Here is a 55615-nt window from a genome sequence, read left to right as displayed (position 1 = left end):
GGGTACAGGTTCATGCCCGTCGGCGTCACGCCTTCGCGCATGACACGGTCGAACTCTTCGAAGGAGTAGGCGCCAATCCCTGTCTCTCGGTCCGGCGTGATATTGCTCGAATAGATCGTGCCCATCGGCGTGCTCAGCTCCAGGCCGCCGGCCATCACCTTGCCTTGCTTGGCGGTGTGGCAGGCGATGCAGTCGCCCAGTTGCGCGACGTATTTGCCCTGCTCGATCAGCGAAGCGTCGGGAACGTTGGCGTGCAGGGGAAGAGACAGGCAAAGCGTCGCCCCCAGCAAGGCCAGGCGGGAAAGGGAAAGCGCCATCGCATTAGTCCTTTAATAACCTGACGTGGGGCGGTCCCCTCGGCGCAGGTCAGTGGTCGTTTTTATGGGTTCATCAGGCCTCTGTGTTGTAACGGTTTTGTGGGCGGGGAGTGTTGATGTGGGTCAGGGGCAGATCGCTGGACAAAGGCGTCAGTACTCAACGACTATCCACCATCTCCCCTCTGCACGGACGCACATCATGCTCGACATCCTCCAAGGCACGCCCATTTGGGTCTACGCCATTTACCTGTGGATTTGCTACTACGGCATCAAGGCCTGCCTGGGCGGACGCGAAAATCGCCGCTCACTGGTGATCCTGCCGGTGGTGCTGGTGGTGTGGTCGTTGATGTCGCTGGCGCCTTCAATCTTGTCGAGCGGCGCCTGGGTCGCCGGCGCGGTGCTGGGCAGCCTGGTGGGGATGGTGCTGTTCAACGTTGAAGGGGCGCGGCTGGATGCCAATGGCGAGACCCTGGTATTGCCGGGCACCTGGAAAACCCTGCTGATCTCGCAACTGTTCTTTGCGGTGAAGTACTACTTCGGCTACCAGCAAGCCGTGCATCCGCTGATGCTGAGCACGCCGACGATGTTGATGGCAGTTGGCGGTGTATCGGGGTTTACCGTAGGTCTGTTTTGCGGACGAGCCGTACGACTGCAGCGGGCGCTGACGGCGTTGCGTCGGGATAAGGGCATTGTGCTGCCTTGACCTGACCTCCCTCCCCCCTGAAAATGCCCGACGCTTTTTTGTCCTCGTTTACTGAAGTAGTGAAATTTCAATGTCCGATTCTTACACCGAAATATCCGCCCCCGAAGAATCCGTAGCCGCGCTGCAATCCAAAGCCGAATACGAAAACGCCATCAATCTTTCACAGCATCTGCCAGCGGCCAAGATCATCAGCGAGATGGTGCTGGACGCGTTCCACACGTCCAAGGAAAGCGACCAGATCCGTGAGCTGCGCGTGGCCATCCGCCAGGCCCATGACGCCTTCGACGACGACAAGGCCTACGACCTGATGGGCCAGCTCAAGCAACTCAAGGACGCCGAAGCCGCCGATAACGCAGCCCTGGAAGACCTGAGCAGCCAATTCTCGATCAGCCGCATCCTGTCCAGCTTCAAGGACGACCCTGAATTCCAGGAGTTGGTCTACGGCCTGGCGCTGAAAGTGCTGAACCAGAGCCACCAGGCCATCAGCAACCCGAGCGCCGGCAAGAGCAAGGCCTCGCGGCCCAAGAAAGAGGCCGAAGTGTTTGTGATCAGCAAGGATGGCATCAGCGTCACCCTGCCGCTGCGCACACCGCGCTCCAAGCTGAACGTCGACCGTGAAGCGTTCGAGTTTTTGGGGTTCAGCTTTGTGGGTGAAGGGGATGAGGCGGAGTTGGACGTTGAGAGTTTTGTCGATAACGCCGGCGCTGAGCAGCCGCTGAGCCGCAAGAGCGTGATTACTGCGTTGCAGCAGCAGACTGCGTTTGATGGGTACAGCATCGCGCAGCAATAACCCAAAGCAAGCTACACCGCAGAATCAAATGTGGGAGCTGGCTTGCCTGCGATAGCATCACCTCGGTTTCATTGATATACCGAGGCGTCTGTATCGCAGGCAAGCCAGCTCCCACATTTGTCTTGCATCGGTTTAACCCGCGCGTTCGACTTGTGCCGCAAACACCTCACGAAACCGTGCCATCTCCCGCTTGCTCCCCACCGTCACCCGAACCCACTGCGGCCAGTTTTTAAACACACGGCCGATCAGCACGCCTTGGGCTGCCAGTTTCTCGATCACCTGCTCCGCCGGTTGCTTCACGTCGATCATGAAACAGTTGGCCTGTGACGCCGTGCAGGTGAAACCACGCCCCTGCAGCCAGGCCACGGTCTCATCGCGCAGTTGTTTATTGAGCGCCTTGCGTTGTGGCAACAGCTTCACGTCCTCCAAGCTGGCAAGGCCGCCGAGCAAGGTGGTGCCGGCCGGCACGTTGTCGCCGCCAAATACGGCGAGGCGTTCCAGCAACGCCGGATGCCCGACCGCCAAGCCCAGGCGGGCACCGGCCATGCCGTAGATTTTCGAGAAAGTGCGCAGCACCAGCACGTCGTCGTGGTCCTTGACCCAACTGACCACGCTGGGTACGTCGGCGAAGTCGATGTAAGCCTCGTCCACCACCAGCACACTGCCTTTGGGTTTGTTCGTCAACGCGTGGCGGATGGCGTCGACGGGCGTAACGGTGCCAGTGGGGTTATTGGGGTTGCACAGGTAGAGCATGCCGGCCTGTGGATCGGCGGCGAGCATGGCCGGGATGTCGTGGGCGTGGTCGGCGTTCAGGCTGACTTCCTTCACCGCAGCCTTGTTCGCCTGCGCCGCCTGGCGCGGCACTTCGTAGGACGGCGTAGCCATCACCAGGCCGCGAGTTTCGCTGGTGAATGCCAGCACCGCATAACGTAAGGCCGCCATTGAGCCTGCAAACACTGCCACCTGTTCTTCGGCAATGCCTTGCTGCTGAGCAAATAGCCCGGCTAAAGCATACATGTGGTTGTAGGGGTAACGCCCGGACGTCGCGATACCACGCTGCATCGCTTCACGTGCAGCCTGTGAGGGTCCGTAGGGGCTTTCGTTGTAGTTGAGTCGCACCTTGTCAGACTTTGCCGGCGGCGGCGCCGCGACCGCCCAATCCAGGCGCCCCAATAAAGGCAGGGCGGCGCCCAGGGCGAGAAGGGACCGACGACTAACGCTGACCATGGGGCAACTCCTTGTTGGCGGGTGGTGGATTCGCACAGCACGTACAGAGGGGTATGACGAGATAAACATCCGCAGATTTAAACCGACGCCCAAGAAAAAGCCCCGCGCTTCTCTCGAAGGCGGGGCTTTTTCACTGCAGGACCACTCAGTGAGCGTAGGTCAGCAACAGCTCTTTCGGCACTTGGAAATCCAGGGACATCATCACGCTGAGCGCGGTGATGGTGAAGATCGAGAACACGAACAGCTTGCGAGCCCAGACGGTGTCATCCACCGCCTTGTAGCCGGTCCAGGCCATGTACAACCAGTACATGCCCATGGCGGCGGCGACGGCAAGGTAGCTCATGCCGGCGTAGCCACTGAAGGTCAACATCAAGGTCGCCACAAGGAAGGCCAGGATGTACAGCAGGATGTGTTTCTTGGCGACCTGGATGCCACGTTTTACCGGCAAGACCGGAATCGAAGCCGCCAGGTAGTCATTGAAGCGGAAAATCGCGATGGCGTAGGAATGCGGCATCTGCCACAGGCTGAACATCACCAGTAGCGTCAGCGCGGCCATGTCGAAGCTATTGGTTACAGCCACATAACCAATCACCGGCGGCATCGCTCCCGACAGACTGCCCACCAGCGTGCCGTGAACCGACTTGCGCTTGAGGTACAGGCTGTAGAGGCCGACGTAGATGACAAAGCCGATCACGGCAAACAGCGCCGCCAGCGGGTTGGCCACCTTGTACAACAACGCCACGCCGGCAACACCGAGGACGGTCGCGTAGATCAGTGCCAGCTTCAGGGAGATGAGGCCCTGGACCAGCACACGATTCTTGGTGCGTTCCATCTTGATATCGATGTCACGGTCGATGCAGTTGTTGAACACACAACCGGAAGCTACCACCAGGGAAGTGCCGATCATTGCAGCCAGGAAAATGGCCAGATCGACATGTCCCTTGGAGGCCAGGAAGAAACCGCCCGCCACAGAAAGCACGTTACCGAAAATGATCCCCGGTTTGGTGATTTGGATAAAGTGCTTAAGCGACATCGGGTCTTACCTCACTTCGCCATCATGAACGTATGGATGCTGAACATGATCCATATCGACAGGCCAACCAGCAGCAGGATTACCAACCCTGCGAACACGAACGCAATCACGTTATCGCGTTGCTCTTTGGAGCGGTCCAGGTGCAGGAAGTACACCAGGTGAACCAGAACCTGAATCACCGCGAATGCCAGCACGATCATCAAGGTGATCGACTTAGGCAGGGTCGGGTACATCACCAGACCGAACGGGATGAGCGTCAGGATTACCGACAGGATGAAGCCGATGGCGTACGACTTAACGCTGCCGTGGCTTGCATCATGGCTGTCATGGTCATGGGAGTGTGCATTAGCCATTACAGAGTCCCCATCAGGTAAACAACGGTGAAGACGCAGATCCAGACCACGTCCAGGAAGTGCCAGAACAGGCTCAGGCAGCTCAGGCGAGTCTTGTTGGTGTTGGTCAGGCCGTGTTTATTGACCTGATACATCATCACCGCCATCCACAGCAGGCCAGCCGTTACGTGCAGACCGTGGGTACCTACCAGCGTGAAGAACGCGGACAGGAAGCCGGAACGGTGCGGGCCGTAGCCTTCGGAGATCAGCAGGTGGAACTCGTTGATCTCCATGCCGATGAAGCCCAGGCCGAACAGGAAGGTCAGTGCCAACCAGCTCAGTACGCCTTTCTTATTGCCCTTGTAGAAGGCCAACATGGCGAAGCCGTAGGTGATCGAACTGAACAACAGCAAGGCGGTTTCGCCGAGCACGTAAGGCAGTTCGAAGATGTCGTGGCCCGACGGGCCACCCGCTACGTTATTTACCAGTACCGCGTACACCGCGAAGATCGACGCAAACAAGATGCAGTCGGTCATCAGGTAGAGCCAGAAACCGAAAACGGTCATCGGCCCCGAGTCGTGGTGATGGTCATCGTGCCCATGGTCATCGACATGGGCGTGTCCAGCATTGGTCACTAAGTTCGACATGGTTTAAGCCTGTTCCAACGAGGTTTCTACACGGTTGGCCGGGATTTTCTTCTCGGCGACCAGGCGAGCGTGTTGCTCGGCTTCGATGCGTTCGATCGTCTCGACCGGCACCATGTAGCCTTGATCATCACGTGCAGCGTGGACAATGAAGTAGCCGATGGTGCCCACCAGGCTCGCGATTGCCAGCCACCAGATGTGCCAGATCATCGCGAAACCGAACACGGTCAACAGCGCGCCCATCACCACGCCAGTGGCGGTGTTGTTTGGCATGTGGATCGGTTCGTAGTGCTTAGGACGCTGGTACGCAGTACCGTCTTCCTTGGCTTCGGTGAACGCATCAATGGTGTTCGCAGTAGGGATCACGGCGAAGTTGTAGAACGGCGGTGGCGACGAAGTCGACCATTCCAGGGTGTGGCCATTCCATGGGTCACCGGATTCGCAAGCGTTCTGCTTACGGTCACGGACACTCACGTACAGCTGGATCAGCTGGCAGGCAATACCCACAGCAATCATCACCGCACCGAACATGGCGACGTACAGGTACGGCACCCACTCAGGGTTGGTGGTGGCGTTCAGACGACGGGTCATGCCCATGAAGCCCAGTGCATAGAGCGGCATGAACGCGACGAAGAAGCCCGAGATCCAGAACCAGAATGCAGCCTTGCCCCAGCCTTCGTGCAGCTTGAAGCCGAACGCTTTCGGGAAGTAGAAGCTGAAACCAGCGATGTAACCGAATACCGCGCCGCCGATGATCACGTTGTGGAAGTGAGCGATCACGAACAGGCTGTTGTGCAGCACGAAGTCAGCACCCGGGATGGCCAGCAGTACGCCGGTCATGCCGCCGATGGCGAAGGTCACCATGAAGCCCAGGGTCCACAGGACCTGGCTGGTCATGCGCAGACGACCGTGGTAGATGGTGAACAGCCAGTTGAATAGCTTCACCCCCGTCGGGATGGAAATCAGCATCGTCGCCAGGCCGAAGAAGGCGTTGACGCTGGCACCCGAACCCATGGTGAAGAAGTGGTGCAGCCACACCATGAAGCCCAGTACCGAGATTGCGCCCGATGCATAAACCATCGAGTGGTGACCGAACAGGCGCTTGCCGGTAAAGGTCGAGATCACTTCGGAGAAGATACCGAACGCTGGCAGGATCAGGATGTACACCTCAGGGTGACCCCATGCCCAGAACAGGTTCACGTACATCATCGGATTGCCACCAAGTTCATTGGTGAAAATGTGGAAATCCAGGTAACGGTCAAGCGACAGCAGCGCCATGGTAGCGGCCAGGATCGGGAACGAAGCCACGATCAGGACGTTGGCCCAGGTGCAGGTCCAGGTGAAGATCGGCATGTCCATCAGCTTCATGCCAGGGGCGCGCATTTTCAGGACGGTGGCCAGGAAGTTGACCCCCGTCAGTGTCGTCCCGAGTCCTGATAACTGTAGGGCCCAGATGTAGTAGTCCACACCCACGCCAGGGCTGTATTGCAGGCCCGACAATGGCGGATACGCAACCCAACCGGTCTTGGCGAATTCGCCGACGCCCAGGGACACGTTGATCAGCACCACGCCGGAAACCAGCAGCCAGAAGCTCAGGGAGTTCAGGAACGGGTAGGCAACGTCACGCGCGCCAATCTGCAGCGGCAAGGCAAGGTTCATCAGGCCGGTGAAGAATGGCATCGCCATGAAGATGATCATGATCACACCGTGAGCGGTGAAGATCTGGTCATAGTGTTCAGGTGGCAGGTAGCCAGGCGAACCCTCGGTGGCCATGGCCAACTGGGTACGCATCATGATGGCGTCGGCAAAACCACGCAGCAGCATGACCATGGCAACGATGACGTACATGACGCCGATTTTCTTGTGGTCGACCGACGTCAGCCACTCGGTCCACAGGTAGGTCCACTTCTTGAAGTACGTAATACCTGCAAACAGTGCCAGACCACCCAGCGCGATCATGGCGATGGTCACCATTACGATCGGCTCGTGGAACGGGACCGCATCCCAACTTAATTTACCAAACATCGTTTACTCCTCTGCCCCAGCAGTTGAATGCGAGCCCGTGTCAGAACCTTCAACCGCGGCCACTTCTTTCTTCTCGTGCTTGACCGGCTTGCCTGGCTTCATACCTTCGTACTTGTCGACGATTTTCTGAAACAGGTCCGGCTCATACGCGGAGTACAGAGCGACTGGGTTGTTCTGGCTTGGTTTGGTCAGGGCATCGTATTCAGCTTGATCAAGCTGTTTAGGTGCGGCCTTGACTTCGGCTACCCAGGCGTTGAAACCTTCCTGGCTCGTCGAGATCGCTTTGAATTTCATGCCGGTGAAGCCAGCGCCGCTGTAGTTTGCGGAGATGCCTTCCATTTCAGCTTTTTCGTTGGCGATCAGGTGCAGGCGAGTCTGCATGCCTGCCATCGCGTAGATCTGACCGCCCAGGGCTGGGATGAAGAACGAGTTCATCACGGCGTCGGAGGTGATCCGGAAGTTAAGCGGAGTGTTCTCTGGGAACTGGATTTCGTTGACGGTGGCGATACCCAGGTCCGGGTAGATGAACAGCCACTTCCAGTCCAGCGCGACCACTTCGATGTTGATCGGCTTGACGTCGGATTCCAGCGGACGGTACGGGTCCAGTTCATGGGTCGACTTATAGGTGATGTAACCCAGGGCGATGATGATGAGGATCGGCACCAGCCACACTGCGATTTCAATCTTGGTGGAGTGCGACCACTTCGGCGCGTAGGTCGCGCTGGTGTTCGACGCGCGGTATTTCCAGGCGAAGGCGAAGGTCATGATGATCACAGGCACCACAACCAACAACATCAGCAGGGTGGCGGTGATGATCAGGTTTCGTTGATCCAGACCGATCTGTCCTTTTGGGTCCATCAAGGTCCACTTGCAGCCTCCCAGCATTAACATCATGCCAAGCAGCGGCAAAAAGCCTAGTAATCGGGGGTACCTGTTTTTACTCATCTCACGACCTCTAAAGCAGCTTGCGCAATGCAGTTGGGTTTTGATCGCCAACACTTCACCCTGCCAAGGGTTGGCATTTCTCTTCGATTGAATAAGAGCCTGCCCATCGCGCCATTAGGTGGCGTTTCACGGACCTGCGGTGAGTTCTTATTCGATTTCGTGGTTAAAGGCCTTGTTACAGACCAATTCCATTTGGTGCGGATAGTTGAAAGGCTGTCGGAACCTTGGGGTCGCACAGAGCCGTCCATCTGCCCCTCGACCGCTCCAGTGCTCAAATATTGAACAGCACCGGACATTCAGTGCGGGCGATTGTAGTTAGCTAGCGATGTATAAACCATGTCTTATAAAGAAATAATTTTTATCGATTACAGCAATAATCCTTCACCAATATTGCAAAGGTTCGCGATCTTATCGTGTTCGATTCTCAACAAAAACCACAAAAATTGCCGTGTTATAGGGCGATCCGTCGCAGCCCATATGGGCTGTAAGGGTAAGCCAAAGCGATGCAAGCCCCCATAAAACAAGGCATTCGGACATCACGCAATTGCTGACGTGGCCTGAGGTTCGTGGCCTCGCCGGAACCACGAACTGACAGCACATCTTGGCCGTTTTATGCAAATTTAAGCGGCCGCTCGGCGGGTCAGAAACGTCCTGCGGCAGCTTCCGTGTGACAACATGTCGCACACTGCGCGCACCTAAACTTGTCCGGCGTCACGTCCTGTTCACAAATCCCTACAAACAAAAACGCCCCGGCCTTCCCTCAAGAAGGACCGGGGCGTTTCAGGGATGAGCTTAGGCTTTGCGCTGGCGATTCCGGTAAATCCCCAACGGCACCAGGATCACCGTCAGCACGAACGCAACCAGTGCCCACTGCGCCAGGGACAGACCCAGCACGGGCGGATACGGGGTGCTGCAGAAGCCATCGACCTGAAACCCCAGGGGGAACACTTTGGCCAGTGGCAGGTCATCGACGATCGGTTGCAGCACATCAATGCCGCAACTGACCTGGGGGAAGAACTGGGTGTACACGTGGTGACCGGCTGCGGCCACACCGCCGAGGGCGCTGAGTATCACCAGCCCTTCGAAAAACGTAAGCGCCCCTTTGGTGCGCATGGCCGCACCGATGAACGCGAAGATCGCGATCAACAGCAAGGCGTAGCGTTGCAGGATGCACAGCGGGCACGGCGCCTCGCCGAGTACCACCTGCATATAAAGCGCACCGCCGATCAGCGCCAGGCAGATGATGCCCAGCAACACCAGAAAGCGCCGCTCCCTGCCTAAACGCAATTCGTCACTCATCACCGTTTCCCTTTGTTTGGTTGTGCCAATGGCCGCAAGTTTACACACAGGGAGTGGTTTAAACAGAGGGGGTTAACGGGGGATTAATCTTGGGAAATGTTGTGACTGTACGGACGCCATCGCGGGCAAGTCGGAGCGCCGAACCGCCGGCTCCCACATTAGACCGCGATCCAATGTGGGAGCCGGGCTTGCCCGCGATGAAGCCAACTCAATGTATCGGTTAGAAGCTACTCCAGCGCCGCAGCCGGGCCGAAGAACTCATAGCGGCTTTGCTTCTCGGGTACACCCAGCGCCTTGAGATGGCGCTTGATCGCGCTCATGAAGCCTTTAGGGCCAAGGAAGTAGGCATCGATGTCGCGCTGCTCGGGCAACCATGCCGCCAGTTGCTCCTGACTCAGCAAGCCTACCTTGTCCGCCGCCGGGCTCACGCCATCATCTTCGGCGTAGCAATAGAAGCGCTTGAGCTGTGGGTGCTTGGCCGCCAGGGCATCGACCCAATCACGGAATGCATGCACCCCGCCGTTACGCGCGCAGTGGATGAAGTGCACCGGGCGCTGGGTAGCCAGGGCGGCTTCGAGCATCGGCAAGGTCGGCGTGATGCCCACTCCACCGCTGATCAGCACCAGCGGTTTGTCGCTGGCTGCCAGGGTGAACTCCCCCGAAGGCGGAAACAGGTCAATAGTCGCACCGACGTGCAGTTGGTCGTGCAGGTAGTTGGACACCCGCCCGCCGGCTTCGCGCTTGACGCTGATGCGGTACAGGCCCGAATCGGTCAGGGCTGACAGCGAATAATTGCGGCGCACTTCCTCGCCATCCAGCACCAGTTTCATGCCGATGTATTGGCCCGGTGCAGCGGCAAGAATCGGACCGTTGTCCACCGGGGCAAAGTAGAAGGAGATAATCTCGTCACTCTCCACCACGCGCTTGACGATGATGAACGGCCGCGCCCCCCGCCAGCCACCCGGGGCCTGCGCTTTCTCTTCATAGATCGCCGCCTCGGCGCCGATCAGGATATCCGCCAGTTGGCCATAGGCCGCGCCCCAGGCGTTCATCACCTCGGGCGTTGCAATCTCACTGCCCAGCACTTCGGAAATCGCGCGCAGCAGGCAGGCGCCGACGATCGGGTAATGCTCCGGCAGGATCTGCAGGGCCACATGCTTGTTGATGATCTTGGCCACCAGGTCACCCAGTTGGTCCAACTGGTCGATATGCCGCGCATACATCAACACCCCGTTGGCCAAGGCGCGGGGTTGATCGCCGCTGGCCTGGTGGGCCTGGTTGAACAGCGGGCGAACTTCCGGGTACTCGGAAAGCATCATGCGGTAGAAATGGGTGATCAGCGCTTCGCCGCCGCTTTCCAGCAGGGGCACGGTGGATTTGACGATGGCACGGTCTTGGGCACTAAGCATGGGAGCCTCCTGGGCTTCTTTACTGATTGCCTTTACCTACTCAGTATTCGTGCCAACAAATAAATCTTTTAATTTCAACGATTTATTTAAATTGTAGTCAGTATGACTTCCTACAAAGTATAGTCATAAGGACTACAAGGAGTCATTATGACTGCGCAATCACTGCTCACCACCCTGCTGCCTCTGGTCGCCGACCTGTCCCGTGAACTGCCCGAAGGCGAGCGTTATCGTCGTCTATTACAAGCCATGCGCGCCCTGCTGCCCTGTGACGCCGCCGCGCTGTTGCGCCTGGACGGCGAATGGCTGGTGCCGTTGGCCGTCGACGGCTTGAGCGCCGACACACTGGGCAGGCGCTTCAAAGTCAGCGAACACCCGCGCTTTGCCGTGTTGCTGAGCAGCCCAGGCCCTACGCGGTTTGACAGTGACAGCGAACTGCCCGACCCCTACGACGGCCTGGTCGATGGACTGCACGGGCACCTGGAAGTCCACGATTGCATGGGTTGCCCGCTGTTCGTCGATGATCAGCCCTGGGGCCTGCTGACCCTGGACGCCCTCGACACCGAGCGCTTCGAGCGCGTCGAACTGGACGCCCTGCAAGCCTTCGCCAGCCTCGCCGCAGCCACCGTCAACGTGGCCGAACGTATCGAACGCCTGACCCTGCGCGCCGAAATCTACCGCGAGGCCAGCGGCCAGCAGCACAAGGAGATGATCGGCCAGAGCAAACCCCACAAGCGCCTGGTGGAAGAGATCAAACTGGTGGGCGGCAGTGACCTCACTGTGCTGATCACCGGCGAAACCGGAGTTGGCAAAGAACTGGTGGCCCAGGCCATCCACGCCGCCTCAACCCGCGCCGATAAACCGCTGATCAGCCTCAACTGCGCCGCCCTGCCGGAAACCCTGGTGGAAAGCGAGCTGTTCGGCCATGTACGCGGGGCCTTTACCGGCGCGTTGAACGAACGTCGTGGCAAGTTCGAACTGGCCAATGGCGGCACGCTGTTTCTCGATGAAGTGGGCGAACTGTCGCTGACCGTGCAGGCCAAGCTGCTGCGAGTACTGCAAAGCGGTCAATTGCAACGCCTGGGTTCGGACAAGGAACACCAGGTGGACGTGCGTCTGATCGCCGCCACCAACCGCGACCTGGCTGACGAAGTGCGCAATGGTCGCTACCGCGCCGACTTCTATCACCGCCTCAGCGTCTACCCGCTGCAAGTGCCGGCGCTGCGCGAGCGCGGGCGCGATGTGCTGCTGCTGGCCGGCTTTTTCCTTGAGCAGAACAGGTCACGCATGGGCCTGGGCAGTCTGCGCCTGACCAGCGATGCCCAGGCGGCGCTGCTGGCCTATAACTGGCCAGGCAATGTGCGGGAGCTGGAACATTTGATCGGACGCAGCGCACTCAAAGCCTTGGGAAACTGTCGCGAGCGTCCGAAGATTCTCAGCTTGAACGCCCAGGACCTGGACTTGCCCGATGTCAGCGCACCGTTGATCGAAGCACACACCGACAGCGCGCCCAGCGTGACCGGCGACCTGCGCCAGGCCACCGAACACTATCAACGCCAGATCATCAGTGCCTGCCTGGAACGCCACCAGCACAACTGGGCCAGCGCCGCCCGTGAACTCGGGCTGGACCGCGCCAACCTAGGCCGCATGGCCAAGCGCCTCGGAATGAAGTAGTAAGATCACCCCAATCGAAATGTGGGAGCTGGCTTGCCTGCGATAGCGGTGAACCAGTCAAAGATAAGCCGGCTGACACTCCGCCATCGCAGGCAAGCCAGCTCCCACACTAGACAGCCTTCGCGTTGAAAACCGGGCTCGTAACCTTAGGCTTACGAAACACCAACACATTCCCCAGCATCACCAACACCAACCCCGCCAGCGCTGGTGCAGTCCACTGGTACCCTTCGGCAAACGCCGAGACGTTAAGCGCTACAACCGGGAACAGCACCGTGCAATACGCCGCACGCTCCGGCCCCATGCGCCCGACCAGGGTCAGGTACGCGGTGAACCCAATCACGGACCCCGGAATCACCAAGTACCACAGTGCTCCGACATACCGCGCACTCCAGTCCATCTCAAACGGAATCCCACGCACCACGCAGTAGGTCACCAGCATCAACGAACCATACAACATGCCCCAGGCATTGGTCGTCAGCGGTCTCAGACCGGCCTTCTGCTGCAGGCTCGAGAGCATATTGCCGGCCGAGAAACACATAGTCCCCAGCAATGCCAAACCCAAGCCGAGCAGGGTCTGCGGACTGGCGGTGTGCCCGACCAGCTCCGGCCAGAACAGCAGGCCCAAGCCCGCCAAGCCCAGGCCGCCGCCCATCAACACATTGCGCGCCACCCGCTGGCCGAAAAACACCCGGGCGTTCAGCGCGTTCCACAAGGTCGCCGTGGAAAACACCACAGCCACAAGGCCGCTGGGGATCCACTGGCTCGCCGTGAGAAAGCACATGAAGTTGACGCAGAACAGGCACACGCCCTGGGCCAGGCAGATCAAATGCCCACGCCGGTTCATCACCTGCAACTTACGGCTGACCAGCAACAGCGCAAACAACACCAGCGCCGCCAGGCCGAAGCGATAGACGATGGACACAGGAATCGCCACCACGCCCAGTTGCCATTTGAGGGCGATCCATGTGGTGCCCCAGATCAGCACGGTGAGTAAATACAGGGAAAGGTTCATAGCGGGCTCCATCGATTGAGCCACAGTGTGGCCCGCGATCCATGGCGCGCTCTTGCACAATCTTGCGCTTTTGTCGGCTGGTGGGCTCACAGCACTCAACGCGCGGAGTAGGATGCAAGGCGTCGGAGAGTACGAACCATGCCTGATCTGGAATCCCTGCAAGTCTTTCAAGCCCTTAACCGCTCGCCCAATGCACGCCTCGAAGCCTGCGCCGAGCTCGGTGACGGCTTGTCTGCGGCTTTGTGGAGCAACCATCACGATGCCCAGGATTACCAGGCTCCCAGCCATCACACCTTGTCGTGCTACATCGGCGGTGGCACCGGCACCTTTCGGCGTGACCAGCCGGGCACCAAGGGCGGGCCCGACAAGCTGTGCATCCTGCCCGCCGAGCATCAGTCGGCCTGGGTGATCAACGGCGAAATCCGCCTGGCCCATGTGTACTTCAGCCCGGAGCAATTCGCCCTGGGCTGCGTCACCCTGCTCGACCGCGAACCACGCACCCTGCAATTGCGCGAACGCACCTTCCTGGAAGACGCCAGCCAGGCCCGGCGCTTTCACCAGTTGATCGCGCTGAACTGGCGCGAGCCCGCCGAGCGCCTGCTGACCAGTAGCCTGGCCCATGAAATGCTCAGCCACACCCTGCTCAGCCAGGTCGGCGCCCGCGATGGGCTGCGATTGAAAGGCGGGCTGGCGGCGCATCAGCGACGGCTGTTAGTGGAGTACATCGATCAGCACCTGGAAGACCCGATCAGCCTGGGCCAACTCGCCGGGATGTGTGCGCTTTCGGAATACCATTTCGCGCGGATGTTCCGCCAAAGCTTCGGCCTGCCGCCCCACCAATACCTGCTGGCGCGCCGCCTCACCCGCGCCCAGGCCCTGCTGCGCAGCAGCGCCCTGCCCTTGAGTGAAATCGCCTTGATGTGCGGTTTCTCCAGCGCCAGCCACTTCACCCATCGCTTCCGCCAAGCCATGGGCGCCACGCCCGGCGAGTACCGACAGGCGTTTTGCGCCTAGGTCATCAACCCCAACGTCTTGGCCTTGGCCACGGCTTGCGTACGTCGCTCCACACCGAGCTTGCTGTGGATACGCCGCGCGTGGGTCTTGACCGTATGCAGGGAGATAAACAGCCGGTCGGCGATTTCCAGGTTGGAATTGCCCAGGGCGATCAACTGCAGGACTTCCAACTCGCGCTGGCTGAGTGGGCTCTCTACCGCTCCCGACGCTGGCGCTTGCGGCTCCATGCCCAGCTCACTCAACAACCCCGGCGAGCGCAACCGCAGTTCGCGAATCGCTTGCTGCACTTGGCAGCGTGCCGCCAACGCCAGCCCGGTTTGCAGCGAGCGGCGCGCCAGCGCGCAATCACCGACTTGCCAGGCCACTTCGCCCAGCACCAAGTGCAGCTCGGTTTCCAGGCAGAGCATGCCGCGCTGATGGGCGGTCTCCAGCAAGGCCATGAGCCGCTCCACCGATTGATCGGCGCAACCCAGTTTCACTTCAGCCAGCACCAGCAGGTACTCCAGGCGCGGCACCAGCTCCAGAGTGGCCGGCGGGGCCTGTCTGGCCTGGGGCCCACGAAAGTGGCGAAGCACGCGGCGCACCGCTTCCACTGTCAATTCGGCACGCCCCTGCTGCAACCAGAAATGCCCGCTGACCAACAGCAACACCGCGCGGTACACCGTGTCGGGCACCTGACGCTGTTGCATCAGCCGCTCGGCGTCGCGCAGTTGCACAAAGGCCTGGGCGTAATCGCCACGGTTGGCGGCCAGCAGAGCCAGTCCAAGAAATCCGTAAAGCACGCGCTTGTCCTGGCTGTGCAGGCACATCTTCAAGCCCGCCTCGAAACACTCGGTAGCCAGGCTGTCCTGCCCTTGCCGCAACGCCAGGTGCCCGCGCCGCAGGGCGATGCGCCCGACCAAAGGCCCGGCCTTGAGGCGCTGCTCGAGCAGCATCGCCTGCACATTCTCCAGCAGGCTTTGCGCCCGATAAGGAGCGCCACGCTGCTCCAGCAGTTGCGCGTGATCCAGCTCCAACAAGGCTTCGAGCAGCAACGAGCCGTGGGCACGGGCCAGGCACAAGGCTTCGCGGCTCAGGGCCTGGGCCACGTCCAGTTCACCGCGCAACAAGGCTTGCTGGGTCAGGCCTGAAAGGCACATCAACCGCGACGTCCAGGCGCTGTCGGGCAAGGCTTGCAGCGCTTCGAGGAAGTGTTCGCGAGAACGTTCGGCATCGCCACCCAGATGCAGCAGCCAGCCCCACTGCGCCTGCCAGCGCGCCAGCAGATAGCGCTGCTGCGCCGCTGTCGGTTGCGGCGCGAAGCGTGCCAGTTGATGGATGCATTGCGCGGCCTGCTCGAAGCGCCCGGCGAACAGCAACGCCGCGGTCAACAGCCCGACCAATTGCGCCGAACCGAGCATCAGTTCGTCGCCCTGCTGCTCATGCAGGCGCAACAGCAGCATCGCGTTCTGCTGGCGGAACAGGTCTTCGAAACTGAAGTGCTGCAACAGGCTCACCGCCACTTCATATTCTTCGGCGAGCAAGGCTTGTTCAAACGCGGCCTGCCAGTCCTGTTCGGCGGTGAACCATTGGCAGGCGCGGCGATGCCAGGAACGCTTGGCCGGCCAGGGCTCATCACGCAGCAAATGGGAGAGCGGAGGAAAAACCTGCAACCAGTCGGTGTCTTCCCAGGGCTGGATAAACGCGCCGAAGGCCTGCAGATCGTGCAGGTACTGATCACCGTCGCCAAAGCCGAACAAGTGCTCGCACAACCCTGCGTTGAAGCGCGGCAGATGGGCCAGCACGCGCCAGGCTTCGGCCAGTTCGGGTGGCAAGGTGCTGAAGAGTTCGTGTTGCAGGTAATCGAGCAAGGTCTTTTCCGGGTGGCCGTCCCCCAGCAAGGCAATGCGCGCGCCGGCACACCAACCAGCACTGAACTGCAACACGCTGTCGACGGATTGCCCCCGGGCATGAGTGAGCAAATGCTGGATCTCGACAGGGCTGAACGCCAAGTCTGCGCCGCACTCCAGCAATTCGTCGTCGAGCAGCAACCGCGGCCAATTGCACAGTGGCCGACGCCGCGCGCCCAGCCACCAGGTCAGGGCTGGACTGCTGGCGGTCAACAGGCGATCGAGCAAAGCGTCGGTGTCCGGCGCGGGCAAGCGGCAGAAGTCATCGAGGAACACCCACGCCGGGGCCTGCCAACGCGCAAGGTCCGACAGCAGCGTCGCTTCATCAGTGAACGGCAAACCCAGGTTCTGCGCCAGGCGCTGGCAAAGATCGACGGAGCTCAGGGCAACACCATTGAGCGGCAGCCAGTACACCGGGCAATCCTTGGGTGCCTGCAACGCGCACTCGGCGAGCAGTGCACTCTTGCCACTGCCAGCAGGCGCGCAGAGCAACTTGACCCTGACCTGCGCCGCCAGCAAAGGCTCGGCCAAACGTGGGCGCAATAGATGGTGGGCGGACAGCCGAGGCATGAATCCAGGACGGTCCAGGCAGCGTGTCATGGCGGTCATTGCTGCATCCTGCTTTTTTATTGTTATGCAACGTGGCGCCTACCCTAGTCCTGTGGTCGGCGGTTGTTGAAGAAGTATTCAGCAGGGTGATTGGCAGGCATAAAAAAGCCGGGAGCCCAAAGGGTCCCGGCCAGGTAAAAGGGTGATCAACGAACCCCTTCGGCCCTCAATGCGGCCGGGGTGTAGTCCGCCGCCTTGGCCGCGAAGCCAAACACAAAGCTGCTCTTCTCCTCATTCTTCATGCCCAGCGCGATGTAGCGCCCGGCGATGATGTCGTAGAGGGTTTCCACGGTGTAGGCCGGAGTCTGGTGGTCGTAATAGAACTGCGCATGACCTTCGGCGACTCGCCACAGTTGACCACGGCCGTCGTAGTGATCCACCAGCGCCACCTGCCAGCTGTCCTCGTCGATATACATGTGGCGCTTGGCGTAGATATGCCGCTCACTCGGCTTGACCGTGCCCACCACTTCCCACACGCGGTGCAGCTCATAGCGGGTCAGGTCCTGGTTGATATGGCCGGCCTTGATGATGTCGTCGTACTTGAGTGTCGGCTGGTCCAGCTTGTAGCTGTTGTAGGGGATGTACATCTCTTTCTTGCCCACCAGCTTCCAGTCGTAGCGGTCCGGGGCGCCGGAGAACATGTCGAAGTTGTCCGAGGTGCGCAGGCCGTCGGAGGCAGTACCCGGCCCGTCATACGCCACTTGCGGCGCACGGCGTACGCGACGCTGGCCGGCGTTGTAGATCCACGCCAGGCGCGGCTCCTTCACTTGGTCGAGGGTTTCATGCACCAGCAGCACGTTGCCCGCCAGGCGCGCCGGGGCCGTCACCGACTGTTTGAAGAAGGTCAGCACGTTGGCCGCCTTGGCCGGGTCCATGTCCGGGATCAATTGCGGCACCGCCACTTCCTCTTCGAAGCGGATCGGCGTGTAGCTGCCGTTGGTCTGCGGCGTGGCCTGGGTGATGATGCGGCGCAAGTTGCCGCCGTGGTAGCGGGTGATGTGGTTCCACAGCACTTCCACGCCATTCTTCGGAATCGGGAACGCGTAGTAACGGTTGCCGGTGAAACCTTCCAGCCCATTGCCGTCGTTGATCGGCTTGACGTTCAGCGCGCTGCGCTTGATCGACTCGTAGATATCCGGCGGCAGGTTGACCGTGCGGTGGGTTGGGTACACCGGAATCTTGTAGGTCTCAGGGTAACGCTTGAACATCGCCACCTGGCCGTCGGAAAGTTTGTCCTTGTACTTGTCGACAGTGGCCGCGGTGATCACGAACAGCGGTTTCTCACTGGCGAACGGGTCGGCGAGGAAGCCTTTGCTGTCGACGGCGCCGGCATTTTTAGGAATGCCACCGGTCCAGGCCGGGATTGAGCCGTCGGCGTTGCCGGCTTTTTCGGCGCCGACCGGGGTCAGGGTCGTGCCGAGCTTGGCCGCCTCTTCCGGCGACACCGCTGCCATCACGTGGGTGCCCAACAGGCTGAGGGCCAACACTGCAATTGTCTTACGCATGGATGCTTGTCCTTCTTTAAGCCAGGTCAGAAGTTCGCGCCGAAGCTGAGGGCGAGGAAGTCGCGGTCGGTCAGGGTGTTGTAGTCGCCGCCGAAAAAGTCGGTGTAGCTCAGGCTGGCGGTGTAGGTGCTGCGGTAGTCCGCGTCCACGCCGATGCTGACGGCCTTGGCGCCTTTGTTGAACAGACCATTGGGGCCGTAGCCGGCCACGTCATGGGACCACGACAGGTTGGGCTTGAGGTTCACCCCGAAAATTGCATTGTTATAGTCAAGGATCGCGCGCGCGCGGTAGCCCCAGGAATTGGCTGTGACAAAACCGTCGGTGTCGCCTTGAAAACCATAGGCACCGTAGACCGAGTCGCGGCCGTAGCGCAGTTTGGATTTGTCTTCCAGCCCGGCGACGTGCACGTACGCAGCCTCGCCAACCAGCGTCAGGCGTTCGGCCCCCAGTACCTGGTCGAAGAACTGGGTCATGGTGCTTTGGATCTGGGTGATTTCCTTGCGGCGGTAGCCTTTGTTGTCGTCGCCGAAGTTGCTGCGGATCGGCGAGGCCAGTTGGCCTGCAACCGGGTTGATCAGGGCCAGGGTCAGGTCGGTGGTGTTGAGTTGCACTGGGGCATTGGGGCGATAGCTGATCTCGCCGGTCCAGGCCGTGCCAGTAGGCAAGGTGGTGGAGAAGCTCGCACCGAAGAGGCGGATGTCTTCCGGGTAGTCGAGGTAATACTGGCCACGACCGAGCATCAGGCTCTGGACCAGACCTGCACCCGAGCCGGGCGCGATGCCATTGGCTGCGCCGGAGATCGCACCGAGCCTGGCCAGGCTTGTATTGTTGGTGATGGTGCCCACCGTCGGGGTGCGGCTGTGGTAGTTCATGAAGTACAGGCCGTATTCGGTGTCATCCCCCAACCAACGCAATGCCGTACCGAACTGACCACTGTCACGGGCATCACGATCCCGTGCACGCTGCACGATCACACCTTCACGGGTCACTTGAAAGCCCTGTCCAAACGCGGCGGCTACAGGCTGCAACGGCGCAATCGCCGGGTTACCCACCGTGTAGTTGTCATTACAGCCGTGGGCCGCCACATCCCCACCAAAGAATGTGCCGCAATTATCCAGTACGGTATTTTCCCAGTTCAGTTGGTAAAAACCTTCCACTGTCAGCTGGTTGGTCAAGCTCTGGGAAGCGAACAGCATGTTTACCGGAATCAGCCCTTCTTTGATCTCCGCACCGGGCCGGCGAAAGGCTGAAACGTCGATGGGGTTGATGCTGTTGATGGAGTTACCGATAAAAGTGCTCTCGCCCCAACTGACCACTTGCTTGCCCAGCCGCACGTTCCCTGGCTGATCGCCAATGGAATAGTTGTGATAGACGAAGGCATCGAGCAATTCGTAGCCGGAAGACCGCGCGCCTTCATCGCGGTGGTGATTGCTGATCTGTTTGAATTCGCGATCTTCATCCTGCAACTCGAAGTCGTACCAGTACTTGCCCCGCACGAACACGCCGCTGTCACCGTACTTGAGTTCCAGGTCGTGAATACCCTTGAAGATCTTGGAAAAGGTCTCGCCCTTCTTGAAGTTCAGGCGCCCGTCATCCCCGGTAGACGCCTGGCCAGTGCCGCCGTTGAAGGTGCCCACCAGCTTTTTATCGGCGTCGCGCATGCCCCAGCTCGCGCCCACCGACAGCGAGGAGTCGAATTGCCCTTCGATCTCGCCAATGTTGAACGAAACAGCCTGTGCCTGGGCACAGCACCCCAACGCAACCGCAGCGGCCAGCGCCTGTGGCCTGAAGATGGCGCGCATTGTTGTTCTTGTCATGCGTCTTCCCCGGTGAGTGACAGAAGGCCCCACCCTACTGCCGCCCAACGGGAGCGATAAGCGCACCAAGGAGGGATTCGTGTTGTCGCCCAAAAGGATGACGCGACGCTCTGGCCTGGGCTCCGGGCGCAGGCATGCATTAGGTGGATGGAGGGGTATCAGGGGGATGTATGGAGGACTGCGCAACTGTTGCTGATTGCGCAACAGTCCTTGTCACGAATCGGCATTACTCATTTTGTTACAAGCGGCTATTCTTGTCGGGCTTTCAGGGCAAATGGCCCGCTTTCCCATCGGGAAGAAAAGCCTGATTCAAATGGATTGATGCCTGTTTTCAGTCTGTTACCCGTGTTCACTGACGTTGATTTGTCGCTCCTTGATCCAACGTCTTACTTCGGCCGCTGCCTATGCAGCGGCCTTTTTTATGCCTGGAATAAAACGGGACGCCATCAGCGCCCCGTAGGATTCAAGCTTATTCAAGCAACGATCACAGGCTGAACTTCTGCAAATTGGCCATCATCTCCTTCAACGCCTCGATGTTGTCCTTGGGGTGCGCCGCCCCTTCGAAGTCGCAGATCTGCTGCCAATGCGCCGCCACGTCATCAGGCGAGAAGCCCGTTTCCGGATCAAAGCCCACCCCCAGGCTACGCTCCCAACGGGTCTTGCCGATCCAGCCGCCGCCCACTTCAAACAGCCCCGAGGTTTCCTGGCACGCTTCACTGCCCAGGTACACCACCAATGGGCTGACCAGCTCAGGCTTGAGCCGCTCGAATACCTGCGGCGGGATCAGGCCTTCGGTCATGCGTGTGCCGCCTGTCGGGGCGATGGCGTTGACCAGGATGTTGTTCTTGCGACCTTCCAGCGCCAGGGTCCGCGTCAGCCCGTACAGACCCAGCTTGGCCATGCCGTAGTTGGACTGGCCGAAGTTACCGTAGATGCCCGAGGTGGACGCGGTGAAGATCACCCGGCCGTAACCTTGCTCGCGCAGATGGGGCCAGGCGGCGCGGGTAACTTTGTAGGCGCCCTCGACATGCACCCGGTAAACCAGGTCCCAGTCGCTGTCGTCCATTTTGTGGAAGGTCTTGTCGCGCAGGATGCCCGCGTTGTTGACCACCACATCGATACGGCCAAACGCATCGAGGGCGTTCTGCACAATCTTGTCACCGTCGGTGACAGAGTCATGGTTGGCTTCAGCAATACCGCCAGCTTCGCGAATCTGCGCCACCACGCGATCGGCAGCCGAAGCGTTGGCGCCTTCGCCCTGGGTGGAACCGCCCAGGTCGTTGACCAGCACCTTGGCGCCATGTTTGGCGAACAGCAGCGCATGGGCACGGCCCAATCCGCCGCCGGCACCGGTGACGATCACGACCTTATCCTGGAACTGCACTGATTCACTCATACCGAACTCCAATGGCGACAATGGGAATAGGTCGAGTGTCAGGCAAGGGGGCGCTGGTCACAATAAAGCCGGCCAGGGCTGAATGGTGTTCGATAAGGCTGGGGGATAGTCGTCAGCTCAGGAATAGGCCAATCGAGGTGTCGGCTGCCCAATCCGGTCACGAAACGCCAGGTAGTGTTTGAGCACCTGCACCGGCGCCTCGATCTGTGGGTAGTGGCCGATATTGGCCAGCAGCACCGTGTCGGCGTGGGGCACCAACTCGCGGTAACGCTCCACCATATGAGCGCCCGAAATCGGATCGATCTCGCCATCGATCACCCGCAGCGGCACATCGCCCTGTTGCATCGCTGCCACCCAACGCTCACGCATACGGCGGCGTTGAGGGATGTAGGCAATGAGTTTGTGCAGGATGCGCGTGCCGTCATGGCAGTCGATCAGGCTCCAGAAATCATCCAGCGCGCTTTCGCTGGGGCGGGTATCAGGGCCAAAGATCTGGTTGAAACTGTTCGCCAAGGCATTGCGCCCAAAGGCGCGACCGATCATCCACCCCAGCGGGCTCAGCAAGAGTTTTTGCACCAGCGCCGGGCGATGGGTTTCGGGAAACAGCCCACCGTTGAGGAACACGCAGCTGGCCATCTGAAAGCGACCCTCGTAGTGCCGGGCCAGCAGTTCCTGGGCGACGCTGTCACCGTAGTCGTGGGCGAGCACGTGCACCGGCTGCTCAACGCGCAGGTGTTCCAGCAATGCTTGTTGCAAATCCGCCTGCTCCAGCAGGCAGTAACCGTGGTCGAGTGGCTTGGCCGAGTCGCCGAAACCGAGCATGTCGCAGGCGATCACCAAGTTGCGCTGGGCCAAGGGCTGCCACAAGTAGTGCCAGTCCCAACTGGCGGTGGGAAAGCCATGGATCAGCAGCAACGGCTCGCCCTGCCCCGCCACCCAATAACGGAGGGTGCGGCCATGGAAGTCGAACGTCTGGCTGCGTTTGCGCCAGGCTCTCAGCGGGATCTCGGCGAGTGGCATCAGCTTCTATACCCAGGGTCTTGAGTGTCCAGCTTACGAAGCAACGCCGGCCAGGCCAGCGCGCCTCCCATACCTTGCGCGCTCTTTGTGACAGCCGCCACCATCGCCTTGGCGCCAGCGAGAATCTGCGGGCCGATGTTGATCAATTCAGCGCCACCGTTTTGCGCCAGCACCTGGATATCGCAGGCGCGCTGGAACGTGAACATCATCAGAAAGGTGTCGGCAATGGTGCTGCCGCAGGTCAGCAGGCCATGGTTGCGCAGCATCAGGAAGTGGTTGTCGCCCAGATCGGCCTGCAGGCGGGCCTTCTCTTCATGATTCAGCGCCACGCCTTCGTAGGCGTGATAAGCCAGGCTCGACAGCACGAATATCGACTGCTGGCTGATCGGCAATATGCCTTGCTTCTGCGCCGCCACTGCCACACCGGCAGCGGTGTGGGTGTGCAGCACGCAGGTCACGTCGTGGCGCACTTCGTGGATGGCGCTGTGAATGGTGTAGCCCGCCGGGTTTATCTCGTAGGGGCTGTCCATCAGCTTGTTGCCGGCCTGGTCGACCTTCACCAGGCTCGACGCGGTGATCTCATGAAACATCAGCCCGTAGGGGTTGATCAGGAAGTCATCCGTGCCCGGCACCTTGGCCGAGATGTGGGTGAAGATCAGGTCATCCCAGCCATGCATCGCCACCAGGCGGTAGCAGGCGGCAAGGTCGACACGGGTCTGCCATTCGGCAGCGCTGACCTGATCTTTGACATTCTGTGGCGATAGAACGGGGGCAAGGCTCACGGCAACGACCTCCTTGGCACATTTTCTTCTTGTTATTTGGGGTGATGGGCCAGTCTAGTCAGACGTCTCTGCCGCCGTAGTTGCCTTGGCAGCCAGCTTGATGACCGTACGAGTCAGCGTTGAGAATAGTTGAAATCCATCCAGGCGACGTCAGAGAAGTGCCGCCAATAAAGGCGCGGCGAACAGGTTGAGCAACCCCGTCAGCACCATCACCAAGCCCGCGACGGAGCCCTCTTCGCCGCCGACTTCGTGGGCTCGGCTCACGCCCGCACCGTGGGCACCCACGCCAAACAACGCGCCGCGCGCCAAGGGTGTGCGCAGCGGCAGCCACTTGAGCAGCACGCCGCCGAGCATGGCACCGAATACGCCGGTGAACATCACGAACACGGCCGTCAGTTCCGGCACGCCACCCAGGTCGGACGACACGGGCATGGCGAACGGTGTGGTGATGGAGCGCGGCACCAGGGACATCGTCACCGAGCTGTCCAACGCCAGGGCTTTGGCCAGGCCGAACGAGGTGGCGATAGAGGCCACGCTGCCGGCGATCATGCCCAACAACAAGGCCGGCCAGTAACGCGCCAGCAACGTGCGCTGCTGCCAGATCGGCACCGCGAACGCCACGGTCACCGGGCCCAGCACGAGCATCAACCAGTGGGTGTCGGCGGAGTACTCGGCGTAGGCGGTGTTCATCGGCACCGCCACGGCCAGCAAGAGTACCGGCACCAGGATCAGCGGCGACAACAGGTAACGGCCGGTACGGCGGTAGATCCAGCGGCTGAAAATGTACGCACCTAAGGTCAAGGCGAGCCAGAACACCGGCATCCATTCAAGCTTCATGGCGCAGGCTCCAACGGCACACCAGTTCGACGGTGAACGCGGTCACCAACATCACCGCCAAGGTGCTGAAGCCAATTACCAGCAAGATGCGCCAGCCGTCATTGCGCAACAGACCACCGTAGTCCAGCAGGCTCATCAGCGCGGGGATGAAGAACAACAACATTTCAGCCATCAATACACCGGCGCCCAATTGCAGGGCCGCCGGTTTGACCAGGCCGCTGGCGAAGGTTGCAAGCAGCAAGCCGAGGCCTACTACACCACCGGGGATCGGCCACGCCAGCCAGACGGCCAACTGGCAACCGAGCAGGTAAATGGCCAACAACACGACCAGTTCAATCAATAGACGGATGAAACGCTTCATGGGCTTTGGGTCCTCGCAGGCCTCCATTTTAGAGAGGCGCGCCCTATCCCCACAGCGAATTGTTAGACTGCAAGCTATTCCAAACAGGAATTCAGTAGATGGAATTCAAACAGCTGCGCAGTTTTGTAGAAGTGATCCACCGGGGTGGCTTCACTCAAGCGGGAAAAACGCTGCACATCAGTCAATCCGCCGTCAGTAAACAAGTGGCACAACTGGAGCAGAGCCTGGGCACACCGCTTTTGGAACGTACCGGCTCCCACATCCGCCTGACCGCCACCGGCGAAGTGGTGCTGCAACGGGCTGAAGCCATGCTGCGCTTACAAACGGAACTGCTCAGTGAGCTGGATGATATGCAGCAACTGACCCGCGGCGAGTTACGCCTGGGCCTGCCGCTATTGGCGGGCGATACGCTGTTTGCCGGGCTGTTTGCCGAGTACCGCAAGCGCTACCCGAAAGTCACCATCCAGTTGCTGGAGGGCGGCAGTCGCACGATCGAACAGGCGATTCTCAATGGTGAACTGGATGTGGGGGGCTGCCTGAACTCCAGTGATCCGGCCTTCGCCCGACAAGCCTTCTGCGATGAACCGCTCGACGCCCTGCTGCCGATGGATCACCCACTGGCACACAACGCTCAGGTGCGCCTGGAGGAACTGGCGGACACGCCGTTCCTGATGTACCAGCGCAGCTTTGTGCTCAATGATCGGTTGATCCAGGCCTGCCAGCAGGTAGGTTTCACTCCCCGGGAAATCGGTCGCAGCGGCCAGGCTGACTTCCTCGCCGCCCTGGTCGCGGCCGGACAGGGCGTGGTGCTGTTGCCCAGCGTGGTTGCCCGTGGGCTGGTGCGACCGGGCGTGGTGCGCCTGACGCTCAAGGCACCCGACGACCTGCGCTGGGACATTGCGTTTACCTGGCGTGCGGGCGCCTATCTGTCGAAGGCCGCCCAGGCCTGGCTGGCGTTGCTGCGGGAATTTCCGGTCAGCCGCGCAGTGCAGTGACCAGCTCGGCCAACCACGGTTCGGCGTCGGCTTCGGGGGTGACGCTTTCGCTGGCGTCCAGGCGCAGCATCGGCAGCACTTCGCGCACGCCGAGTTCACCAAACAGCTCGCGCATTTGTTCGCCGCCACCACAGAAGGTATCACCGTAGCTGGCGTCACCCAGGCCGATCACCGCGCCGGGCAGACCGCGCCAGGCGGCAGGCAGTTGGTCGCGAATGGTCGAATACAGGGGTTGCAGGTTGTCGGGCAACTCGCCCATGCCGGTGGTGGATGTCACCGCAAGGAACGCCTCGGGGCCGAAGGCTTGCACATCCGCCAGCGTGGCGCGTGGATTGTGCCAGGCCTCGAAGCCGGCGGCCTTGAGGATGTCGGCGGCGTGGCGGGCGACTTCTTCTGCAGTGCCGTAGACCGAGCCGGAAAGGATGGCGACTTTCATCAATCTGATCCTGTAGTTGAGCGAAAGCGTGGGATATTAACAGCTGAGGCAAATATTTCGGCGCAGCCCGTGCAACATTCGCCAATTGCCATAAACTTCAGGCTCAAAAACAAGCCATGGACCGCTCAATGATTAACGCCAAGCTGATGCAACTGGTCGTCAACGCTTCCAACGACGGCATCGTCGTCGCCGAGCGCGAAGGCAAGGACAAGCCGCTGATCTATGTCAACCCGGCATTCGAACGCCTGACCGGCTACACCCTGGATGAAATCCTCTATCAGGATTGTCGATTCCTGCAATCGGGCGACCGTGACCAGCCGGCCCTGATGGCCATTCGGGAGGCGCTGGAGAGTGGCGGGGCCTGCCGGGAAATCCTGCGCAATTACCGCAAGGACGGCACCCATTTCTGGAACGAGCTGTCGCTGTCGTCGGTGTACAACGAGGCGGACAAGCAGACGTATTTCGTCGGTGTGCAAAAGGACGTTACCCTGCAAGTCAAAGCCCAGCACCGCGTCGCCCAACTGGAGAGCGAACTGGCGCAGGTCAAGGCTGAACTGGCGATGTTCAAAGCGACGAGCGGATCTAACAAAATTTAGAAAATGCGGTCATTAGGGGGGATAATGGCATTTTAATACCCCCTAATGAGCATGAGTGATGCAGCGTGACGCGCTTCTGACCCAGGATGAGCTGGACTTCATTCAGAATATGCAACACAACCCGCAACTGAACCTGCGGGATGCGTCGTCGAGCTTAACGGTCAACGGGGGCGCGCAAATTCGCGATTTGCTCACACGACTGGCCGCTCATGACCACGTCACCATCCAGGCGCAATTCGACAACCAGCAACTCACTTTTCCGCTGCACCTGGTGGAAGATGAGTTCCATGCGATTCACCTGCGTCTGGGCGTACCGAGTATTTTCGAAGACGGCCCGATGATTCGGCCGTGGCGCCTGGCGCTTGAAACACCGGTGGCGCTGGAAAACATCAGGGGCAACGCAGGTGCGTTGTGGGTGCATGAGGTGTCGTTCAAGGGGGTGCTGGTGGAGATTCGCGGTCGGGTAAAGCCGCCGAAAACCTTTTCCCTGTGGTTCAGTCCTTCGGGTTACGAACGCATCGCGCTGCGCGGAACCTTCGAACGAGAAACCGCACGTGGGCTGTTCGCCTATCGGCTGAGCCAGGGCGACGCCGACGAAACCGAGCGCCTGCGCCAGTTCATCCTGCACCAGCACCGTCTGGTCCATCCTGAAGTCCATGCTTGAGATCAGGTATCCAGGCCACCGCCCAGAAACTGCTGCAAGCGGCGCTGCATCAACCGGCCTTCATTCCCCAGACAGCCGATTGATGAGCCGGCGAGGCTTTCCTGCGCCAAGTCCGCTGCATCACCGGCCAGCAACAACGGGCAATGCAGGGTCAGCGCCAGACGTTTGAGCCGTAGCGGCAGCTCGCTGCTGGGGGCGCGATTGGAAAACAGCACCAAGGCACTGGGTTGGGTCTTTTCACAGATCAGCGTCAACTCATCGAATGGCTGCCCCACACCCAAGATCTTGACCGCTTGTTTTTCCCCGGACATCAGCAGGCCCGCGACCAGCAACTCCAACTCGCGGCACTCCCCCGCAACAGCCGCCAGCAATACGCGAGGCAGCGGCGCAGCGGCGGCCATCTGCAGACGTTGTGCGGTACGCGAGCGCAGGAAATTATCGAAGAACAGCCACTCGCTGGCTTGGCCGAAGCGGCCTTGGTGACGCAACAATGCCTGCCAGAGCGGCATGAAAATGTCCTGGAACACCACGGCGAGGGGATAGGCGGAAAAGATCTGGCCGTACAAACGGTCCAATTGGCGGTCATCGAACGCGCTGATTGCATGGCGCAATTGCCCGTGCCATTGCTCCCACTCCACCTGCGCGCCGAGGGCGGCATCAGGTTCGCTGAGCAACGCGTCGCGCGCCAGGATCCTGCCGACTTTGCTCACAGCTACACCGCGTTCGATCCAGTCGAGAATCCGGTGCACGGTGTCGATATCGATGCGCGAGTACAACCGATGCCCGCTTTCGGTGCGAGTGGGTTGGATCAGGCCGTAGCGCCGTTCCCAGGCACGCAAGGTCACCGGGTTGACGCCGGTCAGCCGGGCGACTTCGCGGATAGGGAAAAGATCATCGGAAACGGTGCCGTTGTCGGAAGTCGTTTCGCGCTGAAGATCAATAGTTTCGGGCATCAGAGGTCAAAAACGTCCGTGTCAGTTTGGATACTATTTAACGCTTATTAGACGGGTTGATTCAAGGAGCACGACGAGCCGACCAAAGTATCTGGCGTATTTCGCTAAAACAGGAATAATCCTTGCCTGTTTTTTCTACGTCGCTGCAACACCCCGCAGCCTCGTTCGTGTGCCGCCTACCCGGCCCAGCGCACTCGCTTATTTGGAGATACACAATGTCTACCTCTCCCGTCACCCTGATGGTTGCGCGCCGCGTGGCCAAAGGTCGCTACGAAGAACTGATGGCCTGGCTGCGCGAAGGCGAGCAATTGGCCACAGACTTTCCCGGCTACCTGGGCTCAGGTGTCCTTGCACCGCCGCCCAACGATGATGAATTCCAGATCATTTTCCGCTTTGCCGATGAAAAGACCCTGCATGCCTGGGAGTTTTCGGCGTCCCGCAGTGCCTGGTTGAGCCGTGGCAGCGAGCTGTTTGCCGACCCATCCGAGCACCGCGTACGCGGTATCGATGGCTGGTTCGGCGCAGTTGGCGCCCGCCCACCACGCTGGAAGCAGGCGGTGGCGATCTGGTTGGCATTTTTCCCAGTGTCACTGCTGTTCAACTTTGTCCTCGGACCGCTGCTCAGCGAGCTCGACCTGGCGCCGCGAGTACTGGTCAGCACAATGGCCCTTACGCCGCTGATGGTGTACTGGTTCATCCCGCTGTCGACCCATCTGTTGGCCAATTGGCTGCATCCTGTTCCGACCCCACGCAAGGCCAGCGAAGCCGCTGCTTGAGTACAGGGGCGCCCGGTCGCTGGTATAGTTTCAATCTGCCAGCGACTCGAGCCTCCCATGACTGCAACGAACGCCCCGATCCTGATCACCGGCGCCGGCCAGCGTGTCGGTCTGCATTGCGCCCAGCGCCTGCTGGACGACGGCCATCCGGTGATTTTCAGCTACCGCAGCGAGCGGCCCGGCGTACAGACCCTACGCGAGCGCGGAGCGATCGGGGTGTTTGCCGATTTCTCCAGCGAGGCCGGCATCCTGGCGTTTATCGCTGAACTGAACACCCATACCCAACGCCTGCGCGCGATCATCCACAACGCCTCGGCCTGGATCGCCGAAACGCCCGACGAAGAAAGTCGCGCCTTTACCGACATGTTCAGCGTGCACATGCTTGCGCCGTATCTGATCAACCTGCATTGTTCACCTTTGCTGCAACGCTCTTCTCCCGCAGACATCGTGCACATCAGCGATGACGTGGTGCGCAAGGGCAGCCGCCAGCACATTGCCTATTGCGCCACCAAGGCCGGCCTCGACAGCCTCACGCTGTCATTTGCCGCGCAGTTCGCGCCGTCGATCAAGGTCAACGGCATCGCCCCGGCAATGGTGATGTTCAACGAAGGCGACGACGCAGCCTACCGCGCCAAGGTGCTGGCCAAGTCGGCACTGGGCATCGAGCCCGGGCCCGAGGTGATCTATCAGAGCGTGCGTTACCTGCTGGATAACCCTTATGTCACCGGTACCACCCTGACCGTCAACGGCGGGCGGCATATCAAGTAGCCGTTTGTGAGGATGTTGTATGACCCTGCCCCACCATTACCGCGAGATCCTCAAAGGCCTGGGCGAAGACCCGGAACGCGAAGGCTTGCTCGACACGCCCAAGCGCGCCGCCAAGGCCATGCAGTACCTGTGTCACGGCTACGAGCAAAACCTGGAAGAGATCATCAACGGTGCGCTGTTCACCTCCGACAATGACGAGATGGTGATCCTCAAGGACATCGAGTTGTACTCGCTGTGCGAGCACCACCTGCTGCCCTTCATCGGCAAGGCCCACGTGGCCTATATTCCCACCGGCAAGGTGCTGGGCCTGTCGAAGCTGGCGCGCATCGTCGATATGTTCGCCCGGCGCCTGCAGATCCAGGAAAACCTCACGCGGCAGATCGCCGACGCGATCCAGGACGTGACCCAGGCCGCCGGCGTGGCCGTGGTGATCGAAGCCAAGCACATGTGCATGATGATGCGCGGTGTGGAAAAACAGAATTCAACCATGAACACCTCGGTGATGCTCGGCGCGTTCCGCGAGTCGAACACCACGCGCATGGAGTTCTTGCAACTGATCGGACGGAGCAAGTAGCAATGCCACAACTTCAACCAGGCATGGCGCGCATCCGGGTCAAGGACCTGTGCCTGCGCACGTACATCGGCATCAACGAGGACGAGATCCTCAACAAGCAGGATGTGCTGATCAACCTGACCATCCTGTATGCCGCCCAGGAAGCCGTACGCGACAATGACATTGATCATGCGCTGAACTACCGCACCATCACCAAGGCGATCATCGCCCACGTCGAGGGCAACCGCTTTGCCCTGCTGGAGCGCCTGACCCAGGAACTGCTGGACCTGGTGATGAGCAATGAGTCGGTGCTGTACGCCGAGGTCGAAGTGGACAAGCCCCATGCGCTGCGCTTTGCCGAATCGGTTTCGATTACCCTGGCGGCCAGCCGCTAACCCTGAATTGTCAGTGAGCCCTATGAACGACCAACAACGCCTCGAACTTGAAGCCGCCGCCTTCCGCCGCCTGGTGGCGCATCTGGACAGCCGCAAGGATGTGCAGAACATCGACCTGATGAACCTCTCGGGCTTCTGCCGCAACTGCTTGTCCAAGTGGTACAAGGCCGAGGCCGACGAGCGCCAGATCGAGCTGAGCCTCGATGACGCCCGTGAAGTGGTGTACGGCATGCCGTACGCCGAGTGGAAAGCCCAATACCAGAAAGAAGCCAGCGCCGACCAACAGGCTGCGTTCGCCAAAGGAAAAACCCATGACTGATTTGAACACCCTGCGCGCCAGCCTCAACAGTGGCGAACATGTTTTTGCCGATACCTTGGCTTTTGTTGCTGCTGGTTATGACTACCAGCCGCAAGCGTTCACCAATGGCGACGTGGACAATGCCGCGGGACAGAACGAAGGATCGTGCAAGACCCTGGGCCTGGCGCTGCTGGAGGGTCTGAGCGACCAGGAAGCGCTGCTGGCGTTTGGTGAGCATTACCGCTCGGTAGTGGCGACGCCTGAGGGCAGTGATCACGGCAACATCCGTGCGCTGATCGCCCATGGGTTGGCCGGTGTGAAATTTGACCAGCAACCTCTGACACGCCGCTAAATCAATTTGAAAACCTGGTCAGTGTGGGAGCCGGGCTTGACCGCGACAGCGGTGGTAACTGACACACCGCTATCGCAGGCAAGCCAGCTCCCACAGGGGTTGGGTTAACACTTCATGACCTGGGTGTTAGTTAAATTGCGGACATAAAAAAACCGGCCTTTCAGCCGGTTTTTTTATTTCAACGGGTTCAGAACGAAGCGTTCTGCAGGCCGTCGAGATAACGCTCGGCATCCAGTGCCGCCATGCAACCGGCGCCAGCCGAGGTGATGGCCTGGCGGTAGACGTGGTCGGCCACGTCACCGGCAGCGAAGATACCTTCGATGTTGGTGGCCGTCGCGTTACCTTCACGACCGCCCTGCACCACCAGGTAACCGTCTTTGGCTTCCAGCACGCCTTCGAACAGCGAAGTGTTCGGGGTGTGGCCAATGGCGATGAACACGCCGTCGACTTTCAGTTCGTCGAAGCTGCCGTCGTTGTTCTTCAGGCGGGCACCGGTCACGCCCATGTTGTCGCCCAGGACTTCGTCCAGGGTGGCGTTGAGCTTGAGGATGATCTTGCCTTCAGCGACACGGGCATGCAGCTTGTCGATCAGGATCTTCTCGGCGCGGAAGGTCTCGCGGCGGTGAACCAGGGTCACGGTACTGGCGATGTTGGCCAGGTACAGCGCTTCTTCCACGGCCGTGTTGCCGCCACCGACTACGGCGACTGGCTTGTTGCGGTAGAAGAAACCATCGCAGGTCGCGCAGGCCGAAACGCCTTTGCCCATGAACGCCTCTTCCGACGGCAGGCCGAGGTAGCGGGCGCTGGCGCCGGTGGCGATGATCAGCGCGTCACAGGTGTAAACGCCGCTGTCGCCGGTCAGGCTGTAAGGCTTTTTGGAGAAGTCGACTTGGTTGATGTGGTCAAACACGATCTCGGTTTCGAAACGTTCGGCGTGTTCTTTCATACGTTCCATCAGCACCGGGCCGGTCAGGCCGTGGACGTCGCCCGGCCAGTTGTCGACTTCGGTGGTGGTGGTCAGTTGACCACCCGCCTGCATGCCAGTGATCAGCAGCGGCTTCAGGTTGGCCCGGGCAGCGTAGACCGCAGCGCTATAACCGGCAGGGCCGGAACCCAGGATAATCACTCGCGAATGACGGGTATCAGACATGACTCACTCCTATCGACCGCCCGGACTACAAGGCGGCTGGAATAAAAAAGGGACCACGAAGCACTTGGGGAAGGCTTCAACTCGCAGACCCTGAAAAATAATGGGTGCAGCGTATCGAGGGGGGCAAGATTAAGGAAATACGGAATAACAATCCAGCTCATAGGTGGTCTCTATGCAGTCGACCCGATTAATCGACGCCTTTGTTACCGTTGATGTCGTCGCTTTCACCGCTGGTTTAAAGCCGGTAAGGTCGGCGCGTTCGTCATCCTGTTCGGAGTCCTCCATGCCCGCCCCCGCTCTTTCCGGCCCGCAATACCTGCGCGAAGGCCTCAAACTGGTGCTGAGCCCCGGCCTGCGCCTGTTTGTGCTGCTGCCTCTGGCGATCAACCTGATGCTGTTCGTCGGCTTGATCTATTTCGCCGGTCATCAGTTCAGCTTGTGGGTCGATCATTTGATGCCGACGCTCCCGAGCTGGCTGAGCTTTCTGAACTACCTGCTCTGGCCCCTGTTTGTCGTGCTGGTGGTACTGATGGTGTTTTTCACCTTCACCATGCTGGCCAACATCATCGCCGCGCCCTTCAACGGTTTTCTCTCGGAGAAAGTGGAAGTGGTGGTACGCGGCACCGATGACTTCCCGGCCTTCAGCTGGGGCGAGTTGATCGCCATGGTCCCGCGCACCCTGGCACGGGAAATGCGCAAGCTGGGTTACTTCCTGCCACGGGCCATCGGCCTGTTTATCCTGTCGTTCATACCAGTGGTCAACCTGATCGCCGCCCCGCTGTGGCTGCTGTTCGGTGTGTGGATGATGGCGATCCAATACATCGACTACCCGGCAGACAACCACAAGCTTGGCTGGAACGAGATGCTCGCCTGGCTGCGTGAGAAACGCTGGCAGAGCATGAGCTTCGGCGGGATTGTTTACCTGGTGCTGCTGGTACCGGTGGTCAACCTGCTGATGATGCCGGCAGCGGTGGCTGGGGCGACGTTGTTCTGGGTGCGTGAGCAAGGTGCCGAAGCGATGGCGCAGCAGCAAAAGATAACCCAGTCATAAATCCATCATCTCGATGACACAATGACGACATGGCCCACGGCGACACTGTGGGTCATGACGACAGCTTCGCTTCACATCACCCTCATTACCGAAACCTTCCCGCCTGAGATCAACGGGGTGGCCAATACCCTAGGTCGCCTGTGCGAGGGGTTACGGGCCCGCGGCCATCAAGTCGAGCTGGTGCGCCCGCGCCAAGGTGTCGACCAGAGCCGCCCCAGCGACGACGCCTTGCTGCTGTGCCGTGGCTGGCCGCTGCCGGGTTATCCGGGGCTGCAATGGGGGCAGTCGTCGATGCACAAGTTGCTGCGGCGCTGGACCCGTCAGCGCCCGGACGTGCTGTACATTGCCACGGAAGGGCCTTTGGGCCTGTCTGCCCTGCGCGCCGCGCGTCGCCTGGGGATCAGCGTGGTCAGCGGCTTTCACACCAACTTCCAGCAGTACTCGAACCAATATGGCATGAGCCTGTTGAGTCGGATGGTCACTCACTATCTGCGCTGGTTCCACAACCGTTCGACGCTGACCCTGGTACCCAGCGCCAGCCAGCGCCTGGAACTGGAACGCAAGCATTTCGAGCGTCTGGGGATGTTGGCGCGCGGAGTGGACAGCCAACTGTTCCATCCCGCCAAACGCGATAGCGCGCTGCGGGAAAGTTGGGCACTGAACAGTGAGCAGACCGCCGTGCTCTATGTGGGCCGACTGGCCCAGGAAAAAAACCTGGGGCTGCTAAAGCGCTGCTTCGAGGCCTTGCAGGACACCTATCCCCTGCGTCAGATGAAGCTGATCATCGTCGGCGATGGCCCGCAACGCGCGACGATGGAAAAGGAACTGCCAGAGGCGATTTTCTGCGGCACCTTGCGCGGCGAAGAACTGGCACGGCATTACGCGTCAGGCGATGTGTTCCTGTTTCCCAGCCTGACTGAAACCTTCGGCAACGTGGTGCTGGAAGCAATGGCGTCGGGGTTGGGCGTGGTCGCCTACGACCAAGCCGCTGCGACCCAGCATATTCGCCATGGCTACAACGGTGTGCTGGCGATGCCTGGGGATGAGAATGCGTTTTGCGAGGCGGCCAACTGGCTGCTGGAAGACGCTGAAAGCCTGCGTCGTATGCGCCTGAACGCGCGCCAGCATGCGAGTCGCCAGGGTTGGCCGGCGATAATCGAGCAGTTCGAGCGCCAACTGCGCGGGGTATGCAAGGACGGGCACCCGGTGCCCGCCCTGTTGCCACTTACACCAGGGTCGTCAACGCGTCACGACTGAATGGCAGGATGTCGCTCTCGCGGCCTTCGCGCACCTTCACGGCCCAGTCCGGGTCCACCAGCAGGGCACGGCCCACGGCTACCAGGTCGAACTCGTCGTTGTTCAGGCGCTCCAGCAACTTCTCCAGGCTCGCCGGTTGCGCGACCTTGTCGGTGTTGACCATGAACTGCAGGAACTCGCCATCCAGGCCGACGCTGCCTACAGTAATGGTCGGCTTGCCGGTGAGCTGCCGGGTCCAGCCTGCCAGGTTGAGGTCGGAACCTTCGAACTCCGGCTCCCAGAAACGACGGGTGGAGCAGTGGAAAATATCCACACCCGCTTCAGACAATGGCTTGAGAAACTCGCCCAGCGCCTCGGGGGTTTGCACCAGGCGCGCAGTGTAATCCTGCTGCTTCCACTGGGAGAACCGGAAGATGATCGGGAAGTCCGGACCGACGGCGGCGCGGGTGGCCTGAATCAGCTCAATGGCGAAACGCGAGCGGTTGGCCAGGCTGCCACCGTACTCGTCGGTACGCTGGTTGCTGCCTTCCCAGAAGAACTGGTCGACCAGATAGCCATGGGCGCCGTGGATCTCAACGCCGTCCATACCGATGCTCTGCGCATCCTTGGCGGCTTGGGCGAAGGCGTTGATCACCTCCTTGATGTCTTGATGCGTCATGCCGTGCACGACCACGTTGCCATCCTTGAGTTTTTCCATCGGGCCATAGGCCGGCACGCTGACATCCGGCTCGGTGCCGATGCGGCGCACGCTGCCCACGTGCCACAACTGCGGGACGATTTTGCCGCCTTCGGCGTGTACCGCGTCGACCACTTTTTTCCAGCCAGCCAGCGCGGCTTCACCGTAGAAGTGCGGCACATTGGGGTAGCCATTCGAGGCTTGATGACCGACCACGGTGCCTTCGGTGATGATCAGGCCTACGCCGGCAGCGGCGCGGCGACGGTAGTACTCGATGACTTTGGAGTTGGGAACGCCACCCGGCGAGAACGAGCGGGTCATCGGTGCCATGACGACGCGGGTCGACAGTTGCAACGCACCGAGCTGGAAGGGTTTGAACAAGGCTTGGACGGGCATGGGGCACTCCACGAAAGACGGGGTTTATGACGCGGATAATATGGGGAGCGCAAGGTGCTGGGTAGCACTATTGATCTGGGTGATTAAGGGGTAAAAGTGGCACAACCGGTTGCCGCTGACCTGTAGTGAGCGGGCTTGCCCCGCGCTGGGTGGCGAAGCCGCCCCAGTAAAAACGCCGCGTTCTGTCTAGACATGCGGCGTCTGATTTTAGGGCGGCTTCGCCACCCAGCGCGGGACAAGCCCGCTCACCACAAAAGCCTTCTGGACGTCTTCAGGCCAGGGCTTTTTCGATGGCCTGGACGATCGTCGGATCATCCGGCGCAGTACGCGGGGAAAAGCGTGCGAGCACCCGCCCATCCTTGCCCAGCAGGAACTTCTCGAAATTCCAGGTGATGTCCCCAGGAAACTCGGCGCCCTCGCCCGCCAGCAGGCGGTACAGCTGATGACGATCAGGCCCATTGACCTCAAGCTTGCTGCCCAACGGGAAGGTCACCCCGTAATTCAGGCTACAGAACGCCTGGATTTCTTCCTCGGTGCCCGGTTCCTGACCGGCAAACTGATTGCACGGCAGGCCAAGTACGGTAAACCCCTGGTCCTTGTACTGCTGGTAGAGCTTCTCCAGCGCGGCGTATTGCGGGGTCAAACCACATTTGGAGGCCACGTTGACCACCAGCACCACTTGCCCCTTGAAGGGCGCCAGCGGTAGCTCTTGTCCGTCCAAAGCTTTGAGTTTCAGGTCGTGGAAAGCACTCATGACGAACTCCAGATATCCCATGTTCTTCGCATTGCGGCACGTCGAGATTACAACCCGCAAGCCAGCAATCATAGACGCCGATTGCAAAACCCGCCCGCGAGTTACTGAGCGGTCGGCCAGGGCAAAATCGGAATGGCGGTCACGGCGTTTTGCGGGCTGCCTTCGATCAGGCGGTCGCTGTACACCAGGTAAACCAGGGTGTTGCGCTTCTTGTCGAGGAAGCGCACCACCTGCATGGTCTTGAACACCAGGGAGGTGCGTTCCTTGAACACTTCGTCGCCGTCCTTGAGCTCGCCCTTGAAGCGGATCGGCCCGACCTGACGGCAGGCAATCGAGGCTTCGGCGCGATCTTCGGCCAGGCCCAGGCCGCCTTTCACGCCGCCGGTCTTGGCACGCGACAGGTAGCAGGTCACGCCGTCGACCTTGGGGTCATCGAAGGCTTCAACCACGATCCGGTCGTTGGGGCCGACAAACTTGAACACTGTCGACACCTGACCGATTTCTTCAGCCGAGGCCAACAGCGGCATGACCAGCAGCAGGCCGAGCAATCCCTTCATTACGCGCATCGTGTATTCCTTTGGTTAGACCAGGATCAGGTTATCGCGGTGAACCAGCTCTGGTTCGGCCATGTAACCTAGTAGTCCGACAATCGCATCAGAGGATTGTCCAATGATTTTCTGGGCTTCAAGGGCGCTGTAGTTGGCCAGGCCACGGGCGATCTCACGACCGTCCGGCGCCACGCACACCACCATCTCGCCCCGGCGGAAGCTGCCCTGCACCAGCTTGACGCCGACCGGCAGCAGGCTCTTGTTGCCTTGGGACAACGCCGATACGGCGCCATCGTCCAACACCAGGGTGCCACGGGTTTGCAGATGACCGGCCAGCCATTGCTTGCGCGCCGCCAGCATGCCGCGTTCCGGCGACAACAGCGTACCGATGCGCTCGCCCGCCTTGAGCCGGTCCAGCACGCGCTCGATGCGCCCGCCGATGATGATGGTGTGGGCGCCGGAACGCGCCGCCAGGCGCGCCGCACGCAGCTTGGTCTGCATGCCGCCGCGGCCCAGGGCGCCGCCGACACTGCCGGCCACGGCGTCCAACGCCGGGTCATCGGCGCGAGCCTCATAAATAAGCTGGGCTTCGGGGTTGTTGCGCGGGTCGGCGTCGAACATGCCGTCGCGGTCGGTGAGGATCACCAGCAGGTCAGCTTCCACCAGGTTGGCCACCAGGGCGGCCAAGGTGTCGTTGTCGCCAAAGCGGATTTCGTCAGTGACCACGGTGTCGTTTTCGTTGATCACCGGGATAACCTTGAGTTCCACCAACGCGCGCAGGGTGCTGCGGGCGTTGAGGTAACGCTTGCGGTCGGACAGGTCGTCGTGGGTCAGCAGGATCTGCGCCGTGTGCCGGCCGTGCTCGGCAAAGCTGGATTCCCAGGCTTGCACCAGGCCCATCTGACCGATGGCGGCGGCGGCTTGCAGTTCGTGCATCGCGCTGGGTCGCGCAGTCCAGCCGAGGCGGCTCATCCCGGCGGCAACCGCTCCGGACGACACCAGCACCAACTCCACACCGGCCTCATGCAAGGCCACCATCTGCTCGACCCAGACGCTCATGGCTGCACGATCGAGCCCCTTGCCATCCGCCGTCAGCAACGCACTGCCGATCTTTACGACCCAGCGCTGCGCACCTGTCACTTTGCTCCGCATCATCTTCAACCTTAGATTGAGGGCTGCGCGACCCAGCGCGGCCCATAACGTTAAACCCGGATACTAAAACGCCGCTCTAACAGGAGCGGCGTTCAAGTTTATCGCAACGACTCAGTCGCGCACGTAAATGATTTCAGGACCGTCTTCATCATCCACGTCTTCTTCGTCCCAATCGTCGTCACCGATGTCATGGACCGACTTCACGCCGCTGCGGCGCAGGGCACGCTGGTCGTCCAGCGCTTGCAACTGGGCGCGGGCTTCGTCTTCGATCTGTTGATCGAGCTCAGCCAGTTCGGCCTTGAACACCGGATCGGCCGCCAGGCGGTCGGCGCGGTCTTCGAGGTAGCGCATGATGTCACGGGTCAGGCGCTCGGTGCCTTCTTTGGCGATGGCCGAGATCACGTAGACCGGACCTTCCCACTCCAGGCGGTCAACGATTTCCTTGACGCGCTCTTCGTGCTCTTCTTCCAGGATCTGGTCGCACTTGTTCAGCACCAACCAGCGATCACGCTCAGCCAGGGCCGGGCTGAACTTGGTCAGCTCGCTGACGATCACTTCGGCGGCGTCCGGTGCGCTGGTGTCATCCAGCGGCGCCATGTCGACGAGGTGCAACAGCAAACGGGTACGCGACAAGTGCTTGAGGAAGCGAATCCCCAAGCCAGCGCCATCGGAGGCACCTTCGATCAAGCCGGGAATGTCGGCGATCACAAAGCTTTTCCAACGGTCGACGCTGACCACACCGAGGTTTGGCACCAGGGTGGTGAACGGGTAGTCGGCGACTTTCGGCTTGGCGGCCGAAACCGAGCGAATGAAGGTACTTTTACCAGCGTTCGGCAGGCCCAGCAGGCCCACGTCAGCGAGTACTTTCATTTCCAGCTTGAGGTCACGCTGCTCGCCCGGCTTGCCTGGCGTGGTCTGGCGTGGCGCACGGTTGGTACTGGACTTGAATCGGGTGTTACCCAGACCGTGCCAGCCGCCCTGTACAACCATCAGCTTCTGGCCAGCCTTGGTCAGGTCGCCGATCACTTCCTGGGTCGCAGAATCGATAATCGTGGTACCGACCGGTACGCGCAGTACCAGGTCTTCGCCTTTTTTACCGGTGCAGTCGGTGCTGCCGCCGTTGGAGCCACGCTCGGCATCGAAGTGCCGGGTGTAACGGTAGTCGACCAGGGTGTTGAGGTTTTCGTCGGCCATCATGTAGATGGAACCGCCGTCACCGCCGTCACCGCCGTTGGGGCCACCGTTTTCGATGAACTTTTCGCGACGGAAACTCATGCAACCGTTACCGCCGTCGCCTGCTTTTACTCGGATGGAAACTTCATCAACGAACTTCATAACAAAACGCCTCTCGTCGCATGGACGAGCTTAAGAAACCAAGACATAAGACTCTTGCAAAAATGAGCGCAGCGACCTCAATCAGCGACCGCAAACCAGCGCCTGAGCCCATTACAAACAGCTTTGCAAGAGACTCACCCCACAAACGAAAAAGCCCCGTCGCAAGACAGGGCTTTTCCAGCGATCTCGCAATTAAGCTGCGACAACGCTCACGTAACGGCGGTTGAACGCGCCTTTTACTTCAAACTTGATCACGCCTTCGATTTTCGCGAAGAGGGTGTGATCTTTACCCATGCCAACACCGTAACCGGCGTGGAATTGGGTGCCGCGCTGACGCACGATGATGTTGCCCGGAATGATTTTCTGGCCGCCATACATCTTCACGCCAAGGCGTTTGGCTTCTGAGTCGCGACCGTTACGGGTACTACCACCAGCTTTTTTGTGTGCCATGAGTCAATTCTCCTAGTGAGGAATTAGGCTGAAATTAAGCCTGAATACCGGTGATTTTGATCTCGGTGTACCACTGGCGGTGGCCCATACGCTTCATGTGGTGCTTACGACGACGGAACTTGATGATGCGGACTTTATCGTGACGACCTTGGGAGATCACTTCAGCCACAACGGTAGCGCCAGCAACAACTGGAGCGCCGATGTTCACGTCATCGCCATTGGCGACCAACAGAACGCGATCAAAAGTAACGGATTCGCCGGTAGCGACTTCCAGTTTTTCGATCTTCAGGTATTCACCTGGGGCGACTTTGTATTGCTTGCCACCAGTAACAATTACTGCGTACGACATGGTATTTCTCCGATAATCCTGCTCACCCAGCGCTTTATAAGAAGAGGTATTGGCTGGCATGGCTGCATGGGATGGACGTCCCGAATGCAATTGCGTAAGGCAGGTGCTGCCCAGGAAGTTCAGGGTGCGCGATTGTACGCAAGGCTTTGATGCGTTGCAAGTGGCCGTCTATCGCGCCTTGACACTACGGGGCGTGGGTCCTAGCATGCCGCGCAACCCTTCTGGAGCGACTGTCGCTGATGCAACCCCAAGCTTTCTACCGCGCGGTCGCGGACGATTTTAGCGCCGTCGACGGCATCATCAAGCAGCAGCTGACGTCTAAAGTGCCGCTGGTCTCCAAAATTGGTGACTATATTACGTCGGCGGGCGGTAAGCGCCTGCGTCCTTTATTAGTGCTGCTGTGCGGCAAGGCCCTGGGTCGCGAAGGCGATGACCTGCGCCTGCTGGCGGCCACTATCGAATTCCTGCACACCGCCACCCTGCTGCATGACGACGTCGTCGACATGTCCGGCATGCGCCGTGGCCGTGAGACCGCCAATGCCATGTGGGGCAACGCCCCTAGTGTGCTGGTGGGTGACTTCCTGTACTCGCGCTCGTTCGAAATGATGGTTGAACTCGGCTCGATGCCGGTGATGAAGATTCTTTCACAGGCCACCCGCATCATCGCCGAAGGCGAAGTGCTGCAACTGTCGAAGGTCCGTGACGCCAGCACCACCGAAGAAACCTACATGGAAGTGATTCGCGGCAAAACCGCGATGCTCTTCGAAGCCTCCACCCACAGCGCCGCCGCGCTGTGCGGCGCAACGGCCGAACAGGCCGAAGCCCTGCGCACCTTTGGAGACCACCTGGGCGTGGCGTTCCAACTGGTCGACGACCTGCTCGACTACAAGGGCGACGCTGAAACCCTGGGCAAGAACGTCGGTGATGACCTGGCCGAAGGCAAGCCGACCCTGCCGCTGATCTACACCATGCGCGAAGGCACGCCGGAACAGGCCGCCCTGGTGCGCAAGGCGATCCAGAAAGGCGGGATCGAAGACCTGGAGGCCATCCGTGCCGCCGTGGAAGCCTCGGGTTCGCTGGAGTACACCGCACAACTGGCGCGTGACTACGTGGCCCGTGCCATCCAGTGCCTGGAAGCCCTGCCCGCCAGCGAATACCGCGACGCCCTGGTCGAGCTGAGTGAGTTCGCGGTCGCGCGTACTCACTAAAGCGCGGTCTATGTGGGAGGGGCCCCTCCCACATTTAGATTTCATACAACCTGTAAGACTGCAAAACCCTATATAATGTGCGCCCTTTAGCCATCCTGACTCTCAAGGAGCCCTAGTGAGCACGTTGCCACCTTGCCCGAAATGCAATTCCGAATACACCTACGAAGACGGCGCCCAGCTGATCTGCCCGGAATGCGCCCATGAGTGGTCCGCCAATGGCGAGGCCGAAGCGGCTAGCGACGAAACCGTGAAGAAAGACTCCGTCGGCAATGTGCTGCAGGACGGCGACACCATCACCGTGATCAAGGACCTCAAGGTCAAGGGTACTTCCCTGGTGGTGAAGGTCGGCACCAAGGTCAAGAACATCCGCCTGTGCGACGGCGACCACGATATCGACTGCAAGATCGACGGTATCGGCCCGATGAAGCTCAAGTCCGAGTTCGTGCGCAAAGTCTGAATATGCTGCCCCCCATCCCGCGCCCGCCGCGGGATGGCGTTTCGCCCTCCCGTTTGATCCCGCGCAATATCCACACAGAAAAACCCAGAAACCGCCAATAGGCACTTGCTATTCTACGAATAAGAATTATTCTCATTGAAACCCATCAAGGAGATGAGACCCATGACTTATTTGATAGATGCCTGGCTGGACCGCCCACAGCCTTACCTGCGGATCCTGCATCGGGAAACCGGTGAAGTCTGTGCCGTGCTGGAAGAAGAAGCGCTGAATGAACTGCAGGACCAGGGCGACCTGGACGTCAATGGGCTGAGTTCGAGCGAACCTGGCGTGTTGAAGGAAGTGGTGCGCAATCTGTTTCTGTTCTGCTATGCCCGAGCGTTGCGCCCGGCGACAGAGCTGAATGGCAAGTTCCATCCATGAGCGAGGTTGAATCCACCTGCTTTATGTCGGAGCTGGCTTGCCTGCGATAGCATCAACTCGGTAAGACATCAGACCAAGTCGCCGGCATCGCGGACAAGCCCGGCTCCCACATAAAGCCAGGCACAGTAATCAGCAGGTCTTACAGAACGTCGAGCAGCTCGACGTCAAACACCAGAACGCTGTGCGGCGGGATGCTGCCAACGCCTTGAGCGCCGTAAGCCAGTTCGCTCGGCACGTACAGGCGCCATTTGCTGCCGGCATTCATCAGTTGCAGGGCTTCGGTCCAGCCGGCGATCACGCCGCCCACCGGGAATTCCGCAGGCTGGCCGCGCTCGTAGGAGCTGTCGAACACAGTCCCGTCGATCAGGGTGCCGTGGTAGTGAGTGCGCACTTGATCTTCACGGGTCGGCTTGGCGCCGTCACCGGCGGTCAGCACTTCGAATTGCAGGCCGGAAGCCAGAGTGGTGATGCCATCACGCTTGGCGTTTTCAGCCAGGAAAGCCAGGCCTTCGCCAGCAGCGGCTTCAGCTTTGGCAGCCGCTTCGGCTTGCATGATTTCGCGGATAACCTTGAAGCTGGCAGCCATTTGCTCTTGGTCAACACGGCTTGGCTTACCGGCGAAGGCGTCGGTCAGGCCGGCCAGGATTGCGTCCAGGCTCACACCCGGTGGCGGGTTGTCGCGCAGTTGGTCGCCCAACTGACGGCCGATACCGTAGCTGACGCGGGTTTCGTCGGTGGACAGATTAACTTCGGACATGAAGAGGCTCCGCTGTAGGACAACACGGTTTCCCGCGCAATCCAGAACTAAAAGGGTCCGCAGACTAGCACACAAGACCGGCCCAAGATCAGCCCCCTCCCCGGCCAGCCACTGCAGCGGCGACCCTTCGTCGCACCTTACGAATTAGCATTTCAGATTCAACACCTGCCGCCGATACAGCCCTACACAGCAGCTGGCTCCAAAACCAATAACCGTCCAGCACCCCCCATCATTCTTGCGGAGCATTCGATGAATAGCTGGTTCGGCAACATTAGCGTCAATCTCAAACTGGGCCTGGGCTTCGGCCTGGTACTGGTCCTCACCTCGATCCTGGCCCTGACCGGCTGGACCAGCCTGGGCGGCCTGATTGATCGCAGCAACTGGATGAGCGACATCACTCAGCTCAATGCGTCGTTGACCAAGCTACGTATCGTGCGCCTGCAGTACATGCTCGCCAACGGCGATGAAGCCGTGGCCCAGAACGTACAGACCAACCTGGATGCGTTCGCTGCCCAGCAACAGAAGCTGCTCGACAGCTTCAAAAGCCCAGAAAACCTCAAGCTGCTCAACGAGCAAAAGTCCATCATCACCGCTTACCAGCAGTCGCTGAACAAAATGCGTGAGGCCTACCGTAACGGCAACGCCTCGCGCCAGGTGATGGGCGACAAGGCGGATATCGCCAATGCGCAGATCAACGCATTGGAAACCAGCGTGAAGCAAATGCCCGACAGTTCGGAGCACCTGGCGCAGTTCCAGGCGGTGGCCGACGCCAAGATGCAGTTCCAGTTGGCTCGCTACGAAGTACGCGGCTACACCGGTAACGTCAGCCCGGAGACCGAAGCACGCGCGGCTGCACAGATTGAAAAAGCCATCGCCGGCGTGAAAGACCTCAGCGCCGCATTCGGCGCCAGCCAGCAAAGTGCGCTGACCGCGTTGGAAACGGCCCTGGGCGCCTATCGCAGCGCCGTTCAGAACTACAAGGCAGCCAACGCCAACATCGTCACTGCGCGCGCCGAAATGACCACCCAGGGCGCTGATATCGTCACGATCAGCGACAAACTGTATGACATCCAACTGACCCGCCGCGACGCAGAAAGCGCCCAGGCCCGCAGCCTTCAACTGATCAGCACCTTGTTGGCCCTGTTGGTTGGCGTCATCGCAGCATGGGTCATCACCCGCCAGATCACCCGCCCGATCCAGGAAACCCTGGCGGTGGTGGAGCGCATTGCCTCCGGCGACTTGAGCCACAACATCCAGGTCACTCGTCGCGATGAACTGGGCGTGTTGCAACAAGGTATCCAGCGCATGGGCACCACCTTGCGTGAGTTGATCAGCGGTATTCGTGACGGCGTGACACAGATCGCCAGCGCCGCCGAAGAACTGTCGGCCGTGACCGAGCAGACCAGCGCCGGAGTAAACAGTCAGAAGATCGAGACCGACCAGGTCGCCACCGCGATGCACGAAATGACTGCCACCGTGCAGGAAGTGGCGCGCAACGCGGAGCAAGCGTCCCAGGCCGCCGCCGATGCCGATGGCCAAGCCCGCGCAGGCGACAAGGTGGTGGCCGAGGCCATCGCCCAGATCGAGCGTCTGGCCGCTGAAGTGGCGCGTTCCACCGACGCCATGACCCACCTGCAACAAGAGAGCAACAAGATCGGCAGCGTGATGGACGTGATCAAGGCCGTCGCCGAACAGACCAACCTGCTGGCCCTCAACGCGGCGATCGAAGCCGCGCGGGCTGGTGAAGCCGGGCGTGGGTTTGCCGTGGTCGCCGACGAAGTGCGCGGCCTGGCCCAGCGCACGCAAAAATCCACCGAGGAAATCGAAGGCCTGGTCGCTGGTTTGCAGAACGGCACCCAACAAGTGGCCAACGTGATGAACAACAGCCGCAGCCTGACCGACAGCAGTGTCGAGCTGACGCGCAAGGCCGGTGTGTCACTGGAGAACATCACCCGTACGGTGTCGAATATCCAGTCGATGAACCAGCAGATTGCCGCCGCCGCCGAGCAGCAAAGCGCCGTGGCTGAAGAGATCAGCCGCAGCATTGTGAATGTGCGGGATGTGTCGGAGCAGACCGCTACGGCGAGTGACGAGACGGCCAAGTCGAGTGTTGAACTGGCGCGCTTGGGTAGCCAGTTGCAGCAGATGGTCAGCCATTTCCGGGTGTAAGAAACCAAAAAGCCGCCTTGGTACACCGAGGCGGCCCTCCCTAGGTGGGGCCTTACCTCCAGCGCACTTACCGGAACACGTGCGCCTTAGGACGCAGGTCGAATGCGCCTTTTGAGATCACAACCCCAGCCACTAACTGGGATTGCAAAAAAAACCGCCCTACTAAGGCGGTTTTTTATTGCCTGAGATTTACCCCTCAGCCCTCGCCTTCCTCAACAAACACCACCCGATTCCCAAACGGATCCTTGATGCTCATCTCCCGCGAGCCCCATGGCGTTTCCTCAACCCCGGGCTTGGCATACCGATAGTCCTTGCCCGCCAACTGCTGCTGATAGGCGTCCACGCCTTGTGCCTGAATTCGCACCGCCGCGCCCGGCGAGGCATCGCCATGATGCTCGGATAAATGCAGCACGCAGTCCCCCAAAGACACCTGCAAATACAGCGGGAAATTGGCCTCGAAACGATGCTGCCAATCCACCTTGAATCCCAGGAAGTCGACGTAGAATTCCAACGCCTTGGCCTCGTCGAAGATCCGCAGGATGGGGGTGACTTTTCCTAAGTGCATGGCAACCGCTCCGTCTAAATAAGCGTCCACTATAGAGACGAAAACCCCCGACGCAAATCCCCACTGCGCGCCAGGAACCGACCCGGCCGCTGACCATTCGCCTGCCCATCGCTGTAGCTCAGCACGCCGTTGACCCACACCCCGTCAATGCCTTCCGCTGCGCGCTGCGGCTCCTTGAAGTCCGCCACATCGCGCACGCGCAACGGGTCGAACAACACCAGGTCGGCCCAGTGCCCTTCGCGGATTTCACCCCGCTCCGCCAGGCCAAAACGCGCGGCTGAAAGGCCCGTCATCTTGTGCACGGCGGTATGCAATGGGAACAACCCGACATCCCGGCTGAAATGCCCCAACACCCGTGGAAACGCACCCCACAAACGCGGATGTGGGAACGGATCTTCCGGCAGCCCATCCGACCCGACCATCGACAACGGATGCGCCAGGATGCGCCGCACATCCGCCTCATCCATTCCGTAGTACACCGCGCCTGCCGGTTGTAGCCGACGGGCTGCGTCCATCAACGAAACATCCCACTCAGCGGCGATATCCTGCAAATCACGCCCGCCCATTTCCGGGTGTGGTGTCGACCAGGTGATGGTGATCCGAAAGGCGTCAGTCACCTGCTTGAGATCCAGGGTCGAAGAACTCGCCGCATAGGGGTAGCAATCACACCCCACGGGATGGGTTTTAGCCGCCAGTTCCAGCGACGCCAACAACTGCGGGCTACGCCCCCAGTTACCGGCGCCGGCACATTTGAGGTGGGAAATGATCACCGGCGCCTTGGCATGCCGGCCGATCAGGAACGCCTCGTCCATCGCCTCCAGCACCGGCTCGAATTCACTGCGCAAATGGGTGGTGTACACCGCGCCGAAAGCGGTGAGTGCTTCACTCAGTTGCAGCACTTCATCGGTCTCGGCGTTGAACGCGCTGGCGTAGGCCAAGCCTGTGGATAAACCAAGGGCACCGTCTTCGAGACTCTCTTGCAACTGCGCGCGCATGGCGGCAATTTCATCCGCTGAGGCAGTGCGGTGCAGGTCATCCATATGGTTGCTGCGCAGCGCCGTATGGCCGACCAACGCCGCGACGTTGACCGCCGGGTGAGCGTTCTCGACCGCCGTGCGATAGTCGGTGAAACGCGGATACACAAACGCCGAAGCACTGCCCAGCAGGTTCATCGGATCCGGCGGATCACTGCGCAACGTCACCGGCGACGCGCTGATGCCACAGTTGCCGACAATCACCGTGGTCACACCCTGGCTCAGTTTGGGCAGCATCTGCGGATGGCGGATCACCACGGTATCGTCGTGGGTATGCACGTCGATAAACCCCGGCGCCAGCACACGTCCGCACGCCTCGACTTCATGCTCGGCCACAGCCGTCGACAAGTCGCCGATCGTCTCGATGCGCCCGTCGCGCAGCCCCACATCGGCGACGTAGCCTGGGGTGTTACTGCCATCAATGATCAGCGCCTGACGGATCAACGTGTCGTACTTCATATCAATCTCCAAGCGGCAGGCTGTCGGGGCCGCCGCGATAATCGTCCAGGGCCAGCTTGATCCGGCGCAGGCGTTCCTGGTTGTCGTCCGGCAGGGCCAATGCCAGCTCGGTGGCGAGCAAGTCGATGGCCAGCAGCATTCCGTAGCGCGCCGCGGTGGGCTTGTAGATAAAACTGGTTTCGGCCGGTTGCAGCGGCAGCAGCACGTCCGCCAACTGGGCCAGGGGCGACTCGGCCAGGGTGATGGCGACAATGCGCGCGTCGTAGTTGCGTGCCAGCGTCACCACGTCCAACAACTCGGGGGTGAGGCCGGTCAGGGAGCACACGATCAACGCATGTTCCGGTCCCAGCGTTGCCGCCGTGACGCGCATCATTACCGGGTCATGGCAGGCGCCAATCGGATAACCCAGGCGTACCAGGCGCACTTGCAACTCATCGCTGCACAGGCTCGACGGGCCGCCCATGCCGAACGCATGGATCATCCGCGCCTTGCCCAACAGGCTCACTGCATCGACGAAACCCGCCTGGTTGAACCCCGACAAGTGCTGACGCAACGTCGCCTCGATATCCCCCAGGATCTGCCGATGAAACGCCGACTGCTCCGGCAACCCCGCAGGGTCGAGGAAGCGACTGCCGACCCCGCTGGCCTGGGCCAATTGCAGACGCAAATCCCGCAGATCCCGGCAACCCACACTGCGCGCGAACCGCGACAAGGTGGCCGTACTGACCTCGGCCCGCTGGGACAACGCTTCCAGGCTGGCCGACGCGGCAAAGCCCACGTCATCGAGCATCAGCTTGGCGATACGCCCTTCACCGGCGCTGAAAGAGTCCTGGCGGGCGCGGATCTGGTAGAGGATGTCCATGGGGGCTCCGGGTTACAGAATGCGGCTCATAAAACAAGAGACAGGCCGTAGGTGAGACCGAAGGCGACTAAAGAAATCAGGGTCTCCAACACGGTCCAGGTCTTGAAGGTCTGGATCACCGTCATATTGAAGTATTCCTTGATCAGCCAGAAGCCGCCGTCGTTCACGTGGGAAAAGATCACCGAACCCGCGCCGGTGGCCAGCACCAGCAATTCAGGGTGTGGATAACCCAGGCCCATGGCAACCGGTGCTACCACGCCGGACGCGGTGGTCATGGCGACGGTGGCCGAGCCCGTGGCAATACGCATCAGCGCGGCAAACAGCCAACCCATTACCAAAGGCGACAGCTGGAAAGCATGGGCCAGGCCGAGAATTTCGTTGGTCACACCCGCATCCACCAGGATGCGATTCAAACCGCCGCCCGCGCCCACCAGCAGGGTGATGCTCGCGGTCGGCGCGAGGCATTCGTTGGTGAACTTGAGGATCGACTCGCGGTTGAAGCCTTGGGCGATACCCAAGGTCCAGAAGCTCACCAAGGTCGCCACCAGCAGCGCGATCACCGAGTTGCCGATAAACAATAGGAACTGGTTGAAACCGGTGCCCGGCGTGGAAATCACGTTGGCCCAACCGCCGATCATCATCAGCACCACCGGCAATAGGATGGTGCCCATGGTCAGCGTGAAACTCGGCAAGCGAGTACGCGGTTCGCGCTCGATGAATTGGCGTTCCAGCGGGTTTTCCGCCGGCAGATGAATACGCGGCACGATGAATTTGGCGTAGACGGGACCTGCGATGATTGCCGTCGGAATACCGATCAGGATGGCGTAGAGCACGGTCTGCCCCACCGACGCGTTGTACGCCAGCACTGCCATCATCGCCGCCGGGTGCGGTGGCACCAGCGCATGCACCACCGACAGGCCGGCGACCATCGGCAAACCGACCATCAGGATCGATACGCCTACACGGCGCGCCACGGTAAAGGCAATCGGCACCAGCAGCACAAAACCGACCTCGAAAAACAGCGGCAGCCCTACCAGGAAGGCGATGCACACCATGGCCCAGTGCGCATTGCGCTCGCCGAAACGGTTGATCAACGTGCGTGCCACCTGCTCGGCGCCGCCGGACTCGGCCATCATCTTGCCGAGCATGGTGCCCAGCGCCACGACCAGGGCGATATGCCCCAGGGTCTTGCCGACGCCTGCTTCGTAGGAACCCATGATGGTGTCCGCCGGCATCCCGGCCATCAGCGCCAGGCCGATGGATACCAGGGTGATGACGATAAACGGATTGAGCCGGTAACGTGCAATCAGCACGATCAAAGCAATGATGGCGATGGCAGCGTATGCCAATAGCCCGAAGCCCGGTGATGCGGCCATGCGGTACTCCTCGGAAAGGGTCACGTCGAATTGGTTGTGAAACTCATAAATCATTACCGAAGAGTATTTTCAATTTTTATGAAAGTAATTTTCGCCCACGGATAAGCGCTGTCGCGTTGGGATATGCCCAACGGTCGCCTATGAAAATTCGGGGAGTGTTCTTACATGAACATCAGAAGATGCTGGAAACTCAAACGCCGCCATCGAGTCATAGAATGCGCCTCCCCTCATGCCCAGGAAAACCGACCATGATTCGCACCTCCCTAGCCGTCAGCGCTTTGTTTCTCGCCCTGTGCGGCAGTGCCGCGGCCGCTGATAACGCGGCGTTGAAAAAATGCATGGACAGCGCCAACACGACCGCGGACATGGTTAATTGCAACGCCAAGGAAGCCAAGGTCCAGGACACGCGCCTGAACAAGGCCTACAAGACCGCCCTCGCCGCCCAGGAAGGTGCGCGCAAGCAGCAACTGCAAGACGTGCAGCGCCTGTGGATAAGATACCGTGATGCCAACTGCGGCTTCGCCGGCTCCGCGACCGGCGGCACCATCGACCAGGTCAACGGCTCCGGCTGCGTGCTGGACATGACCCAGACCCGCGCCCAGGAACTCGAAGACCTGGTCGGGCCGTGATCACTTACTCATGATGGACCCGGGCGCGCTTGAGCAGTTTCTTGCAGCGCTCCGACAAATGCAGTACCCGCAGGTGCTTGCCGGCTTTGGTGTAACGCTCACGCAGGGTCATCAGCGCCGCAATCGCTGAATAGTCGACAAAGCTCAGGTGACGGCAATCCAGCGTCACCTGGGCCGGGTCGTTGGCCGGGTCGAACCTGTTGAGGAACGGCGTGGTCGAGGCAAAAAACAAGGTGCCATGCAGGCGATAGAGCTTGCTGCCATCGGCCTCCAGGTGTTCATCGGCATACAGCTCGCGCGCCTGTTGCCAGGCGAAGTTCAGCGCCGCAATCACAATCCCGCACATCACGGCCGTGGCCAGGTCGGTGAACACGGTGATCACCGTCACCGCGATAATCACCAGCACGTCATTCAACGGCACCTTGTTGATCACCCGCAAGGACGCCCAGGCGAAGGTCTGCTGTGACACCACAAACATCACGCCCACCAGCGCCGCCAGCGGGATCCGCTCGATAAACGGCGACAGGAACAGGATGAACAGCAAGATCATCACCCCGGCAAACACCCCGGAAAAACGCCCGCGCCCGCCGGAGCTGAGGTTGATCACGGTTTGCCCGATCATCGCGCAACCGCCCATGCCGCCAAACAGGCCCGAGACCATATTGGCCGCGCCCAGGGCTACGCTTTCGCGGTCGGGGTAGCCACGGGTCTCGGTGATTTCGTCGGTGAGATTCAGGGTGAGCAGGGTTTCCAGCAGGCCGACCATGGCCATCAGGAACGCATACGGCGCGATGATGGCGAGGGTTTCCAGGGTCCAGGGGATTTGCGGCAGGGCAAAGGCGGGCAGGCCACCAGCGATATGGGCCATGTCGCCCAGGGTGCGGGTCGGCAGGCCGAGCAGGTACACCGCCAGGCCCACGCCGAGGATCGCCACCAATGCAGGCGGCACCGCGCGGGTGATGCGCGGCAGCAGGTAGACGATGGCCATGGTCACCAACACCAGGCCGATCATCACGTACAGCGGCGTGCCGCTGAGCCAGTGTTCACCGCTCTTGAAGTGCTCCAACTGCGCCAGGGCAATGATGATCGCCAGGCCATTCACGAACCCTAGCATTACCGGGTGCGGCACCATGCGCACCAGCTTGCCCAGGCGCAGCAGGCCGAAGGCGACCATGATCAACCCGCCCAGCAACACCGTCGCCAGCAGGTATTCCACACCGTGTTGCACCACCAGCGCCACGATCACCACCGCCATCGAGCCGGCCGCACCGGACACCATGCCGGGTCTGCCGCCGAACAATGCCGTTAGGGTGCAGATGATAAAGGCGCCATAGAGCCCCATCAGCGGATTGAGGTGGGCCACGAGGGCAAAAGCGATGCATTCGGGCAGCAGCGCAAAAGACGTGGTGAGGCCGGCCAGGGCATCGGCGCGCAGACGGGTGAGATTCATGAGATACCAGGGTAATGCGGGGGATAAGGCGGGGAATGGTACGGAATTGAAGGGAATGGGGCTAGTCTCGAAGACCGTATCGTCCCCTTCGCGAGCAAGCCCGCTCCCACATTTGACCGAGTTCCAGCTTTGGAATGCAGTCAGTGTGGAAGCGGCGGTGCGACGATTCGACTTGCTCGCGAAAGAAGCGCCCCGGTATCAAGCGAACATCACACCATCTCGTGGCGAATCCACTCCACCACCGACGTACGCTTCGGCACCCAGCCCAGCAACTCACGAGCATGCTTGCCCCGCACCCGGCTGTTGGAGCCCAGGCCATAGTTGGCCATTTCATAGCCCCACTCGGCTTCAGCATCGGCTAATGGCCAATCCTGGGGTTTGCCCAGATTCAGGGCTTCGGCGATGGCGGTGGTCATGTCGATAAACGCCGCCTCGCTGCTTTCCACAAAGTAGAAGGTGCCCGGTACGTTCTTGTTCAGTGCCAGCAGGTACAGCGCCACCACGTCGTCAATGTGCACGTTGGACCAGATGTTCTGCCCACTGCCCACATGGCGCACCACCCCACTCTTGCGCGCCTGCTTGAGCAGACGCGGCAATTGCACGCTGTCGCGCTTCACGCCCAGGCTGTGACCGTAGATCAGGGTGTTGCAGATCACCGCCGAGTTCACGCCTTCGTTGGCAGCCGCCAGGATCAGGTTGTCGATGGCAACGCGAGCGGCTTTGTCGACGGTCGGCTCCGGCAAGTTATCTTCGAAGTAGATGACATCGCTGGACTTGCCGCCCGACGCATCCCCCACGATGCTTGAACCGCTGGTGTGCAGGAATGGCTTGTTCGAGCCCTTCAACGCTGCCAGCAGGGTTTCCACGGCTGCGCGATGGTCGCTGCTGGCGGCATTGATCACGGCATCGGCCTTTTGCGCTTGCTCGGTCAATACAGCGTCGTCATCCAGGGTGCCGATCACTGGGGTGATACCCAATGCGGTCATCTCGGCCGCCTGCTCGGCGCTGCGCACCAGGCCAGTCACGCTGTGGCCTGCCTTGACCAGGCCGGTTGCGATGGAACCCCCGATAAAACCTGCTGCGCCGGTTACGAATACGTTCATGGAGAGTGCTCCTGAGTGAGTAAGTGATGGGACCAGTATCAAGGGCCGATCCCTGACGAATAAGCCCTTATTGCCCAATTCACTCTTGCGCGAAGGTCACGAATCAGCAGGCATACCGCGCCAGCTTGGCCTGGATGAAGTCGAGGAAACACTGGATGCGCAACGCCAGCTGCGAGTTACGGTAGAACACCGCATGGATCGGCTGACGATAACCGCTGTTGAACGCTTCCAAGACCGGCACCAGGCGCCCGGCTTCAATGTCGTCGATGGTCATGAAGTTCGACAGGCAGCAGATGCCCTGCCCTTCAAGCGCCAAATGACGCACGGTTTCACCGCTGGACGCGGCCACGCCGGGCTGGATCAACCAGCGGTCGCCCTCCACATGGCGCAGCGGCCAGTGGTTGAGGGTCTCGGTCTGGGTGAACCCCAGCAAGGTGTGGTCCGCCAATTCGGCAACCGTGTTCGGCGTGCCGTGTTGCTTGAGGTAGTCAGGGCTGGCGAGGATATGCAGCGGCGTGCAGCCGAGCGCGCGCGCATGCAGGGTGGAGTCGGCCAACGCACCGATGCGGATGGCGATGTCAGTACTCTGCTCCAACAGGTCGATGATCAGGTCATCGCTGTTCAGCTCCAGCTGGATATCCGGGTAAAGACTGCGAAACTCCGCGATATACGGCACGATCCCATGCAGCATAAAGGGCACCGCCGCATTGATGCGCAGGCGCCCCGCCGGTTTTTTCTGGCGTGACGACAGGCGCTCTTCCAGCTCATCCATCTGCGCCAGGATCACTTTGGCCTGTTCGAAGAAGTACTTGCCCTCCTCGGTCAGGTCCATGCGTCGCGTGGTGCGGTTGATCAGCGTGGTGTCGAGCTTGGCTTCCAGGCGTGACAAGGTGCGACTGACTGCCGAGGGCGTCTGCCCGACCTGTTCTGCGGCAGCGGAAATCGAACCGCATTCAATCACGCTGACGAAGATCTGTAGCTCATCGGATCGGGCTTTCACAGGCGCTCCTCGTTATCGGTTCACAGCAGCTTACACCGAGAAATTGAACACCTGCGCCAGATGCTGCTCATAGCGTGCTACGTCAGCCTCGATCGCCGGGCGCTTCATCACGTCCACACACAAGAAGGTCGGCAGGCCGGTCATGCCAAGGAATTCATTGGCCTTGTGGAACGGGAAATACACCGCGTCCACACCCTTGGCTTCGAAGAAGTCGGTCGGGTCGTCGAAGGCTTGCTGCGGCGCGTTCCAGGTCAGCGAGAGCATGTACTGCTTGCCCTGGACCAAGCCGCCGCTGCCATATTTCTGCGAGGCATCGGAGCGCGTGCGACCGTCGCTGGCGTACAGGCTGCCGTGGCCTTCGGTGAAGACTTCGTCGATGTATTTCTTGACGATCCACGGCGCGCCCATCCACCAGCCGGGCATCTGGTAGATGATCACGTCGGCCCAGAGAAATTTTGCGACTTCTTCGGCCACGTCGTAGCCTTCGTCGATGTGAGTGACTTTGACGTCGAGGCCGGCGCGGTCCAGCACGGCCACGGCGGCATCATGCAGGGTGGTGTTGTAGCGGCCATCGGAGTGAGCGAATTTTTTGCCGCCGTTGAGCAGGAGGATTTTTTTCATGGGAGGGCATCCAGAAGGGTTAAAAATGTCTGCCGGCAGGCTATCGACATTGGCCCCTCGGAATAAGCGGCGGCACGGCAAAATACATTTGACCGCAAAGCACGAATGCACAACCCATTGTTAACCGCTGATCAGCAGATGCGCGCCCAGCAAGGCCATGCCGACGAAAAACACGCGCTTGAACAACACGGCACTGATGCGCTGACGCACCGCCTGGCCCAGCCACATGCCCAGCAGTGCCGGCACCAGCGCCAGCAGTGACGCGTTGATTTCACCCCCACCGAGGGTGCCGCGCCAGGCCAGCCCCGCCGCCAATGCCAGGGTGGAAGCCGTGAACGACAGCCCCAGCGCCTGTACCAACTGATCACGGTTCAAGCCCAGGGCCTGCAGATAGGGCACAGCAGGAATCACGAACACACCGGTCGCTGAAGTGATGACTCCCGTGATGACCCCGCACAGAGGGCCCAGCCAACGTTCAGTCTCAGGTTTTACCTTGAGCGTCGGCAGGAACAATCCGCTCAGCGCATACACCAGCAACGCACCGCCCAACGCATGGCCCACCCAGCTTCCCCCGCTCATGCCCAGCCACAGCGTGCCAAACCCGGTGCCGAGGAAGATCAGCAGCAGCATGGGCCACAGGCGTTTGAGCAACGCACTCAGATGCCCACCGAACGCCAATTGCCACAGGTTGGTGATCGTCGAAGGGATGATCAGCAACGCCGCAGCCTGCGCCGGTAACATAGCCAGGCCGAGCAAGCCCATGGAGACTGTCGGCAAGCCCAGGCCGATCACACCCTTGACGGTGCCGGCCAGCACGAAGGTGCCGATCACCAGCAGGGTCAAGGCGGGGCCGATTTGTTGGTAGAACGCGAGGAAAGTATTCATAAGGGGATTGTGCGGCTTTTCGCTGAAGGCTGAAATTCGCCATATACTGAGGCAGCCTCTTGTTTTGTGAGAGGCTGAT

Annotated in this window: 58 protein-coding genes and 1 pseudogene (1 of these 59 cut by a window edge); 21 read left to right on the top strand and 38 right to left on the bottom strand. The window is 60.5% G+C overall.

The genetic code is table 11. From position 1 onward, the window contains the following. Nucleotides 1-317, bottom strand: partial view of a c-type cytochrome gene (locus WH299_RS21350; RefSeq protein WP_123477957.1) — the beginning only. 1708 nt of this gene lie to the left of the window's left edge; only the first 317 of its 2025 coding nucleotides appear in the window; the start codon lies at nt 315-317; its stop codon lies beyond the left edge, outside the window. Between the two features lie 64 nt (nt 318-381). Between WH299_RS21350 and WH299_RS21345 the strand changes: the two genes are divergently transcribed. Continuing rightward, a complete protein-coding gene (locus WH299_RS21345) occupies nt 382-1020 on the top strand; it encodes a DUF6622 family protein (RefSeq protein ID WP_421558440.1) in 639 nt (212 codons plus the stop codon). 70 nt (nt 1021-1090) lie between these two features. Continuing rightward, on the top strand, nt 1091-1810 hold the full coding sequence (locus WH299_RS21340) for a hypothetical protein (RefSeq protein WP_122725558.1): 720 nt from the start codon (nt 1091-1093) through the stop codon (nt 1808-1810). Nucleotides 1811-1942: 132 nt separating this feature from the next. Here WH299_RS21340 and ptaA read toward each other — a convergent pair whose 3' ends face one another. From ptaA to hmpA, 8 genes are all read right to left on the bottom strand, one after another. Continuing rightward, the gene (gene ptaA / locus WH299_RS21335; protein ID WP_339551223.1) at nt 1943-3037 is read right to left on the bottom strand and encodes a pyoverdine biosynthesis transaminase PtaA; all 1095 of its coding nucleotides are present in this window, start codon (nt 3035-3037) and stop codon (nt 1943-1945) included. A gap of 145 nt (nt 3038-3182) precedes the next feature. After that, the gene (gene cyoE, locus WH299_RS21330; RefSeq protein ID WP_003194050.1) at nt 3183-4070 is read right to left on the bottom strand and encodes a heme o synthase; all 888 of its coding nucleotides are present in this window, start codon (nt 4068-4070) and stop codon (nt 3183-3185) included. An 11-nt stretch (nt 4071-4081) separates the two neighbouring features. Beyond that, nucleotides 4082-4423, bottom strand: a complete 342-nt coding sequence (gene cyoD, locus WH299_RS21325; RefSeq protein WP_010206434.1) for a cytochrome o ubiquinol oxidase subunit IV — start codon at nt 4421-4423, stop codon at nt 4082-4084. Next, nucleotides 4423-5049 carry a cytochrome o ubiquinol oxidase subunit III gene (locus WH299_RS21320; RefSeq protein ID WP_010206435.1) on the bottom strand — a complete coding sequence of 209 codons (627 nt, stop codon included), beginning with the start codon at nt 5047-5049 and terminating at the stop codon, nt 4423-4425. The genes cyoD and WH299_RS21320 overlap by 1 nt, the downstream gene beginning before the upstream one ends. A 3-nt stretch (nt 5050-5052) precedes the next feature. Further along, nucleotides 5053-7071 (bottom strand): cytochrome o ubiquinol oxidase subunit I, encoded by a 2019-nt coding sequence (gene cyoB, locus WH299_RS21315; protein ID WP_028617881.1) that lies wholly within the window; start codon nt 7069-7071, stop codon nt 5053-5055. 3 nt (nt 7072-7074) lie between these two features. Further along, on the bottom strand, nt 7075-8016 hold the full coding sequence (gene cyoA / locus WH299_RS21310) for a ubiquinol oxidase subunit II (RefSeq protein ID WP_028617882.1): 942 nt from the start codon (nt 8014-8016) through the stop codon (nt 7075-7077). A 792-nt stretch (nt 8017-8808) separates the two neighbouring features. Next, complete coding sequence (locus WH299_RS21300) at nt 8809-9315, bottom strand: disulfide bond formation protein B (RefSeq protein WP_010206438.1); 507 nt, start codon at nt 9313-9315, stop codon at nt 8809-8811. Between the two features lie 227 nt (nt 9316-9542). Further along, on the bottom strand, nt 9543-10724 hold the full coding sequence (hmpA, locus tag WH299_RS21295; RefSeq protein ID WP_339551221.1) for an NO-inducible flavohemoprotein: 1182 nt from the start codon (nt 10722-10724) through the stop codon (nt 9543-9545). Nucleotides 10725-10871: 147 nt separating this feature from the next. On the opposite strand from hmpA, the gene norR reads away from it, so the two are divergent. After that, complete coding sequence (gene norR / locus WH299_RS21290; RefSeq protein ID WP_339551219.1) at nt 10872-12395, top strand: nitric oxide reductase transcriptional regulator NorR; 1524 nt, start codon at nt 10872-10874, stop codon at nt 12393-12395. A 109-nt stretch (nt 12396-12504) separates the two neighbouring features. Here norR and WH299_RS21285 read toward each other — a convergent pair whose 3' ends face one another. After that, complete coding sequence (locus WH299_RS21285) at nt 12505-13407, bottom strand: DMT family transporter (protein ID WP_339551217.1); 903 nt, start codon at nt 13405-13407, stop codon at nt 12505-12507. Nucleotides 13408-13545: 138 nt separating this feature from the next. Between WH299_RS21285 and WH299_RS21280 the strand changes: the two genes are divergently transcribed. Further along, nucleotides 13546-14421, top strand: a complete 876-nt coding sequence (locus WH299_RS21280) for an AraC family transcriptional regulator (protein ID WP_339551216.1) — start codon at nt 13546-13548, stop codon at nt 14419-14421. On the opposite strand, the gene WH299_RS21275 is transcribed toward WH299_RS21280, so the two are convergent. The 8 genes from WH299_RS21275 to WH299_RS21240 all read right to left on the bottom strand — a co-directional run bounded on the left by WH299_RS21275 (nt 14418) and on the right by WH299_RS21240 (nt 24637). Continuing rightward, nucleotides 14418-16919: a LuxR C-terminal-related transcriptional regulator gene (locus WH299_RS21275; protein ID WP_339551214.1), complete on the bottom strand. Its 2502-nt coding sequence runs from the start codon at nt 16917-16919 to the stop codon at nt 14418-14420. The genes WH299_RS21280 and WH299_RS21275 overlap by 4 nt on opposite strands. A 146-nt stretch (nt 16920-17065) precedes the next feature. Beyond that, nucleotides 17066-18424 (bottom strand): DUF1329 domain-containing protein, encoded by a 1359-nt coding sequence (locus tag WH299_RS21270; protein ID WP_339551212.1) that lies wholly within the window; start codon nt 18422-18424, stop codon nt 17066-17068. 26 nt (nt 18425-18450) lie between these two features. Further along, a complete protein-coding gene (locus WH299_RS21265) occupies nt 18451-20241 on the bottom strand; it encodes a DUF1302 domain-containing protein (RefSeq protein ID WP_339551210.1) in 1791 nt (596 codons plus the stop codon). A gap of 484 nt (nt 20242-20725) precedes the next feature. Continuing rightward, nucleotides 20726-21637, bottom strand: a complete 912-nt coding sequence (locus tag WH299_RS21260; RefSeq protein ID WP_028617890.1) for an SDR family oxidoreductase — start codon at nt 21635-21637, stop codon at nt 20726-20728. Nucleotides 21638-21754: 117 nt separating this feature from the next. Then, nucleotides 21755-22657, bottom strand: a complete 903-nt coding sequence (locus tag WH299_RS21255) for an alpha/beta fold hydrolase (protein ID WP_068932145.1) — start codon at nt 22655-22657, stop codon at nt 21755-21757. Then, complete coding sequence (locus WH299_RS21250) at nt 22657-23439, bottom strand: class II aldolase/adducin family protein (RefSeq protein WP_339551209.1); 783 nt, start codon at nt 23437-23439, stop codon at nt 22657-22659. The genes WH299_RS21255 and WH299_RS21250 overlap by 1 nt, the downstream gene beginning before the upstream one ends. A gap of 150 nt (nt 23440-23589) precedes the next feature. Further along, nucleotides 23590-24276: an LrgB family protein gene (locus WH299_RS21245; RefSeq protein WP_123477938.1), complete on the bottom strand. Its 687-nt coding sequence runs from the start codon at nt 24274-24276 to the stop codon at nt 23590-23592. Beyond that, complete coding sequence (locus WH299_RS21240) at nt 24266-24637, bottom strand: CidA/LrgA family protein (protein ID WP_126571411.1); 372 nt, start codon at nt 24635-24637, stop codon at nt 24266-24268. Before WH299_RS21240 ends, WH299_RS21245 begins: the two co-directional genes overlap by 11 nt. Before the next feature lie 98 nt (nt 24638-24735). Between WH299_RS21240 and WH299_RS21235 the strand changes: the two genes are divergently transcribed. Further along, nucleotides 24736-25632, top strand: a complete 897-nt coding sequence (locus WH299_RS21235; RefSeq protein WP_028617895.1) for a LysR family transcriptional regulator — start codon at nt 24736-24738, stop codon at nt 25630-25632. On the opposite strand, the gene WH299_RS21230 is transcribed toward WH299_RS21235, so the two are convergent. Beyond that, nucleotides 25613-26068 (bottom strand): flavodoxin, encoded by a 456-nt coding sequence (locus WH299_RS21230; RefSeq protein WP_122814845.1) that lies wholly within the window; start codon nt 26066-26068, stop codon nt 25613-25615. The genes WH299_RS21235 and WH299_RS21230 overlap by 20 nt on opposite strands. A 128-nt stretch (nt 26069-26196) precedes the next feature. On the opposite strand from WH299_RS21230, the gene WH299_RS21225 reads away from it, so the two are divergent. Together WH299_RS21225 and WH299_RS21220 are read left to right on the top strand one after the other, a co-directional pair. Further along, a complete protein-coding gene (locus WH299_RS21225) occupies nt 26197-26664 on the top strand; it encodes a PAS domain-containing protein (RefSeq protein WP_028617897.1) in 468 nt (155 codons plus the stop codon). Nucleotides 26665-26722: 58 nt separating this feature from the next. Continuing rightward, complete coding sequence (locus WH299_RS21220; protein WP_126571412.1) at nt 26723-27328, top strand: hypothetical protein; 606 nt, start codon at nt 26723-26725, stop codon at nt 27326-27328. Nucleotides 27329-27330: 2 nt separating this feature from the next. Here the strand turns inward: WH299_RS21220 and WH299_RS21215 are convergent, their stop codons facing one another. Next, nucleotides 27331-28281, bottom strand: coding sequence for a MerR family transcriptional regulator (locus WH299_RS21215; protein ID WP_126571413.1), 951 nt, complete (start codon nt 28279-28281; stop codon nt 27331-27333). A gap of 215 nt (nt 28282-28496) precedes the next feature. On the opposite strand from WH299_RS21215, the gene WH299_RS21210 reads away from it, so the two are divergent. Genes WH299_RS21210 through WH299_RS21185 form a run of 6 tightly spaced genes read left to right on the top strand, consistent with a single transcriptional unit; the run spans nt 28497 to nt 31423 of the window. Next, a complete protein-coding gene (locus WH299_RS21210) occupies nt 28497-29057 on the top strand; it encodes an antibiotic biosynthesis monooxygenase (protein WP_028617900.1) in 561 nt (186 codons plus the stop codon). Between the two features lie 57 nt (nt 29058-29114). Beyond that, a complete protein-coding gene (folM, locus tag WH299_RS21205; RefSeq protein WP_339551208.1) occupies nt 29115-29825 on the top strand; it encodes a dihydromonapterin reductase in 711 nt (236 codons plus the stop codon). A 19-nt stretch (nt 29826-29844) separates the two neighbouring features. Beyond that, nucleotides 29845-30399, top strand: a complete 555-nt coding sequence (gene folE / locus WH299_RS21200; protein ID WP_122725587.1) for a GTP cyclohydrolase I FolE — start codon at nt 29845-29847, stop codon at nt 30397-30399. 2 nt (nt 30400-30401) lie between these two features. Further along, on the top strand, nt 30402-30773 hold the full coding sequence (gene folX, locus WH299_RS21195; RefSeq protein WP_003176029.1) for a dihydroneopterin triphosphate 2'-epimerase: 372 nt from the start codon (nt 30402-30404) through the stop codon (nt 30771-30773). Between the two features lie 22 nt (nt 30774-30795). Next, entirely contained in the window at nt 30796-31092 is a 297-nt protein-coding gene (locus WH299_RS21190) for a DUF1244 domain-containing protein (RefSeq protein WP_010206472.1), read from the top strand. After that, entirely contained in the window at nt 31085-31423 is a 339-nt protein-coding gene (locus tag WH299_RS21185) for a HopJ type III effector protein (RefSeq protein WP_122725589.1), read from the top strand. Before WH299_RS21190 ends, WH299_RS21185 begins: the two co-directional genes overlap by 8 nt. A 187-nt stretch (nt 31424-31610) precedes the next feature. On the opposite strand, the gene trxB is transcribed toward WH299_RS21185, so the two are convergent. After that, nucleotides 31611-32573, bottom strand: a complete 963-nt coding sequence (gene trxB / locus WH299_RS21180) for a thioredoxin-disulfide reductase (RefSeq protein WP_016976180.1) — start codon at nt 32571-32573, stop codon at nt 31611-31613. A 283-nt stretch (nt 32574-32856) separates the two neighbouring features. Between trxB and cysZ the strand changes: the two genes are divergently transcribed. After that, nucleotides 32857-33624 carry a sulfate transporter CysZ gene (gene cysZ / locus WH299_RS21175; protein ID WP_123477924.1) on the top strand — a complete coding sequence of 256 codons (768 nt, stop codon included), beginning with the start codon at nt 32857-32859 and terminating at the stop codon, nt 33622-33624. Between the two features lie 54 nt (nt 33625-33678). Continuing rightward, nucleotides 33679-34881, top strand: coding sequence for a glycosyltransferase family 4 protein (locus WH299_RS21170; protein WP_323625182.1), 1203 nt, complete (start codon nt 33679-33681; stop codon nt 34879-34881). Here WH299_RS21170 and WH299_RS21165 read toward each other — a convergent pair. The 7 genes from WH299_RS21165 to rplU form a co-directional block, all read right to left on the bottom strand. After that, nucleotides 34850-35953 (bottom strand): NADH:flavin oxidoreductase, encoded by a 1104-nt coding sequence (locus WH299_RS21165; protein ID WP_339551207.1) that lies wholly within the window; start codon nt 35951-35953, stop codon nt 34850-34852. The two genes, WH299_RS21170 and WH299_RS21165, sit on opposite strands and share 32 nt — an antisense overlap. A 271-nt stretch (nt 35954-36224) precedes the next feature. Then, complete coding sequence (locus WH299_RS21160) at nt 36225-36707, bottom strand: glutathione peroxidase (protein WP_028617907.1); 483 nt, start codon at nt 36705-36707, stop codon at nt 36225-36227. Nucleotides 36708-36808: 101 nt separating this feature from the next. Beyond that, complete coding sequence (locus WH299_RS21155) at nt 36809-37273, bottom strand: CreA family protein (RefSeq protein WP_068932136.1); 465 nt, start codon at nt 37271-37273, stop codon at nt 36809-36811. Nucleotides 37274-37288: 15 nt separating this feature from the next. Further along, the gene (gene proB, locus WH299_RS21150; RefSeq protein WP_025999729.1) at nt 37289-38407 is read right to left on the bottom strand and encodes a glutamate 5-kinase; all 1119 of its coding nucleotides are present in this window, start codon (nt 38405-38407) and stop codon (nt 37289-37291) included. Nucleotides 38408-38518: 111 nt separating this feature from the next. Further along, complete coding sequence (gene cgtA, locus WH299_RS21145) at nt 38519-39742, bottom strand: Obg family GTPase CgtA (RefSeq protein WP_016976186.1); 1224 nt, start codon at nt 39740-39742, stop codon at nt 38519-38521. A gap of 192 nt (nt 39743-39934) precedes the next feature. Beyond that, nucleotides 39935-40192 carry a 50S ribosomal protein L27 gene (gene rpmA, locus WH299_RS21140; protein ID WP_003176049.1) on the bottom strand — a complete coding sequence of 86 codons (258 nt, stop codon included), beginning with the start codon at nt 40190-40192 and terminating at the stop codon, nt 39935-39937. A gap of 34 nt (nt 40193-40226) precedes the next feature. Beyond that, entirely contained in the window at nt 40227-40541 is a 315-nt protein-coding gene (gene rplU / locus WH299_RS21135) for a 50S ribosomal protein L21 (RefSeq protein WP_007950961.1), read from the bottom strand. 239 nt (nt 40542-40780) lie between these two features. Between rplU and WH299_RS21130 the strand changes: the two genes are divergently transcribed. From WH299_RS21130 to WH299_RS21120, 3 genes are all read left to right on the top strand, one after another. Then, on the top strand, nt 40781-41749 hold the full coding sequence (locus WH299_RS21130; RefSeq protein ID WP_005791318.1) for a polyprenyl synthetase family protein: 969 nt from the start codon (nt 40781-40783) through the stop codon (nt 41747-41749). A 115-nt stretch (nt 41750-41864) separates the two neighbouring features. Continuing rightward, nucleotides 41865-42206, top strand: coding sequence for a zinc ribbon domain-containing protein YjdM (locus tag WH299_RS21125; RefSeq protein WP_027617845.1), 342 nt, complete (start codon nt 41865-41867; stop codon nt 42204-42206). A 162-nt stretch (nt 42207-42368) separates the two neighbouring features. Beyond that, nucleotides 42369-42626 (top strand): PA4570 family protein, encoded by a 258-nt coding sequence (locus WH299_RS21120; protein WP_028617909.1) that lies wholly within the window; start codon nt 42369-42371, stop codon nt 42624-42626. 139 nt (nt 42627-42765) lie between these two features. Here the strand turns inward: WH299_RS21120 and WH299_RS21115 are convergent, their stop codons facing one another. Beyond that, the gene (locus WH299_RS21115) at nt 42766-43383 is read right to left on the bottom strand and encodes an FKBP-type peptidyl-prolyl cis-trans isomerase (RefSeq protein ID WP_017477811.1); all 618 of its coding nucleotides are present in this window, start codon (nt 43381-43383) and stop codon (nt 42766-42768) included. A 249-nt stretch (nt 43384-43632) separates the two neighbouring features. On the opposite strand from WH299_RS21115, the pseudogene WH299_RS29730 reads away from it, so the two are divergent. Both WH299_RS29730 and WH299_RS29725 read left to right on the top strand, forming a co-directional pair. Then, nucleotides 43633-44697: pseudogene (locus WH299_RS29730) on the top strand (methyl-accepting chemotaxis protein); the annotation flags it as partial. Then, nucleotides 44689-45552: a methyl-accepting chemotaxis protein gene (locus WH299_RS29725; RefSeq protein ID WP_371923957.1), complete on the top strand. Its 864-nt coding sequence runs from the start codon at nt 44689-44691 to the stop codon at nt 45550-45552. The pseudogene WH299_RS29730 and the gene WH299_RS29725, both read left to right, overlap by 9 nt. A 196-nt stretch (nt 45553-45748) precedes the next feature. Here WH299_RS29725 and WH299_RS21105 read toward each other — a convergent pair whose 3' ends face one another. The 4 genes from WH299_RS21105 to WH299_RS21090 are packed head-to-tail and all read right to left on the bottom strand — an operon-like array spanning nt 45749 to nt 49848. Then, nucleotides 45749-46117, bottom strand: coding sequence for a glyoxalase superfamily protein (locus WH299_RS21105; protein ID WP_323625183.1), 369 nt, complete (start codon nt 46115-46117; stop codon nt 45749-45751). A gap of 29 nt (nt 46118-46146) precedes the next feature. Next, the gene (locus tag WH299_RS21100) at nt 46147-47610 is read right to left on the bottom strand and encodes an N-acyl-D-amino-acid deacylase family protein (protein WP_339551206.1); all 1464 of its coding nucleotides are present in this window, start codon (nt 47608-47610) and stop codon (nt 46147-46149) included. A gap of 1 nt (nt 47611) precedes the next feature. Then, nucleotides 47612-48472, bottom strand: a complete 861-nt coding sequence (locus WH299_RS21095) for a MurR/RpiR family transcriptional regulator (RefSeq protein WP_339551205.1) — start codon at nt 48470-48472, stop codon at nt 47612-47614. Between the two features lie 26 nt (nt 48473-48498). Then, nucleotides 48499-49848, bottom strand: a complete 1350-nt coding sequence (locus tag WH299_RS21090) for a GntT/GntP/DsdX family permease (protein ID WP_178083568.1) — start codon at nt 49846-49848, stop codon at nt 48499-48501. A 248-nt stretch (nt 49849-50096) separates the two neighbouring features. On the opposite strand from WH299_RS21090, the gene WH299_RS21085 reads away from it, so the two are divergent. After that, nucleotides 50097-50477, top strand: coding sequence for a lysozyme inhibitor LprI family protein (locus tag WH299_RS21085; protein ID WP_339551204.1), 381 nt, complete (start codon nt 50097-50099; stop codon nt 50475-50477). Nucleotides 50478-50481: 4 nt separating this feature from the next. Here WH299_RS21085 and WH299_RS21080 read toward each other — a convergent pair whose 3' ends face one another. From WH299_RS21080 to WH299_RS21060, 5 genes are all read right to left on the bottom strand, one after another. Continuing rightward, nucleotides 50482-51927, bottom strand: coding sequence for a SulP family inorganic anion transporter (locus tag WH299_RS21080; RefSeq protein WP_339551203.1), 1446 nt, complete (start codon nt 51925-51927; stop codon nt 50482-50484). Between the two features lie 209 nt (nt 51928-52136). Continuing rightward, entirely contained in the window at nt 52137-53030 is an 894-nt protein-coding gene (locus tag WH299_RS21075) for an NAD-dependent epimerase/dehydratase family protein (protein ID WP_339551202.1), read from the bottom strand. A 103-nt stretch (nt 53031-53133) separates the two neighbouring features. Next, a complete protein-coding gene (locus WH299_RS21070) occupies nt 53134-54030 on the bottom strand; it encodes a LysR family transcriptional regulator (RefSeq protein ID WP_123477907.1) in 897 nt (298 codons plus the stop codon). A gap of 30 nt (nt 54031-54060) precedes the next feature. After that, nucleotides 54061-54651, bottom strand: a complete 591-nt coding sequence (locus WH299_RS21065) for an NAD(P)H-dependent oxidoreductase (RefSeq protein WP_122725609.1) — start codon at nt 54649-54651, stop codon at nt 54061-54063. A 120-nt stretch (nt 54652-54771) separates the two neighbouring features. Continuing rightward, complete coding sequence (locus WH299_RS21060) at nt 54772-55536, bottom strand: sulfite exporter TauE/SafE family protein (protein ID WP_126571422.1); 765 nt, start codon at nt 55534-55536, stop codon at nt 54772-54774. Between the last annotated feature and the right edge of the window lie 79 nt (nt 55537-55615).

Source organism: Pseudomonas sp. MYb541 (genome assembly GCF_037479595.1).
In the GTDB taxonomy this organism is placed as follows: domain Bacteria; phylum Pseudomonadota; class Gammaproteobacteria; order Pseudomonadales; family Pseudomonadaceae; genus Aquipseudomonas; species Aquipseudomonas canadensis.
The sequence above is the reverse complement of the archived record's forward strand: the minus strand, read 5'-3'. Positions and strand labels throughout refer to the sequence as shown.

What these genes read in the sequence shown, in the direction of transcription:
- WH299_RS21345 (WP_421558440.1), top strand. Translation starts at nt 382, where the DNA reads ATGGGTTCATCAGGCCTCTGTGTTGTAACGGTTTTGTGGGCGGGGAGT.
- WH299_RS21340 (WP_122725558.1), top strand. Translation starts at nt 1,091, where the DNA reads ATGTCCGATTCTTACACCGAAATATCCGCCCCCGAAGAATCCGTAGCC.
- ptaA (WP_339551223.1), bottom strand. Translation starts at nt 3,037, where the DNA reads ATGGTCAGCGTTAGTCGTCGGTCCCTTCTCGCCCTGGGCGCCGCCCTG.
- cyoE (WP_003194050.1), bottom strand. Translation starts at nt 4,070, where the DNA reads ATGTCGCTTAAGCACTTTATCCAAATCACCAAACCGGGGATCATTTTC.
- cyoD (WP_010206434.1), bottom strand. Translation starts at nt 4,423, where the DNA reads ATGGCTAATGCACACTCCCATGACCATGACAGCCATGATGCAAGCCAC.
- WH299_RS21320 (WP_010206435.1), bottom strand. Translation starts at nt 5,049, where the DNA reads ATGTCGAACTTAGTGACCAATGCTGGACACGCCCATGTCGATGACCAT.
- cyoB (WP_028617881.1), bottom strand. Translation starts at nt 7,071, where the DNA reads ATGTTTGGTAAATTAAGTTGGGATGCGGTCCCGTTCCACGAGCCGATC.
- cyoA (WP_028617882.1), bottom strand. Translation starts at nt 8,016, where the DNA reads ATGAGTAAAAACAGGTACCCCCGATTACTAGGCTTTTTGCCGCTGCTT.
- WH299_RS21300 (WP_010206438.1), bottom strand. Translation starts at nt 9,315, where the DNA reads ATGAGTGACGAATTGCGTTTAGGCAGGGAGCGGCGCTTTCTGGTGTTG.
- hmpA (WP_339551221.1), bottom strand. Translation starts at nt 10,724, where the DNA reads ATGCTTAGTGCCCAAGACCGTGCCATCGTCAAATCCACCGTGCCCCTG.
- norR (WP_339551219.1), top strand. Translation starts at nt 10,872, where the DNA reads ATGACTGCGCAATCACTGCTCACCACCCTGCTGCCTCTGGTCGCCGAC.
- WH299_RS21285 (WP_339551217.1), bottom strand. Translation starts at nt 13,407, where the DNA reads ATGAACCTTTCCCTGTATTTACTCACCGTGCTGATCTGGGGCACCACA.
- WH299_RS21280 (WP_339551216.1), top strand. Translation starts at nt 13,546, where the DNA reads ATGCCTGATCTGGAATCCCTGCAAGTCTTTCAAGCCCTTAACCGCTCG.
- WH299_RS21275 (WP_339551214.1), bottom strand. Translation starts at nt 16,919, where the DNA reads ATGACCGCCATGACACGCTGCCTGGACCGTCCTGGATTCATGCCTCGG.
- WH299_RS21270 (WP_339551212.1), bottom strand. Translation starts at nt 18,424, where the DNA reads ATGCGTAAGACAATTGCAGTGTTGGCCCTCAGCCTGTTGGGCACCCAC.
- WH299_RS21265 (WP_339551210.1), bottom strand. Translation starts at nt 20,241, where the DNA reads ATGACAAGAACAACAATGCGCGCCATCTTCAGGCCACAGGCGCTGGCC.
- WH299_RS21260 (WP_028617890.1), bottom strand. Translation starts at nt 21,637, where the DNA reads ATGAGTGAATCAGTGCAGTTCCAGGATAAGGTCGTGATCGTCACCGGT.
- WH299_RS21255 (WP_068932145.1), bottom strand. Translation starts at nt 22,657, where the DNA reads ATGCCACTCGCCGAGATCCCGCTGAGAGCCTGGCGCAAACGCAGCCAG.
- WH299_RS21245 (WP_123477938.1), bottom strand. Translation starts at nt 24,276, where the DNA reads ATGAAGCTTGAATGGATGCCGGTGTTCTGGCTCGCCTTGACCTTAGGT.
- WH299_RS21240 (WP_126571411.1), bottom strand. Translation starts at nt 24,637, where the DNA reads ATGAAGCGTTTCATCCGTCTATTGATTGAACTGGTCGTGTTGTTGGCC.
- WH299_RS21235 (WP_028617895.1), top strand. Translation starts at nt 24,736, where the DNA reads ATGGAATTCAAACAGCTGCGCAGTTTTGTAGAAGTGATCCACCGGGGT.
- WH299_RS21230 (WP_122814845.1), bottom strand. Translation starts at nt 26,068, where the DNA reads ATGAAAGTCGCCATCCTTTCCGGCTCGGTCTACGGCACTGCAGAAGAA.
- WH299_RS21225 (WP_028617897.1), top strand. Translation starts at nt 26,197, where the DNA reads ATGATTAACGCCAAGCTGATGCAACTGGTCGTCAACGCTTCCAACGAC.
- WH299_RS21220 (WP_126571412.1), top strand. Translation starts at nt 26,723, where the DNA reads ATGCAGCGTGACGCGCTTCTGACCCAGGATGAGCTGGACTTCATTCAG.
- WH299_RS21215 (WP_126571413.1), bottom strand. Translation starts at nt 28,281, where the DNA reads ATGCCCGAAACTATTGATCTTCAGCGCGAAACGACTTCCGACAACGGC.
- WH299_RS21210 (WP_028617900.1), top strand. Translation starts at nt 28,497, where the DNA reads ATGTCTACCTCTCCCGTCACCCTGATGGTTGCGCGCCGCGTGGCCAAA.
- folM (WP_339551208.1), top strand. Translation starts at nt 29,115, where the DNA reads ATGACTGCAACGAACGCCCCGATCCTGATCACCGGCGCCGGCCAGCGT.
- folE (WP_122725587.1), top strand. Translation starts at nt 29,845, where the DNA reads ATGACCCTGCCCCACCATTACCGCGAGATCCTCAAAGGCCTGGGCGAA.
- folX (WP_003176029.1), top strand. Translation starts at nt 30,402, where the DNA reads ATGCCACAACTTCAACCAGGCATGGCGCGCATCCGGGTCAAGGACCTG.
- WH299_RS21190 (WP_010206472.1), top strand. Translation starts at nt 30,796, where the DNA reads ATGAACGACCAACAACGCCTCGAACTTGAAGCCGCCGCCTTCCGCCGC.
- WH299_RS21185 (WP_122725589.1), top strand. Translation starts at nt 31,085, where the DNA reads ATGACTGATTTGAACACCCTGCGCGCCAGCCTCAACAGTGGCGAACAT.
- trxB (WP_016976180.1), bottom strand. Translation starts at nt 32,573, where the DNA reads ATGTCTGATACCCGTCATTCGCGAGTGATTATCCTGGGTTCCGGCCCT.
- cysZ (WP_123477924.1), top strand. Translation starts at nt 32,857, where the DNA reads ATGCCCGCCCCCGCTCTTTCCGGCCCGCAATACCTGCGCGAAGGCCTC.
- WH299_RS21170 (WP_323625182.1), top strand. Translation starts at nt 33,679, where the DNA reads ATGACGACAGCTTCGCTTCACATCACCCTCATTACCGAAACCTTCCCG.
- WH299_RS21165 (WP_339551207.1), bottom strand. Translation starts at nt 35,953, where the DNA reads ATGCCCGTCCAAGCCTTGTTCAAACCCTTCCAGCTCGGTGCGTTGCAA.
- WH299_RS21160 (WP_028617907.1), bottom strand. Translation starts at nt 36,707, where the DNA reads ATGAGTGCTTTCCACGACCTGAAACTCAAAGCTTTGGACGGACAAGAG.
- WH299_RS21155 (WP_068932136.1), bottom strand. Translation starts at nt 37,273, where the DNA reads ATGCGCGTAATGAAGGGATTGCTCGGCCTGCTGCTGGTCATGCCGCTG.
- proB (WP_025999729.1), bottom strand. Translation starts at nt 38,407, where the DNA reads ATGCGGAGCAAAGTGACAGGTGCGCAGCGCTGGGTCGTAAAGATCGGC.
- cgtA (WP_016976186.1), bottom strand. Translation starts at nt 39,742, where the DNA reads ATGAAGTTCGTTGATGAAGTTTCCATCCGAGTAAAAGCAGGCGACGGC.
- rpmA (WP_003176049.1), bottom strand. Translation starts at nt 40,192, where the DNA reads ATGGCACACAAAAAAGCTGGTGGTAGTACCCGTAACGGTCGCGACTCA.
- rplU (WP_007950961.1), bottom strand. Translation starts at nt 40,541, where the DNA reads ATGTCGTACGCAGTAATTGTTACTGGTGGCAAGCAATACAAAGTCGCC.
- WH299_RS21130 (WP_005791318.1), top strand. Translation starts at nt 40,781, where the DNA reads ATGCAACCCCAAGCTTTCTACCGCGCGGTCGCGGACGATTTTAGCGCC.
- WH299_RS21120 (WP_028617909.1), top strand. Translation starts at nt 42,369, where the DNA reads ATGACTTATTTGATAGATGCCTGGCTGGACCGCCCACAGCCTTACCTG.
- WH299_RS21115 (WP_017477811.1), bottom strand. Translation starts at nt 43,383, where the DNA reads ATGTCCGAAGTTAATCTGTCCACCGACGAAACCCGCGTCAGCTACGGT.
- WH299_RS29725 (WP_371923957.1), top strand. Translation starts at nt 44,689, where the DNA reads ATGGGCACCACCTTGCGTGAGTTGATCAGCGGTATTCGTGACGGCGTG.
- WH299_RS21105 (WP_323625183.1), bottom strand. Translation starts at nt 46,117, where the DNA reads ATGCACTTAGGAAAAGTCACCCCCATCCTGCGGATCTTCGACGAGGCC.
- WH299_RS21100 (WP_339551206.1), bottom strand. Translation starts at nt 47,610, where the DNA reads ATGAAGTACGACACGTTGATCCGTCAGGCGCTGATCATTGATGGCAGT.
- WH299_RS21095 (WP_339551205.1), bottom strand. Translation starts at nt 48,472, where the DNA reads ATGGACATCCTCTACCAGATCCGCGCCCGCCAGGACTCTTTCAGCGCC.
- WH299_RS21090 (WP_178083568.1), bottom strand. Translation starts at nt 49,848, where the DNA reads ATGGCCGCATCACCGGGCTTCGGGCTATTGGCATACGCTGCCATCGCC.
- WH299_RS21085 (WP_339551204.1), top strand. Translation starts at nt 50,097, where the DNA reads ATGATTCGCACCTCCCTAGCCGTCAGCGCTTTGTTTCTCGCCCTGTGC.
- WH299_RS21080 (WP_339551203.1), bottom strand. Translation starts at nt 51,927, where the DNA reads ATGAATCTCACCCGTCTGCGCGCCGATGCCCTGGCCGGCCTCACCACG.
- WH299_RS21075 (WP_339551202.1), bottom strand. Translation starts at nt 53,030, where the DNA reads ATGAACGTATTCGTAACCGGCGCAGCAGGTTTTATCGGGGGTTCCATC.
- WH299_RS21065 (WP_122725609.1), bottom strand. Translation starts at nt 54,651, where the DNA reads ATGAAAAAAATCCTCCTGCTCAACGGCGGCAAAAAATTCGCTCACTCC.
- WH299_RS21060 (WP_126571422.1), bottom strand. Translation starts at nt 55,536, where the DNA reads ATGAATACTTTCCTCGCGTTCTACCAACAAATCGGCCCCGCCTTGACC.